At 53.2% G+C, this 56,958-nt stretch carries 54 protein-coding genes and 2 pseudogenes (1 of these 56 only partly in view); 23 read left to right on the top strand and 33 right to left on the bottom strand.

Features of this window, described 5'->3' with window-relative positions:
• The 3 genes and pseudogenes from DQX05_RS02950 to DQX05_RS02935 all read left to right on the top strand — a co-directional run.
• Positions 1-467, top strand: partial view of an immunity protein Imm33 domain-containing protein gene (locus DQX05_RS02950; RefSeq protein ID WP_119790690.1) — the 3' portion only. It extends 169 nt beyond the left edge of the window; the window shows 467 of its 636 coding nt (coding positions 170-636); its start codon lies off the left edge, out of view; the stop codon is at positions 465-467.
• A 760-nt stretch (positions 468-1,227) separates the two neighbouring features.
• A pseudogene (locus DQX05_RS33385) lies at positions 1,228-2,049 on the top strand (polymorphic toxin-type HINT domain-containing protein).
• Positions 2,050-2,057: 8 nt separating this feature from the next.
• Positions 2,058-2,507: a hypothetical protein gene (locus DQX05_RS02935; RefSeq protein WP_119790688.1), complete on the top strand. Its 450-nt coding sequence runs from the start codon at positions 2,058-2,060 to the stop codon at positions 2,505-2,507.
• A gap of 497 nt (positions 2,508-3,004) precedes the next feature.
• Here DQX05_RS02935 and DQX05_RS02930 read toward each other — a convergent pair whose 3' ends face one another.
• A complete protein-coding gene (locus DQX05_RS02930) occupies positions 3,005-3,538 on the bottom strand; it encodes a hypothetical protein (protein WP_119790686.1) in 534 nt (177 codons plus the stop codon).
• Positions 3,539-3,822: 284 nt separating this feature from the next.
• Here DQX05_RS02930 and DQX05_RS02925 point away from each other — a divergent pair, with 284 nt between their 5' ends.
• Positions 3,823-5,091 (top strand): stalk domain-containing protein, encoded by a 1,269-nt coding sequence (locus DQX05_RS02925; RefSeq protein WP_119790684.1) that lies wholly within the window; start codon positions 3,823-3,825, stop codon positions 5,089-5,091.
• 399 nt (positions 5,092-5,490) lie between these two features.
• Here DQX05_RS02925 and DQX05_RS02915 read toward each other — a convergent pair whose 3' ends face one another.
• The 5 genes from DQX05_RS02915 to DQX05_RS02895 form a co-directional block, all read right to left on the bottom strand.
• The gene (locus DQX05_RS02915) at positions 5,491-6,489 is read right to left on the bottom strand and encodes an ABC transporter ATP-binding protein (RefSeq protein WP_119790682.1); all 999 of its coding nucleotides are present in this window, start codon (positions 6,487-6,489) and stop codon (positions 5,491-5,493) included.
• On the bottom strand, positions 6,486-7,508 hold the full coding sequence (locus DQX05_RS02910; RefSeq protein ID WP_119790680.1) for an ABC transporter ATP-binding protein: 1,023 nt from the start codon (positions 7,506-7,508) through the stop codon (positions 6,486-6,488). The genes DQX05_RS02915 and DQX05_RS02910 overlap by 4 nt, the downstream gene beginning before the upstream one ends.
• Positions 7,475-8,470 (bottom strand): ABC transporter permease, encoded by a 996-nt coding sequence (locus tag DQX05_RS02905; RefSeq protein WP_119790678.1) that lies wholly within the window; start codon positions 8,468-8,470, stop codon positions 7,475-7,477. The genes DQX05_RS02910 and DQX05_RS02905 overlap by 34 nt, the downstream gene beginning before the upstream one ends.
• On the bottom strand, positions 8,467-9,438 hold the full coding sequence (locus DQX05_RS02900; protein ID WP_119790676.1) for an ABC transporter permease: 972 nt from the start codon (positions 9,436-9,438) through the stop codon (positions 8,467-8,469). The genes DQX05_RS02905 and DQX05_RS02900 overlap by 4 nt, the downstream gene beginning before the upstream one ends.
• 106 nt (positions 9,439-9,544) lie before the next feature.
• Positions 9,545-11,005: an ABC transporter substrate-binding protein gene (locus DQX05_RS02895; protein ID WP_259391748.1), complete on the bottom strand. Its 1,461-nt coding sequence runs from the start codon at positions 11,003-11,005 to the stop codon at positions 9,545-9,547.
• Positions 11,006-11,060: 55 nt separating this feature from the next.
• Here DQX05_RS02895 and DQX05_RS31625 point away from each other — a divergent pair, with 55 nt between their 5' ends.
• Complete coding sequence (locus tag DQX05_RS31625; RefSeq protein ID WP_259391747.1) at positions 11,061-11,270, top strand: hypothetical protein; 210 nt, start codon at positions 11,061-11,063, stop codon at positions 11,268-11,270.
• 188 nt (positions 11,271-11,458) lie between these two features.
• Positions 11,459-11,629, top strand: a complete 171-nt coding sequence (locus tag DQX05_RS02890) for a hypothetical protein (RefSeq protein ID WP_182914592.1) — start codon at positions 11,459-11,461, stop codon at positions 11,627-11,629.
• Positions 11,630-11,662: 33 nt separating this feature from the next.
• Here DQX05_RS02890 and DQX05_RS02885 read toward each other — a convergent pair whose 3' ends face one another.
• The 3 genes from DQX05_RS02885 to DQX05_RS02875 are packed head-to-tail and all read right to left on the bottom strand — an operon-like array spanning position 11,663 to position 13,963.
• Complete coding sequence (locus DQX05_RS02885; protein WP_119790672.1) at positions 11,663-12,442, bottom strand: amino acid ABC transporter ATP-binding protein; 780 nt, start codon at positions 12,440-12,442, stop codon at positions 11,663-11,665.
• A 10-nt stretch (positions 12,443-12,452) separates the two neighbouring features.
• Complete coding sequence (locus tag DQX05_RS02880) at positions 12,453-13,118, bottom strand: amino acid ABC transporter permease (protein WP_119790670.1); 666 nt, start codon at positions 13,116-13,118, stop codon at positions 12,453-12,455.
• A 14-nt stretch (positions 13,119-13,132) separates the two neighbouring features.
• Positions 13,133-13,963: an amino acid ABC transporter substrate-binding protein gene (locus DQX05_RS02875; protein ID WP_119790668.1), complete on the bottom strand. Its 831-nt coding sequence runs from the start codon at positions 13,961-13,963 to the stop codon at positions 13,133-13,135.
• A 292-nt stretch (positions 13,964-14,255) separates the two neighbouring features.
• Here DQX05_RS02875 and DQX05_RS02870 point away from each other — a divergent pair, with 292 nt between their 5' ends.
• Positions 14,256-15,116 carry a helix-turn-helix domain-containing protein gene (locus tag DQX05_RS02870; protein WP_119790666.1) on the top strand — a complete coding sequence of 287 codons (861 nt, stop codon included), beginning with the start codon at positions 14,256-14,258 and terminating at the stop codon, positions 15,114-15,116.
• Positions 15,076-15,783, top strand: a complete 708-nt coding sequence (locus DQX05_RS02865; RefSeq protein ID WP_119790664.1) for a transglutaminase-like domain-containing protein — start codon at positions 15,076-15,078, stop codon at positions 15,781-15,783. Before DQX05_RS02870 ends, DQX05_RS02865 begins: the two co-directional genes overlap by 41 nt.
• Before the next feature lie 121 nt (positions 15,784-15,904).
• On the opposite strand, the gene DQX05_RS02860 is transcribed toward DQX05_RS02865, so the two are convergent.
• Both DQX05_RS02860 and DQX05_RS02855 read right to left on the bottom strand, forming a co-directional pair.
• Positions 15,905-17,626: an ABC transporter ATP-binding protein gene (locus DQX05_RS02860; RefSeq protein ID WP_259391746.1), complete on the bottom strand. Its 1,722-nt coding sequence runs from the start codon at positions 17,624-17,626 to the stop codon at positions 15,905-15,907.
• Between the two features lie 50 nt (positions 17,627-17,676).
• Positions 17,677-18,663 (bottom strand): ABC transporter substrate-binding protein, encoded by a 987-nt coding sequence (locus tag DQX05_RS02855; protein WP_119790660.1) that lies wholly within the window; start codon positions 18,661-18,663, stop codon positions 17,677-17,679.
• Between the two features lie 274 nt (positions 18,664-18,937).
• Between DQX05_RS02855 and DQX05_RS02850 the strand changes: the two genes are divergently transcribed.
• On the top strand, positions 18,938-19,744 hold the full coding sequence (locus tag DQX05_RS02850; RefSeq protein WP_119790658.1) for a hypothetical protein: 807 nt from the start codon (positions 18,938-18,940) through the stop codon (positions 19,742-19,744).
• A gap of 102 nt (positions 19,745-19,846) precedes the next feature.
• On the opposite strand, the gene DQX05_RS02845 is transcribed toward DQX05_RS02850, so the two are convergent.
• On the bottom strand, positions 19,847-20,032 hold the full coding sequence (locus tag DQX05_RS02845; RefSeq protein WP_182914591.1) for a hypothetical protein: 186 nt from the start codon (positions 20,030-20,032) through the stop codon (positions 19,847-19,849).
• Positions 20,033-20,478: 446 nt separating this feature from the next.
• Between DQX05_RS02845 and DQX05_RS02840 the strand changes: the two genes are divergently transcribed.
• The 6 genes from DQX05_RS02840 to DQX05_RS02815 all read left to right on the top strand — a co-directional run bounded on the left by DQX05_RS02840 (position 20,479) and on the right by DQX05_RS02815 (position 27,967).
• Entirely contained in the window at positions 20,479-21,645 is a 1,167-nt protein-coding gene (locus DQX05_RS02840; RefSeq protein ID WP_119790656.1) for an MFS transporter, read from the top strand.
• Between the two features lie 685 nt (positions 21,646-22,330).
• A complete protein-coding gene (locus DQX05_RS02835; protein ID WP_119790654.1) occupies positions 22,331-23,341 on the top strand; it encodes an ABC transporter ATP-binding protein in 1,011 nt (336 codons plus the stop codon).
• Complete coding sequence (locus tag DQX05_RS02830; RefSeq protein WP_119790652.1) at positions 23,316-24,305, top strand: ABC transporter ATP-binding protein; 990 nt, start codon at positions 23,316-23,318, stop codon at positions 24,303-24,305. Before DQX05_RS02835 ends, DQX05_RS02830 begins: the two co-directional genes overlap by 26 nt.
• Before the next feature lie 29 nt (positions 24,306-24,334).
• Positions 24,335-25,930 carry an ABC transporter substrate-binding protein gene (locus tag DQX05_RS02825; RefSeq protein ID WP_119790650.1) on the top strand — a complete coding sequence of 532 codons (1,596 nt, stop codon included), beginning with the start codon at positions 24,335-24,337 and terminating at the stop codon, positions 25,928-25,930.
• 117 nt (positions 25,931-26,047) lie between these two features.
• Positions 26,048-27,052, top strand: a complete 1,005-nt coding sequence (locus DQX05_RS02820) for an ABC transporter permease (RefSeq protein WP_119790648.1) — start codon at positions 26,048-26,050, stop codon at positions 27,050-27,052.
• 12 nt (positions 27,053-27,064) lie between these two features.
• Positions 27,065-27,967 carry an ABC transporter permease gene (locus DQX05_RS02815; RefSeq protein WP_119790647.1) on the top strand — a complete coding sequence of 301 codons (903 nt, stop codon included), beginning with the start codon at positions 27,065-27,067 and terminating at the stop codon, positions 27,965-27,967.
• A gap of 81 nt (positions 27,968-28,048) precedes the next feature.
• Here the strand turns inward: DQX05_RS02815 and DQX05_RS02810 are convergent, their stop codons facing one another.
• The 7 genes from DQX05_RS02810 to DQX05_RS02780 all read right to left on the bottom strand — a co-directional run bounded on the left by DQX05_RS02810 (position 28,049) and on the right by DQX05_RS02780 (position 35,516).
• Positions 28,049-28,420, bottom strand: coding sequence for an iron chaperone (locus DQX05_RS02810; protein WP_119790646.1), 372 nt, complete (start codon positions 28,418-28,420; stop codon positions 28,049-28,051).
• Between the two features lie 679 nt (positions 28,421-29,099).
• Positions 29,100-30,566 carry a PH domain-containing protein gene (locus DQX05_RS02805; RefSeq protein ID WP_119790644.1) on the bottom strand — a complete coding sequence of 489 codons (1,467 nt, stop codon included), beginning with the start codon at positions 30,564-30,566 and terminating at the stop codon, positions 29,100-29,102.
• Positions 30,559-31,035, bottom strand: a complete 477-nt coding sequence (locus DQX05_RS02800; RefSeq protein ID WP_119790642.1) for a PH domain-containing protein — start codon at positions 31,033-31,035, stop codon at positions 30,559-30,561. The genes DQX05_RS02805 and DQX05_RS02800 overlap by 8 nt, the downstream gene beginning before the upstream one ends.
• Before the next feature lie 31 nt (positions 31,036-31,066).
• A complete protein-coding gene (locus tag DQX05_RS02795) occupies positions 31,067-32,131 on the bottom strand; it encodes an outer membrane lipoprotein-sorting protein (protein ID WP_259391756.1) in 1,065 nt (354 codons plus the stop codon).
• Between the two features lie 18 nt (positions 32,132-32,149).
• Positions 32,150-33,607 carry a sensor histidine kinase gene (locus tag DQX05_RS02790; RefSeq protein ID WP_119790638.1) on the bottom strand — a complete coding sequence of 486 codons (1,458 nt, stop codon included), beginning with the start codon at positions 33,605-33,607 and terminating at the stop codon, positions 32,150-32,152.
• On the bottom strand, positions 33,604-34,308 hold the full coding sequence (locus DQX05_RS02785) for a response regulator transcription factor (protein WP_119790637.1): 705 nt from the start codon (positions 34,306-34,308) through the stop codon (positions 33,604-33,606). Before DQX05_RS02785 ends, DQX05_RS02790 begins: the two co-directional genes overlap by 4 nt.
• Before the next feature lie 254 nt (positions 34,309-34,562).
• On the bottom strand, positions 34,563-35,516 hold the full coding sequence (locus DQX05_RS02780; protein ID WP_119790635.1) for a hypothetical protein: 954 nt from the start codon (positions 35,514-35,516) through the stop codon (positions 34,563-34,565).
• A 274-nt stretch (positions 35,517-35,790) separates the two neighbouring features.
• On the opposite strand from DQX05_RS02780, the gene DQX05_RS02775 reads away from it, so the two are divergent.
• The 5 genes from DQX05_RS02775 to DQX05_RS02755 all read left to right on the top strand — a co-directional run bounded on the left by DQX05_RS02775 (position 35,791) and on the right by DQX05_RS02755 (position 40,148).
• Positions 35,791-36,492, top strand: coding sequence for a GntR family transcriptional regulator (locus tag DQX05_RS02775; protein WP_119790634.1), 702 nt, complete (start codon positions 35,791-35,793; stop codon positions 36,490-36,492).
• A gap of 129 nt (positions 36,493-36,621) precedes the next feature.
• The gene (locus DQX05_RS02770) at positions 36,622-37,617 is read left to right on the top strand and encodes an ADP-ribosylglycohydrolase family protein (protein ID WP_259391745.1); all 996 of its coding nucleotides are present in this window, start codon (positions 36,622-36,624) and stop codon (positions 37,615-37,617) included.
• Between the two features lie 57 nt (positions 37,618-37,674).
• Positions 37,675-39,033 (top strand): purine-cytosine permease family protein, encoded by a 1,359-nt coding sequence (locus tag DQX05_RS02765; RefSeq protein WP_119790632.1) that lies wholly within the window; start codon positions 37,675-37,677, stop codon positions 39,031-39,033.
• A gap of 12 nt (positions 39,034-39,045) precedes the next feature.
• Complete coding sequence (locus DQX05_RS02760; protein ID WP_119790630.1) at positions 39,046-39,960, top strand: PfkB family carbohydrate kinase; 915 nt, start codon at positions 39,046-39,048, stop codon at positions 39,958-39,960.
• Positions 39,948-40,148, top strand: a complete 201-nt coding sequence (locus DQX05_RS02755) for a hypothetical protein (RefSeq protein ID WP_119790628.1) — start codon at positions 39,948-39,950, stop codon at positions 40,146-40,148. Before DQX05_RS02760 ends, DQX05_RS02755 begins: the two co-directional genes overlap by 13 nt.
• Positions 40,149-40,407: 259 nt before the next feature.
• Here the strand turns inward: DQX05_RS02755 and DQX05_RS02750 are convergent.
• Both DQX05_RS02750 and nagE read right to left on the bottom strand, forming a co-directional pair.
• A pseudogene (locus DQX05_RS02750) lies at positions 40,408-40,635 on the bottom strand (MATE family efflux transporter); the annotation flags it as partial.
• A 202-nt stretch (positions 40,636-40,837) separates the two neighbouring features.
• A complete protein-coding gene (gene nagE / locus DQX05_RS02745; RefSeq protein WP_119790626.1) occupies positions 40,838-42,283 on the bottom strand; it encodes an N-acetylglucosamine-specific PTS transporter subunit IIBC in 1,446 nt (481 codons plus the stop codon).
• 46 nt (positions 42,284-42,329) lie between these two features.
• Here nagE and DQX05_RS31620 point away from each other — a divergent pair, with 46 nt between their 5' ends.
• Positions 42,330-42,458 (top strand): hypothetical protein, encoded by a 129-nt coding sequence (locus tag DQX05_RS31620; protein ID WP_259391744.1) that lies wholly within the window; start codon positions 42,330-42,332, stop codon positions 42,456-42,458.
• 81 nt (positions 42,459-42,539) lie between these two features.
• Here the strand turns inward: DQX05_RS31620 and DQX05_RS02740 are convergent, their stop codons facing one another.
• The 7 genes from DQX05_RS02740 to DQX05_RS02710 form a co-directional block, all read right to left on the bottom strand.
• On the bottom strand, positions 42,540-43,061 hold the full coding sequence (locus DQX05_RS02740) for a PTS transporter subunit EIIC (protein WP_220483147.1): 522 nt from the start codon (positions 43,059-43,061) through the stop codon (positions 42,540-42,542).
• 100 nt (positions 43,062-43,161) lie between these two features.
• Complete coding sequence (gene glcT / locus DQX05_RS02735; RefSeq protein ID WP_182914589.1) at positions 43,162-44,019, bottom strand: glucose PTS transporter transcription antiterminator GlcT; 858 nt, start codon at positions 44,017-44,019, stop codon at positions 43,162-43,164.
• Between the two features lie 234 nt (positions 44,020-44,253).
• Positions 44,254-45,993: a phosphoenolpyruvate--protein phosphotransferase gene (gene ptsP / locus DQX05_RS02730; RefSeq protein ID WP_119790622.1), complete on the bottom strand. Its 1,740-nt coding sequence runs from the start codon at positions 45,991-45,993 to the stop codon at positions 44,254-44,256.
• A 108-nt stretch (positions 45,994-46,101) separates the two neighbouring features.
• Positions 46,102-46,362 carry an HPr family phosphocarrier protein gene (locus DQX05_RS02725; protein WP_119790621.1) on the bottom strand — a complete coding sequence of 87 codons (261 nt, stop codon included), beginning with the start codon at positions 46,360-46,362 and terminating at the stop codon, positions 46,102-46,104.
• A gap of 28 nt (positions 46,363-46,390) precedes the next feature.
• Positions 46,391-46,876 (bottom strand): PTS sugar transporter subunit IIA, encoded by a 486-nt coding sequence (locus tag DQX05_RS02720; RefSeq protein WP_119790619.1) that lies wholly within the window; start codon positions 46,874-46,876, stop codon positions 46,391-46,393.
• Positions 46,877-47,663: 787 nt separating this feature from the next.
• Positions 47,664-48,455 carry a DeoR/GlpR family DNA-binding transcription regulator gene (locus DQX05_RS02715; RefSeq protein ID WP_119790617.1) on the bottom strand — a complete coding sequence of 264 codons (792 nt, stop codon included), beginning with the start codon at positions 48,453-48,455 and terminating at the stop codon, positions 47,664-47,666.
• Between the two features lie 216 nt (positions 48,456-48,671).
• Positions 48,672-49,730, bottom strand: coding sequence for an SIS domain-containing protein (locus tag DQX05_RS02710; protein WP_119790775.1), 1,059 nt, complete (start codon positions 49,728-49,730; stop codon positions 48,672-48,674).
• Positions 49,731-49,820: 90 nt separating this feature from the next.
• Here DQX05_RS02710 and DQX05_RS02705 point away from each other — a divergent pair, with 90 nt between their 5' ends.
• Together DQX05_RS02705 and pfkB are read left to right on the top strand one after the other, a co-directional pair.
• Positions 49,821-50,690, top strand: a complete 870-nt coding sequence (locus DQX05_RS02705) for a class II fructose-bisphosphate aldolase (RefSeq protein WP_119790615.1) — start codon at positions 49,821-49,823, stop codon at positions 50,688-50,690.
• Between the two features lie 88 nt (positions 50,691-50,778).
• Positions 50,779-51,714, top strand: a complete 936-nt coding sequence (gene pfkB / locus DQX05_RS02700) for a 1-phosphofructokinase (protein WP_119790613.1) — start codon at positions 50,779-50,781, stop codon at positions 51,712-51,714.
• Between the two features lie 63 nt (positions 51,715-51,777).
• On the opposite strand, the gene DQX05_RS02695 is transcribed toward pfkB, so the two are convergent.
• Genes DQX05_RS02695 through bioD form a run of 5 tightly spaced genes read right to left on the bottom strand, consistent with a single transcriptional unit; the run spans position 51,778 to position 56,539 of the window.
• Entirely contained in the window at positions 51,778-52,692 is a 915-nt protein-coding gene (locus DQX05_RS02695; protein WP_119790611.1) for a methyltransferase domain-containing protein, read from the bottom strand.
• The gene (locus DQX05_RS02690) at positions 52,652-53,491 is read right to left on the bottom strand and encodes an alpha/beta fold hydrolase (RefSeq protein ID WP_119790610.1); all 840 of its coding nucleotides are present in this window, start codon (positions 53,489-53,491) and stop codon (positions 52,652-52,654) included. The genes DQX05_RS02695 and DQX05_RS02690 overlap by 41 nt, the downstream gene beginning before the upstream one ends.
• A complete protein-coding gene (locus tag DQX05_RS02685; RefSeq protein WP_119790609.1) occupies positions 53,488-54,732 on the bottom strand; it encodes an aminotransferase class I/II-fold pyridoxal phosphate-dependent enzyme in 1,245 nt (414 codons plus the stop codon). The genes DQX05_RS02690 and DQX05_RS02685 overlap by 4 nt, the downstream gene beginning before the upstream one ends.
• Positions 54,732-55,742: a biotin synthase BioB gene (gene bioB / locus DQX05_RS02680; protein WP_397334793.1), complete on the bottom strand. Its 1,011-nt coding sequence runs from the start codon at positions 55,740-55,742 to the stop codon at positions 54,732-54,734. Before bioB ends, DQX05_RS02685 begins: the two co-directional genes overlap by 1 nt.
• Complete coding sequence (bioD, locus tag DQX05_RS02675) at positions 55,739-56,539, bottom strand: dethiobiotin synthase (protein ID WP_259391743.1); 801 nt, start codon at positions 56,537-56,539, stop codon at positions 55,739-55,741. Before bioD ends, bioB begins: the two co-directional genes overlap by 4 nt.
• Between the last annotated feature and the right edge of the window lie 419 nt (positions 56,540-56,958).

Raw genomic sequence — 56,958 nt, 5'->3', positions numbered from 1 at the left:
GGATAACTCCAGAACAAACAATCGCATACCATTCATGGTTAGTTCAGCTTTGTCATTCTTCCGATTCTCTTTTATCCGTGTGGGAAGCAAAAAGTGATGGTGATGGATTCAAAGAAGGTATTAGTTACGCAAGTAAAGTAATCAAAGAGCAAGTAAAGATGTGCAATAAATTTGACGTTAGTCCAGGTTTTCCACAATTCAGCCAGAATATTGTCATTTCCAAAGGTGTTTATGAAGGTTTAGGTATTGATGCTGTAAGATACGCCTCGCCGGAGCATATGACGGGTTGGTGGCTTACAACAGATTTATATGATGATAATGTAGACTCGTTAATGAATGTGCATTACTTTCATGTTGCGTTCAATAGGCCGGATTTATTAAAGTATCTCGCACTGCCAAATGGATTTAGATTTTATATTACTGATTCTGAAGAGGATATATGGTTTGACGAAGATGCTTTGGATTAAAACTACAAAAACCTTGATTGGTCACAAGCCTCTCAAGGTTCTTTTTATTGTGGCAAGGAATACACACTCTCATTTCGCGCTAAGGAAGCGCCGCAGGAATGATCCCACGGCTCTTCTCGTGCAACAGTAAGCAGACTCGTGCCAAGCCCTTATTACCCCAACTTTTTCAGCAAACGATCCAGAATAACGGCCACCTCAGCCCGTGTAACCGGCTCGTTCAACGCAAACCCGGTATTACGTCCACCCATGAGTCCTGCGTCAAATCACTCCGGTCGAGGCCTCTGTCCAATACCCTATCGGCACCGTAGCTCAAGACGTTGTACTGCACGTGATTTCAATTCCTCATAGGTACGTTCAAAACCGCCAATCAGATCATCGAATCCATAGTCGTCATCGATTATTTCTCCATCTGCTTAAGTTGCGATCCTCCTTCGCCGCCACAAATGATTAGCACACTATACAAACCCATCATTTCGGAATTTATTACAAATCTTTAAAGTATTTAAAAAAACAAGGACATAATCCACCATTTTTTGCTATACTCAGAAACGTCATTTTTTAACAATACTTATTCCATCCGTCATCATCCAGCCCATATATAGACAATTTTGCTGTGTGACGAGATAAGGGGGAAAGACATGATTAGTGTCCGTTGGCTTGAACTCAACCGGAACATGGACATGAAGTGTATGGACAGCAGCATTCCGTGACCGATCATGAACACGGTATCCGATTATTTTTTTACGACAAGGAGAAGCACATGAAAAAAATTATTTCTTTGATGTTATTTTTTATCCTTTCAGTCACAAGCATTCCTCTTGCTTCTGCTCAATCCATCGCTAATTGCAATTTGCAATGCTTCTCTGCCGGCACACCTGTACTAACGAACACAGGCTTCAAGCCTATTGAAGAAATCCTGATCGGTGATTTTGTTCTAACGAAGGATGAACTTACAGGAAAAACAGGATATAATACGGTTGTTGAACTGTTCCAAAGACAGGCAACCGAGACGTACCAAATTACGGTCAAAGGAATAACGATAACCACGACGGAAGAGCACCCGTTCTAGATTCCTGGCCGAGGCTGGACAGAAGCAAGACACCTAAAGGCAGGTGACCTACTTCAAAATCCAGAAGGCAAGCTGTATCCGATCGACCGGATCGAGATTAACAACAACAGCACGACCGTGTATAACTTCCGAGTTGAAGGAGTACATAATTATTTTGTAACAGAACTGGAGATATGGACGCATAATTGCGGAGCCGGCGGAATAAGAAATGTACCGATGAGTGCTCCTACCGGAGGAGGTCAGTATAGGGTTAATAGGGAGTTACCAAGGCATGGAAATGGAATTCCGAAACCCGATACTCATAATCCCCATACTCAAATCGGCGAAAAACAAGGAAGAAACGGAAGTTATCGTCAAACAAGAGAATTCGGAAAAAACGGGGATTATATCAAGGATACAGATTGGACAAATCACGGTAGAAAAAACCATACAAATCCACATGACCATTATTATATACCCAATTCAACAGGTGGAACAAAACAACGAGGTGGCCCTACCCCGCTACAGTGGTGAGGTGAAAAATGAAAAAACCAGAATTTGTATTAAGGATCGTAAAAACGAAAGAAACTCAACAATTTTCATGTCTCGGAGAACAACTTGCGGAAATTCTATCCGTTATATATGAACAAACTGAAGCATGCAATTGGTATGCTTTTGATGTAGATTTTAACACTCCTCATTCAGAACATTTTTTTACGTCACCGTTTTGTAGGATTGATAGTATTGAACGCTTAATTAATAATTCAAAAATGGTAGACCAATTTCTTTCCGGTGTATTTATAGCAATAAAAGGAGAGGTTGCCGAATGGAATTTAGAGCACCTGCCAACGACTGAAGAAGAGGAAGGACTTCAACACGAACAAGCTGTAGTGGAGATTCGTGCTTTTGATACATCTTATTTTGAGGTTTATGGGCTAGAATCGAAAGTAAAGGAAAAATTAAAGTTGGCTTTCTTGCCATTCTGTCAGTAATATGGCCTTGACCTAGACTGGATCCGTTCCTTTCAAGGTTTTGTTTTCAAGAGATATGAATACACGCGCTAACAGAGCCGCAGGAATAATCCCGCGGCTCTTGTCGTTCAACCGAGAGCAGGCTCGACCCAAACTATCAGAGGGGTAAAATATGGGCGGGATAGATATATAGGAACTCCAAAAACATGGTGCTATTATTGAATCAAGAAGTCGTACATACGAATTTCAATTCCTAATAGGTACATTCAAAACCCCAAAAAACGCCGTCCCTACGCCAATTCTATCAGACAGATATTGCACTACAAGCAATTAGCACCAATTGATAAACAACACACTTTATAAGGATATCTCCGAAAATCTACATTTCACTTCTCATTTCTTCATTTTTCAAGTTGTCGTCGATCATCCGGGGTTTTTACTCTATTAGGGATCGACGACAATCTATATTCATATTGGAGAGCCCAGCCAGAGCTTCCCAACTTGCACCCATCCCGAAGCTATTTACCGCTCTTCGCGGCCAACGCCTCTTCAACCAGACGAAGCTCTTCGGTGTAGCGGGCCATCGCGGCTTTACATTCCACCAGCAGTTTTTTTGCCTCTTCGTACCCCTCTTTGTCGCCTGCCTGCAATCGTTCTGTCATCTTGGCACTAATGTTTTTTCTTCTCTTTTTAAAATTAGGCAATGTTTCGTTTTCCAAATTCCTGCGTAATGCTTGCAATTCCGATGGGCTCATCTCCATAAATTTGTTCGGAGGAGCCGGACTTTCCTTACCCACCGTAATGACTTTATTTAAGCCATCAACCGTAAAACCAACGTCCAGCTCTTTCAGCATAGGGCGTAGCGGAACATAGAGATTTCCCTCAATCAAGGCACCATCCATCGGCTTCCCATTAATCACCACCTTGTATTCCTCGCTAACCTTCTTCCCGGTGAGTGAATAATGCCCCCGGCCGCCAAATGAACAACCCGCAGTCGCAGCCACCGCGACAACGGCTATTCCAAGAAACGGCATATAAATCCATTTTTTCATATCATTTCAACCTCGCAACATAGCAATAATTTCTATATGATACCACTTTTGCGTTGAGACTGTGAAGGCTTCCCCTTCCATTCGCGAGTTCTTGCCAGAATAGCCATGCTCACAGGCGATGAAAGAAACCTAAACCTGCCTATTACCTTTCAAACTGCCATTCATCCCTCTTTTTTCTATCATTTATCTAGCAACTCTCCCTATTTTTGCGTAAAATAGAAACTGGAAAAAAAAGAGTTGCAGATTCGCGTTCGCATCATGTGCGACAGAAAGAGGGTAGTTCTATGAAAAAGAGGCATTATATCTATTCTATGTTGGCGGCGTTATGTATAGCAGCGATGCTGTTCCCGCAGCAAGCCGCGCAGGCCGCCGGAGAGCCGAAGCAGGCAGAAGGCACGAAGATTGTGCTGGACGGTTATCCGCTCGAATTCTCGGCGAAGCCGACAATTATACAAGGAACGACCATGGTTCCGTTCCGCGGCATCGCGGAAGCGCTGGGCATCGAGGTGAAATGGGACTCGAAGACCAAGACCGTCGCCGCGAAGCAGACGACGGCGGATGGGGAGAAGTCCGTGCTGCTGCAGTTGAACCAGAAGACAGCGAAGGTGGACGGGCAAGCTGTCGCGCTGTCCATGGCGCCGTTAGCCAAAGCGGGAACGACATACATTCCGCTCAGCTTCTTCGGCAAGCAGTTCGGGGCTCAGGTGTCCTGGAATGGCGCAACGAAGACGGTCTCCATTCAATCGCCGGCGAAGAAGATGTACAGCATGACTTACTATGCCATCGCTTCCTTCAAGGAGCGCCATCTCCTGACGCAGTTCGATGCGGCAGCATTCGGCTGGGCGCGGCTGCAGGAGGATAGCACGATCACAACCAGCGGCAAAGACTTCTACTGGCCGGAGCCGGCGGGAGAGATTACGCCGGAATCGATCGTGGACGGAGCGAAGCAGGACGGGACGAGCCCTTACCTGATGGTCTTCGCCTCGGATCGCAAGAACGAGCTTACCAATATGCTGGAGGATGAAGCGCTCGCGGACAAGGCAAGGGAAGATATAATCGAGTTGGCCCAAGAAAAGGGCTTTTCCGGCATAGCGCTCGATTTTGAAGGATTGGGACTGTCCGGCGACATCGCCAAGGCGAAGCAGGACTACAACCGCTTCGTTGCGCAGCTTGCCAAGCAAGCCACAGCCGCCGATCTGAAGCTGACGCTCGTGCTGCATCCGCTGAACGGCGCTTATCAAGGATACGATTATAAGACGCTCGCCTCCGAAGCGGACGATATCATTATTATGGCGTATGCGTATGAGGATGAAAAAGCTCCGGAACCATTAGATAAGGTAGACGAGGCGATTCAACTCGCGCTGAAGGAAGTGCCGCGGGATCAACTGATCCTCGGCTTGTCGATGGGCAGCGAGAACAGCAAGTCCGTCTCTTCGGTGATCGGGCTTGCCAAGCGGCATAATCTGAAAGGCACGGCCATCTGGAGACTGGGGCTCATCGGAGAAGACACGATGGCGCAAGTCGAGAAGAGCATCGTGCCGTTGAAGCAGTAACAGGAAGCAGGCCGACCGCGAAGGTCGGCTTTTTTTCGCCTATTTTTCAACTCGTAATGATTCGGCCGCTCTTAGCCGCCCCAGCGCCAACTAGGCAACCGCTGCGACCAAGATCCCGAACAGGGTGAAGACGGCGCACCGTCATTAACCACAGCCGCTACTGGCTCGAGGTCCTGTTCTATCACAAGCAGAGCGTCTGGACGTATATTGCCTGAGAATCCGGCGCCGTCACGCTGCTGATCTGGTGCCTCGCGCCCTGTTCGCATGGAGAGCGCTGCCTGGGGCGCGAACGAAATAATGCCCCTTTCCCGACGCAAGGAAATCGAGATTCCGCTTGCGGCAAAAAAGAAGCATTCGAGATCAAACGACGCGGTGACGACCTAAACGATAACCGCTCCCCTATACCATCACAGCCGACTGCGCATAATCGAGCGGGAAATGACAGGCCACCAGCCGGCCGGGCGTAACCTCCTGAAGTTCAGGTAATTCATCCCGGCACTTGGCCTGCGCGTAAGGGCAGCGCGGGTGGAAGCGGCAGCCGGATGGCGGATTGGCCGGCGACGGCACATCCCCCTGCAGTACAATTCGCTCTGCCTTCCGGTGCGGCGTCGGCCTTAGGATGGCGGAGAGAAGCGCTGCCGTATAGGGATGCATCGGATTGGCGAACAGTTCCTCCGTGCGGGCCACCTCAACCAGCTTGCCCAGATACATGACCCCGATGCGATCAGAGATGTGCCGTACCACATTCAGACCATGCGCGATAAAGAGGAACGTCAGGCCCAGCTCCTGCTGCAGCTTCATTAACAAGTTCAGCACTTGCGACTGAACCGACACATCCAGCGCCGAGACGGCTTCATCCGCCACGATGAATCGTGGATGGAGCGCGATCGCTCTGGCGATGCCGATCCGCTGGCGCTGTCCGCCGGAGAATTCATGCGGATACCGGTTCCGTCTAGAAGCATCGAGGCCGACCAATTCCATCAATTCAACGACACGCTTGTCGATCTCCTTGGCCGATGCCCTCTGATGAACTCGCAGCGGCTCTCCGATAATATCCCGGATATGAAAGCGTGGGTTCAAGGAGCCGAACGGATCCTGAAAGATGATCTGCATCTCCTGCCGCATCCGCCTGAGCTGCTGCGATTTCATCTGCTGCACCGGCTTGCCGTCGAAATACACCTCGCCGCCGCTCGGCTCCTGCAATTGGAGAATCGCGCGGCCCAGCGTCGATTTGCCGCAGCCCGATTCGCCGACCAATCCGAACGTTTCCCCCTTATAAATGCGGAACGTAACATCGTCTACCGCCTTCACGTGGCCGACGACCCGATTGAAAAGCCCGGTCTTGATCGGGAAATACTTTTTCAGGTGGCGAATATCTATAAGCGGTTCTCTTGTCATGAGCGGTTCACCTCAGACTTTCCGTCATCTGCGCCTGCAGTCCATCCGGGTTCATATATCCAGCAAGCCACTTGATGCTCTGGCCGGAATTCGCTTAGGGAAGGCTCGCTATGCCGGCACTTCGCCTCCGCCTTCGCGCACCGCGGGTGGAAGCGGCATCCCCCAGGCAGATGATGAATGCTCGGAATCGTCCCCGGAATCGTATATAATGCCCCGCCTCTTGCCCCCTCCAAGCCCGGAATCGACCGCAATAGCCCGACCGTATACGGATGGGAAGGATGATCGAAGATTTCCTCTACAGTGCCTTCCTCGACGATCTTGCCGGCATACATGACAGCGACCCGGTCCGCCATCTCCGCAGCGACGCCCATATCATGCGTAATCAACATGATCGCCATCCCCAGCTCATCCTGCAACCGCCGCAGCAGATCAAGGATCTGGGCCTGGACGGTAACATCCAGCGCGGTCGTCGGCTCATCGGCAATGAGCAGCTCGGGCTTGCACACGAGAGCCATGGCGATCACGACCCGCTGCCGCATGCCGCCTGACATCTCATGCGGATATTGCTTGGCCCGAATCTCGGGATCGGGGATGCCGACCATGCGGAGCATAGCGACCGCTTGCTTCCAGGCCTCGGCGCGGCTTATCTCCTGATGAAGCTGCAAGCTCTCGGCGATCTGATCCCCGATCGTGAATACGGGATTCAATGCCGACATTGGATCTTGAAAGATCATCGCGATCCGATTGCCGCGAATTCGGATCATCTCTTTCTGGGCCTTCGATGTCAGTTCTTCGCCAGTGAAGCTGATGCTGCCTTCAAAAAGAGCGCCCCCTGCATAATCAATCAACCGCATAATGGAAAGTGATGCCACGCTCTTGCCGCTGCCGGATTCGCCTACAATACAGAGGGTCTTGTCTTTCTCCACGCGAAGTGAAATCCGGTCGGTCGCTTTGGCAATGCCTTGCTCCGTTACAAAGCCTGCCGTCAGATTTTGGACTTCAAGAAGTTTTCCTGCCATTTCTGCAGCCTCCTCCGTGGAATTTTCACTTTCTTGCGCGGGTCGAACGCATCCCGGATACCGTCTCCGATAAAGTTCACCGCTAACACAACAATAAAGATGCACAGCCCCGGATAAAGCGCCTGCAGCGGATCGACCAGCATGAACTGCTGGGCGTTGCTGAGCATCAATCCCCAGCTTGTATCCGGAGATTGAACGCCTAATCCAAGATAGGATAATGCGGATTCGACAAGAATGGCGGTCCCCACCATCAATGTAGCGTTGACAATGATCGGAGCCGTTGAATTCCGCAGCAGATGCCGGCCGATGATGCCCCAGCTGGATACGCCAATCGCCTTCGCGGCTTCGACGTACTGCATCTCTCTCAATTGGAGGAAGTTCCCTCTGACCAGCCGGGCCAAGTTCATCCAACTGGTAGCCCCTAAAATGATAATCATATAACTAAACTTGGAGCCGAATATAGACAAAACCAAGATGTTCAAAAACAAGGTCGGCACGGAGTTCATCACATCGACCAGGCGCATGAAGAACGTGTCGAGCCAGCCGCCAAAATAGCCGGAATTCGATCCGATCGCGCTTCCGATAACGACAGAAATCAGAGCGACGGAGAAGCCGACCAGCATCGATACTTGATTGCTGTATACGAGCCGCGACAGAATATCGCGCCCCAGTTCGTCGGTTCCGAACAGATGGCCTGGGCTTCCCGCCGGCAAGTTCACATTCAAAAAATCGATCGCGGCCGGATCGTATGGAGCGATAATGTCGGCAAAGAGCGCGATAACGATAAAAAAACAGAGAACAATGAAGCCGCCCACCGCAAACGGGTTGCTCATGAACTTCTTCCAGGCCATCCTCCACAAGCCGACAGGCTTATCGTTCGCATCCGGTGCCGGCAGATGAGGCTTGAGTTCGGCACCGGGCCCCTGTTCCGGCTGAAGCCCCTGCAGATTGGTCGTACTCATGCTGACGCGCCCCCTTTACGTCCCAGCTGCACGCGTGGATCAACGACAGCATACAGGATGTCCGCTATCAAGTTCCCTAACACAACAATGACCGCGGTAATCAAGGTAATGGCCATCAATACCGAGTATTCCCGGGCCAAGGCCATCTCGACGAACAGCCGTCCCATGCCCGGCCAATTGAATACGCTTTCGGTAATCGCGGCTCCTCCGACAAGGATCGGCAGATCCAGACCAAGGATCGTAATAATCGGTATCATGGCATTGCGCAGAGCATGGCGGAAAATCACTCTTCTCTCCTTCATTCCCTTGGCTCTCGCCGTCCGGATGAAGTCCTGCTCCAGAACTTCCAGCATGCTGGAGCGCGAATACTTTACATAAGAAGCAAGGAAGCCGAGCGTGAGCACCGATACCGGCAACACAAGATGAAGGAAGAGATCTCCGAGATCCCCTTCCTTCCCCATCGTATACATATCGGATAAGGGCAGCAGATCCAATTTCAACGCGAATAATTCCTGCAAAATAATCCCGAACCAAAAGGTAGGCATCGCGAATCCGATATACGAAATCAGGGATGCGGTCTGATCCGAGAGCCCATATTCGGAGGTGCTGTTATAAATGCCCCACGGTATCGCGATCAGCATCGCAAACAGCCAGGCCGCGCTCATCAGAATGATCGTATTTTTCACCGTAGGCCACAGGATATCGCCTACCGGCAAATTGTTCTTGAACGTATGGCCCAAGTCGCCCTGCAGCAAGCCGCCAACCCACTTCATGTATTGGATGTGGATCGGCTTATCGAGCCCAAGGTTCTTCGCTTGAATCCTTCCGGCCTCCTGAGACAAGCCCGGCGACAGGAAAATTTGCGTCGGGCCGCCCGGCGCCGAATGGATGAGTCCAAAGGTAACGATAGAGATAAGAAACAGCACCAATAGGGATTGCAATATCCGGCGGATTAGAAATTCCGACATGAATCATCCTCCTAGACCATAAAGTGCGTGCCGAAAAATGAGCAACCTATAAAGAAGAGGGGGCAAGCCCCCCCTTCTCAGACAAAATTCTGATGCGCTAGTTACGTTACTCTATCCACCAGTTGATCATTCGGTACATATATCCGTAAGCAAGCCCCGGTTCCGGCTTGTCTTCATCGGCGAATTTTACCTTCGGGCCTAAACCTTGAGGCGTCCCGTATTGGTATAAGAATACATAAGGGAGATCCGTGGTGATTTCTTTGCCAACCTCTTCGTATACTTTCTTCCGTTCGTTCTGATCGACGACGGAGTACCCTTTTACCCACAGTTCATCCAGCTTCTCGTTCTTGTACCAGCCCCCGTTTTGGTTCGGCGGGAAGAATTCCGAAGATAAGATGCTTTCCTGGTTCGGATCCGGATCGGTCAAGGACCATGCTGCCAAGATGGCCTGGAATTTGCCCGGTTCAATGTTCTGTTCTTGCCATGCGGAGAAGTCGATTCCTCTTGGCTGGACTTCAATCCCGACGTCCTTCAAGTTCTGTTGGATGACATTGGCAACTTGTTCGCGGCGGCTGTTGCCTGTATTGTATTGAAGCTCGAAGGAGAAGCGCTGCCCGTTCTTGGTCAAAATGCCATCGCCGCCCGCTGTCCATCCGTCTTCCGCCAACAGCTTCTTCGCTTGCTCCAGATCGTAGTTATAGACGACCGCAGCTTCTCCCGGGTCTGCCCAGGAGCCTGGCAAAAATGGCGAATTCATCAATTGGCCGGTGCCCTTCAGGATGTTGTCAACCATGCCTTGACGGTTGAGCGCATGCGCGATCGCCTGTCTCGTCTTCTGACCGGTGAAGAAGCTCTCGTTGTTAGGGAAGTTCATCCCGTTAAAGTTAAAGCCAAGGTATTCATACAACGGCCCTGGCGCTAGCACGACGCGAAGATTATCGCGGGCTTGCACAGCCGCAAGCTGTGTTACAGGAATCGCGTTTACCGTATCAACATCGCCCTTGATAAGGGCTTGAACTTCTGTATTTTGGTCCGCGTAAATCTTGTAGATGACTTTAGGGATGTGTGGTTTCTTTGCTCCCCAATAATTCGGGTCGGCTTCGAAGCTCAAATACTGCTTCTGCTTCCATTCTGTCCATTTCCATGGACCGTTCGTCACGGTCTGGGCTGGATCCGAGCCATAAGGGTGCTGCTTCAGTTCCTCGACCGGAACGTCCTTCAGAATGTGTTGAGGTACAAGCATGAGTCTAAGGGAGTAGAGAAATGGGGCATATACTTGCTTTAGCTTGATTTCGACGGTGTGGGTATCGATTGTAGTGATGGAGTCGACATGCTCGAATTGACTGATTCCTGGGGAGCCGGTTTTCGGGTTGCGCATCGTATCAATCGTATAGATAAGATCATCCGCCGTAATCGGCTGGCCGTCGCTCCACTTCGCTTCCGGCTTTAATTTGATGGTGTAGGTCTTCGAATCTTCGCTAATCTGAGGAGGCTCTGCGGCGAGGGACCATGGCTCTACAATGACATTCGCTTGACGATCAAGATCGTACAGGCTGGCAAATATCACGTTGGCTGCATCTCCTGAAGCGGTATCACTGTAAAATAGCGGATTCACCGTAACGATGTCGGAGAAATTACTTATCGTGATCGTTCCTCCATCCTTCGGTGTTTGCGCCGTATTTTCTGCTGGTTCCGTCTTGGCTGTGTCGGACGGTGTTGGTTCTCCATTGGGCGGATTCGTCGATGAAGGTGAACCACTGCACGCTGAGACCAGCGTTCCCAAAAGCACCACAAGCAGCATGAATGAAAACCACTTCTTTTTTACCACATAATTCCCCTCTCTCAATTTTTGAATTTTGTATGAAGGATATATTTTCCTAACATTGTACACCAAGCCCTTTCCATTGGGTAGTAAAATAATTAAAATTATTTATAGCCTTGCAGATTTGTTGGAGTTAAAGCTCGTATTTGACAACCGTCTTCGCTTTTTGGCGCTTGCCCTTCCGGGATACGGCGGCATATGATCAGGAAGACGGGCCACCCGTCAACAATGAGCAGCATAATTGATCAAATGGAGCGGTGCTTCAAGCATTTTTACGATGGCTATGCCAAGCAGTATCCGCTGTCCCAGGCGGAACGGGACGTCGTCAATGTGCTGTACAACATCATCCGGCCGTTCCGCTGGGATTAAGTATTGGATATTTGGAATCGTAGCGGATCGCCTTCATATCGCTTGGGAAGCTGCGGCCGGGATATCCTTCATCCAATGGAGACGATGGAGAAATTGCCGCGTCCGCTCCTGGAGTGGACGGTCGAACAGTTGATCCGGCGGGCCTTCCTCGATGATAATCCCTTGATCCAGGAAAATAACCCGGTCGGCCATGGAGCGCGCGAACTGCATCTCGTGGGTGACGATGACCATCGTCATCCCCTCCTGCTTCAGCTCGGCCATCACGTCCAGCACTTCGCCCACGATCTCGGGATCAAGCGCCGATGTGGGCTCATCGAACAGCATCACATCCGGTTCTAATGCCAGTGCCCTCGCGATGCCGACACGCTGCTGCTGCCCGCCCGACAACTGGTACGGATACGCCTCCGCCTTGTCGGCCAATCCGACCTTCTCCAGCAGCTTGAGCGCGATGGCCTGCGCTTCCGCTTGCGCCCGCCGCCGTACCGTAACCGGACCTTCCATCACATTGTGCAGCGCGGTCATATGCGGGAACAAATGATGCGCCTGGAACACCATCCCGGTATGCAGGCGCAGCTTCTTCAGCGCCGCCCGCTCAACCCCTGCCCCCTCACGGAAATGGAGCTCGGCGTCGCCAATGCGGACCGACCCGCTCGTCGGCTGCTCCAGCAAATTCAAGCAGCGCAGCAGCGTCGACTTGCCGGAGCCCGAAGGGCCGATGATGACGACCGTCTCCCCTTTTTTCACATGCAGACTAATCCCTTTCAAGATCGGCACATCTCCGATATGTTTGCGTACATCTCTTATGTCTATCATGTACCTGCTCCTATCGAACGGCGTAGCGTTCAAAATATTTTTCCGTCTTTGCCTGCAGGACGGACAAAATCGTGCTGAACAATAAATAAAGAAGCGCCACTTCGCAATAGATGAGCATATGTTCGTAGGTGGCCGCCGCGATCTGTTGGGCACGCTGGAACATCTCCGTCACCGTAATGGTCGCGGCCAGCGATGTATCCTTCACGAGGCTGATGAACGAATTCGACAGCGGCGGCACCGACACCCTGGCCGCTTGCGGCAGAATAATCCGGCGCAAAATCTGGCTGCGCGTCATGCTGAGCGATTCCGCCGCTTCCCATTGTCCCTGCGGAATCGATTGGATGGCTGCTCGCAGCACTTCTGAGTTGTAGGCGCCGACGCTCAGTGAGAACCCGATCACCGCGGCCGGGAAGGCGCCGATCGTAATCCCCATGCTGGGCAGACCGTAGAAAATAATAAATAATTGCACGAGCAGCGGCGTCCCCCGAATGATCCAGACATAGAAGCGGGCGGCCCACACGAGCGGCCGGATATTCGACAAGCGGGCCAAAGCCGTCAATAAGGCAAGCGCCAGACCAAGCGCGAACGAGATCAGCGTCAGCGGAATCGCGAACAACAGCCCCGATTTAAGCAATGGCCATAACGAATCGATAAATAGCTGTATATTTTTATCCATACGCAACCACCCGGTTATTTCGAAATGTCGGCATTAAAATATTTTTGGGAAATGTTCAAATACGTGCCGTCGGCCTGCATGTCCGCCAAGGCCTTATTCACCGCGTCGACCAGTTCCGGATTGCCTTTGCGCAGCAGGATGCCGCTGCGGGACGCATTCGCATGCTCCGCGACGACCTTCACCTTGGCGTCGGGACGGTGCTTTTTGAAATCGAGGAAGGACAGGCCGTCGTTCACCGTCACATCAATGCGCTTCGATACAAGCAATTCGATCGCCTGGTTGAAGCTATCTGTCTGCACGATGTCGGCGCCGTTCTCTCTCGCCAGCCCCGTCAAGTTGGAGGTGAGCGTTTGTCCGGCTTTTTTGCCTTGAATATCCGCAAAAGCCTTCACATCCTGATTATCTTCATGCACGATCAGTACGGCTTTCGATACGCTGTACGGCTCGGAAAAGTCATATTTCTGCTTGCGATCATCGTTGATGGCCACCTGGTTCACGACGATGTCGAACCGCTTCGCGTCCAGCCCGGCGAACATCCCGTCCCACTTCGCTTCGCTGAATTCTGGCGTCACCCCTAAGCGCTTCGCGACCTCTTCCGCAATCTCGACGTCGAACCCGGTCAGCTTGCCACTGCCGTCATGGAACGTGAACGGCGGATACGCCCCCTCGGTGCCGATGCGCAGCTTCCCGCTCGCCTTGATCTCTTCCAGCAGGCCGCCCGCTTCCGCCGATGCGGCCGCTCCTTGTCCGGACCCTGTCTTCGCGCCCTCGCTCTGGCTGCCGCAAGCCGCCATCATCATGGCTGCAAGGGCAAGCAACAGGAATGTTACTGTTCTTCTCTTCATCGCGCACAACCCCCTAAAAGTGAAATATCATTCGCTGCGATCTTATGAGACCGATGATTGTTCCGATGATATCACGGTTCTTGGAGGGATACAATATTTTTTTCGTATAATTCCCATCTACTAACTATGTTTTATAATCAAATTGCCCCGTTCCGGGCTGGAGAGTCCTTAGCTCAGGCTCCAATTGCGGCGCAGTCGCCGGTTCCGCTTGCCATTTCGGGATGTCATGGCATACGATGAGGAGGACAACGGGCAGCGGGTCAATGTATAGAGCGGGAGGCATACCATTTCCATGATACGGACTTCATACGACTTTATCCTATTCTCGTGTGAGGATCATATTTCTTTTCTGACCAAAAAGGTCGATGCCAAGGATCATATCCATCACTATATTCAAGTAACCATTGGGCTTGAACATGATTTTGATATCACGTTCGACAATCAACCCTTGCACGTCTCCGGGGTGATTGTTCCATCGAATACAAGACATAAGCTGCATGGCGGCGAAGAGTGGCAATGGTATCTGCTGGTCAATCCGGAATCGCTTTTCGGCGAAATGCTGAGGCGGGCCTTTTTGCACAGGAACGACGCTTATGTTCTCGACCCGCACACGGTGAATCAATTGCGATCTATCGCTATGGGGTCCTTGCTTGCATCTGCTTGTCCCGAAGCATATATGAAGGCGTTCGCCAGAACCAAGGTTGCACTGGGACTGCATGAATCCGGCATGGAGCATACGCTGGACAATCGCATCATGGACGTTCTAAGCTGCATCGAGCAGTCGCCCTTGCATCGCTTGACCGTCAAGCGGCTCAGTGAACGCGTTTATTTATCGGAAAGCCGGTTGTCTCACCTTTTCAAGGAAGAGGTCGGCATCTCCTTATCCAGCTACATTCTTCTTCAAAAAATGGAGACCGCGTTTCACTATATTTTTAGCGGCCATACGATGACGGATGCGGCCCTGGAGGCGGGGTTCAGCAGTTCTTCTCATTTTACCCGCACGGTGCGGGACAAGCTCGGCATGGCCCCGCGCGCCATCGTGCAGAATAGCAGATATATGAAAGTCAATTCGCTCCATCTCCCTTATAGTCAAGCTAGAAAGGGTGATGAGCATGGAGCGCATTCCATATTTGCAGGTAACGAACCTAGTTGATTACAACCATCCTTCCATACGCAAGCTGGTGGAAGAACGCCAATGGGCCCAACTCTCCGACTACGACACAATTCGAGAAATCTATGAGTTCGTTCGCAACGAGATCCCATTCGGCTACAACCGGAGCGACGATATTCCCGCTTCTGAAGTGCTGCGGGACGGCCGCGGGCAATGCAATACGAAAAGCATTCTTCTTATGGCCCTCCTGCGTAAAGCCGGCATTCCCTGCCGCATTCATGGGTTCTATATCGATAAGCGCATGCAAAAAGGCGCGCTGACCGGAGTGGTTTACTTTTTCGCGCCGCAAAAGATCGTTCATGCCTGGACCGAAGTGTATTACGATAACAAGTGGCTGGCTCTTGAGGGGGTCATTATCGACGATCCGTATCTGAGTCAGGTCAAGGATAAGCTGTGCAGTTCGAATGGAGGGTATATCGGATACGGGGTAGCCGTCAAGAACCGAGAACAGATCAACCTCTGCTGGCGCGGGGACAGCACGTATATTCAGAGCTTTTCCATTACCGAAGATTTGGGATATTACGATCATCCGGATGAGTTCTTTTCCAAGTACAACAATACGAAGGGTCCTCTCAAAAGGATACTGCTGAATCTATTACGCAAGCGGGTGAACAGTCAGGTGGATTCCCTCCGCAACGGAACACGATAGCAGACCATGGCGGGCCAGCGGGTTGTCCCATCGCTGCGGTTAGAGCTGACGACGAACAAAGGCCTGCCCGGTGAATCGAATTCGATTCTTCCCCGCAGCAGGTCCTTCCCGGCGCTTCAAGTCAGGCTGGGCGATGGCCGCCGCCGATCTTCCAGCCCCCGATTTTTTGCTGCTCCTGCCACAACCGATGATACAGCCCGCCCTGCGCCAGCAGCTCGTCATGCGTACCCGTCTCTGCAATCCGCCTCTGCTCCACGACGATGATCGAATCGGCCCCGCGTATCGTCTTCAGGCGATGGGCGATGACGAGCACCGTCTTGCGATGTGTCAGCTTGGTGATGGCACGCTGCAGATGCACCTCGTTCTCCGGATCGAGCGAGGCCGTCGCTTCGTCGAGAATAATGATGGGCGCATCCTTCAGCATCGCCCCGCCCTCGCCGGCGATCGTGCCGTAGCCGAGCGGCAGCTTCATAATAAACTCGTGGCAGTGCGCCGCTTGCGCTGCTTCCACCACTTCTGCGTCCGTCGCAGCCGGCCTGCCCATCCGAATATTGTCGGCGATCGTCTCGTTGAACAGATAGGGCTGCTGCTGCACCATGCTGATGGACGCCAGCAATTCCTCGCTGCGCATATCCCTGACATCGACGCCGCCGATCTTGACGGCCCCCTCGGTGACATCCCAATAGCGCGAGATTAAGCCGGCAATCGTTGATTTGCCTGCGCCGGAAGGCCCGACGAGCGCCGTCACCTTCCCGTGCTCGGCCACGAAGTCAATGCCTCTCAGCACCTGGCGTTCCTCATAACCGAAGCGCACTTGCCGGAACGCGATATCGAACCGTTCGGGCAGGGGCAGCGCCGCCGCCAGTCCCTCGGCCTGCTCCTTTCCCTCCAGAAGCTGTTGAATGCGTCTTACGCCCTCCACATTGTTCTGCATCATATGCCCGAGCGTGGAAATCTGGCGAAGCGGAGCAGTCAGCCCGACACCAAGCAGCAGGAACAGCACCAATACGGGAAGCGGGATCATCTGCTGTCCGTACATCCAGACGCCCAGCAGCATGATGAACAGCAAGCCCGATTCCAGCAGAAGGAGGAATAACGTATATAATGGCGTCTTGCGGCGTGCGATCTGCGACCACAGGGCCGCATAGCTCTCCACCGAATGGCGGTAACGGGCGAATGAATGCACCGTCTGATTGAACGATTTAATGACCGGCATCGCATGAATGAACTCCACGATCGCCCCGTTCATCGCCTCGGACAGATCATGCATGCGCTTCATATCGGTCGAACGCTTCCCTCGCATCAGCATCATTCCCTGTACCGCATAAGCGGCCGGAATCGGAAGCAGCGCGGCAAGCGCCAGGCGCCAATCGACGATGAACAAGTATGCCGCCGTCAACAGCGGCGCCACGATTGAAGCGGTCAAGTCCGGCAGATGATGCGCGATGAAGGCCTCGATCCGCTCGACATCGTCGGCTGCTACTTTTTTGACGCGCCCGGAATGCTGCTCGCTGAAGAAGCCCAACGGCAGCTTGCCGAGCTTCTCGATCAAGCGCACGCGCAGGTCATACAGCACATGGAACGCCGCGGCATGCGCCAGCATCGTCGAAGCCGCCATCAGCGCGAACCGAAGCAGAATCGAGACGAGGGCCAGCAGAATGAACTGCCGCCCAGGAGCCCAATCGATCGACGGCTCCAACAATTGTTCCGCAATTCGGAACACAAGCACGTACGGAATGAGCCCGAATACGGCGCTCGCTGCGGAACAGATGCAGGATGTGAGCAGTTTCACGCGCTGTTTGCGGACAAGCCGCAGCAGAAAAGGCAATGGTGCCGCCGCCATGAGAAACATCCCCTTTCTCTTTTGCCACCCGAACAAAGGCTGGCTGGAAGTTACTTGCCCAGTGCCTTCATAATCTCTTCAATGCCGTCGATCTTCGCAAGCGCCATCGGCCCGGGCAAGGACGGATCGGCCAATTCATAGACCCGGTTGTTCTTCACCGCATCCATGCTGTTCCATACCTTGCTGTCCTTCAACGCCTCCTTCACGCCTCCCTGGATCGGATTTTGCCAGTTGTTAATGACGAACAAATGATCCGGGTTGAACACAGCCAAGCTTTCCAGCGAGATCTGCCCGTTAGCCGTCGCCCCCTCTACACGCTTCAAGCCCAGTCCCTTATAAAAAGGATCGAATCGCCCGTCATTCCACATGACGAACATTTCCTTGCCGCTGTACATCGTGAACAGAACCGACTCCTCACTTCGGAATGCCAGCTTCTCCTTGTATTCCACGCTTTTGCGATCGAATTCCGCCAGCACCTGCTCGGCCTTCTCCTCTTCGCCAATGACTTCCGCGATCTGCTTCAGCGTCGTCCTCCAATCATCCGCTTGCGGGAAAATGACCGTAGGCGCAATCTGCGATAATCGCTCATACTGATCCTTCATATCATCCGCCGCGATAATCAGATCCGGCTGCACCGCCAGCAGCCTCTCCAGATCTGCCTCCATCCCGAGATCGATGATATCTTTGCCCGCGATCCGCTGGCTCAGATTCGGGAAGTTCCGTTCGATCGTATCCACCCCGTGCGCGGCAACCGGATACGCATCGAGCACGGCCATATAATCGACGAACGCGATATATGGCGTCGCAATCTTCATCGGCTTCGCATCAATCACCGTCTCGCCGGATAAATGCGCCACGGTTCTTGGAAAGGAAACGGTAGAACCGCTATCCGCCGCTTCCGGCTGCTGTGGCTCCTGCGCAACCTGTTGTACTGCCTGCTCCTGGGCCGTCCCCTGTTGCGAGACGCTATTCCCGCAGCCGGCAACAACCCACATCATGGCGCAAAGTAAAACCGCAAAACGTGCTATAATCCTCATCTTTCCTCTTCCCCTTTTCTTCATCTCTATCGTTCGATAATGAGAACGATTATCAATAGAAACATCGTACTACTTCCCCCCGCCCGGCTTCCACCAGTACACGGAATGGCAATGCGGTTGTACGGATCAAATGCGATGAAAAATAACGTAAAGACGTAAAGGAAAAAGGAATTTATTGAAGAAAGGGGAATATTGACATAGATAAAAGATATGTCGAGGCAAGGCCGGATGGGGGAGAGGGACATTATCTATTTAACTGATAGGAGGTGATAGGATGCAACGCCTGCCTGTTGTTGCTTTGCTCCTTATCTCTGTCATTTTGGTGGCTAGCTGCAATCGGGCTCCGAGGATGGAAGAAGAACATGTCGCGAAGGATGAATTCATATTATCCTATCAAAATCAATTTCAGTATGTGATCGAAGAGGAGCAGCTTACCTCCCCCTTTGATCCTTACCATAGTTTTGAAGAGGCAAGCCCCTTCTTGAGGAAGGAATGGGCTTCTTTAGATATTCAATCGGCCAGGGCGACAGGGAAACAGTTTTATTTTTCATATGATGAAAAACATAATCAACTAGCCCCCATCGATAAAGAGCGATTTCATTCGTTGTCAAAAGAGAAAATGAACGAGCTGTATCGGCTTTCATTATATCTGATCATCGAAGATAACAGCGGGCAAACCTATCCTACAGAAGCGCGACTGATTGGTTCCTTTGAGTGGTCGCGCCCGTTGCCTGACACGTTGACCCACCTGCCCTATGCTTTTTTAGGAGCCTATGGCAGACTTGCCTATTTAGAAGATTACGCATCGTTTCAAGGCAATATCGAACCAACGCCTTTCTTTGAAGGAAAAGGGTTCGGTTGGCAAGGAAAATCCAGCGGACCCGTTCCCCTCTATGGAACATTCAGCATGATTCCATACCAGACTCGGGGGGCAACGATATCCAAAGAACAGTTTGTATATGTTGTACCCTTTCACATGGATAACCATTCTGCCTATCAAGTAGCCCATGAAGATGAATATATAAAGGTTTATCAGCATAGGGATACTCCGCTTGGCAATCTGTATGTGCGGTTTCCATGAAATAATGCGTTTAATAAAAAGGGGAGATTCAGAGCATCGAATGAACTCCCCTTGTCTCTGCAAAGAAGGTTGGCATGATTGTAGGTTCAACGACAGCTGAGGCTATCCTTGTAACGAAGCAGCATGCTCCAGAACAAACTCCATCCTCTCTTCAACCGGCAATTTGGGTATCACCAATTCATATTCAAGCCGTTGATACGTTTCATACATGATTTGATAGGTTGCCTGCGCCTCTTCAAATTCCTGCCCTCTCTCCCTATCGGTGTGATAGATTTCTGATAATGACAAAATCATCCCTGCATGATGTACGCTCTGTCATGTTTCCACTCCCCCATCACCCGCTTACAACTCTTTTGCAAGAGAAGTTCATCATCCTTAACATAGCCACAGCGTTCATAGATTTTAATGGCGGGATCGTTATCGCTGCCGGTTAATATCTTTATATTCTTTACCCCACAGGCCGCCGCTCCCCGCCGTTAAAGGCTTGATTCAATCCGGACAGCGCCTCCGCGTCGTCAATCGTGTTAATATGCAAATCTGTGATGGAAATATTTAGTTATTGAAACTTAATACTTTATTGTTTATAATAATTTGTTACAATATTATACATGTCGTAGTTTAATGTATGGTCTAGAGAGGTGAGTCAATTGACTAAAAAACTTAGGCAATTGAAAAATGTGTCAGTGTTCCAACCGCTTCTAAGTTAAAAAATAATTTAGAAGCGAGGAATTAATATGAAAAATCAAAAAATATTCCATAAATCTTTTCTGTTTTTATTTATCAGTAACTTTTTAGTGTTCATAGGGTTTGAAATGTTACTCCCTATATTGCCAGCCTATTTGATCAGTATGAATGCATCTACTATCCAAGTAGGTTTAGTGACCTCGTTATTTACTTTAGGTGCTGTCCTAATTAGACCTTTTGTAGGATACTATTTAATTGATAACCAACGGAAAAGCTTGGCAGTCGGAGCAACTATGGCTTTAATGCTTATTACACTTGTTTACCCTTTTCTAAATATCGTATGGCTATTTTTATTGTTAAGAATTTTTCATGGTGCAGCATGGGGTGTATCAACAACTGCAAATAGTACAATAGCCGTTGATCTAATTCCGAAAACAAGGTTAGGAGAAGGTGTGGGTTATTTCTCTATATCCACAACGGTCGGAGCTATCATTGCCCCGAGTGTAGGTCTCTTTATTTATGATACTTTTTCCTTCGAGATATTAATTTGGTCATCGGTAATACTCAGCCTACTGGCGGTCATTTCACTTCAACTTACACATTTTCCTGTTCCTGTGAAGGTTGAAAAACAACCATTTCAATTTTCTACTATGTTTTTTGAAAAAGAGGTGTGGTTCCCAGCATTACTAGCAGTAATAACAACATTTAGTTTTGGCGCCATTATTACCTTCTTAGTTCTTTTCGGAAAACAAAAAGGATTAGATCATATTTTTCTGTTCTTTCTAATCAATGCAATCGTATCAACTATATTACGTCCGTTTACTGGAAAATGGTATGACAAAAGAGGACCTTGGTCCATAATCATGATATCCGCTTTTGTAGGATTTTTATCATTGATTATTTTGTCTTATGCAACAAATGCTCTTCATCTTATTATTGCTGCGGTTTTATTCGGTGCAGGTTATGGTACGATTATGCCATCTTTACAAACATGGGCCGTTCAAAAGGTAAGAAAAGAGCAAACTGGAGCAGCCAATGCCACTTTTTTCTCCAGTTTTGACGTTGGTGTTGGAATTAGTGCATTTGTATTGGGGATTTTTGCCAAATGGATAAGCTTAGATATGATCTTTCGGGTTGTTAGTATTAGTTTTATTATTGTTGCTATTTTAGTGTATAAAGATTATTTAAAAGAAATCAATCGCTCTAAAAAGGTTTAGATTTTCGTGGGGCATTATCAGGGGGCGTTCCCATGGGGGACATGCTCATGATAATGCCTTTTTTTTATGGCTTTGTGGTAGGCCTGTGATACGCACACACGGCATTGTAGCTGAGCACGCTGCATAATCCGTTCTACGTTTGTGATTGATCGTCTGCTCCAAGGAGCAGGGCTTGCGGTGAAGGTGATGGGGCAAGCACAGGAGGAATTCAGCCAGTTCTAATAAAAACACGAGCGTAATACGATAACCAATAAAATGAACAGAACCTAAGATTGTACCTGTAGAAGTGAAGGCATGACTAGCCTTCCTGCCACAAGTCACGGTTCAGTTCATTGGCATTTCAGACAAGGCTTTGTCTAACTTGAAAATACCCAAAAATAAAGATTGTCAATCTTTCAGGAAAATGCAATAATTACTATTAATCATATGATTACAAGTTTAAACCAAATTACTTCGACCTACTTCAACGAACCCCAAAGAATGTTACATCATGCTTGGAATCTCGCCTTGAGTGGAACATCCTTGTCTGCTAAGGCGCTCCCGCGTATTCTTCATGATTCACTTCCTTCAACTTTCAAGATTGGCAGCGCTGAATTTAGTTAAAGATCCATGATCTGGTAATTATTAAAGTTAGCTTAGCTTTTTATACATATTATGTAAAAACGAAATAGAAGGAGGAGAATGCTTGGTATCTCCAATTATTGAAGCGAAGAAGTTAAGTATAAGCTTCCAGACGGATGACGGTGTCGTTCCCGTTGTCCATTCGGTTAGTTTTCATATTCATCCCGGTGAGGTATTGGGGATTGTCGGAGAGTCCGGATGCGGGAAGAGTCTAACGTCCTTATCGATTATGGGACTTATCCCTGCAATGACTGGAAAAGTGAGCGGAGATGTTCATTTTAAAGGAGAAAAACTCCCCCTATTATCGGAAGCGAAGATGCGGAAAATCCGCGGTAATCAAATCGCGATGATCTTCCAGGAACCAATGACCAGCCTGAACCCTTTATTTACAATCGGAGAGCAATTAACCGAATCGCTGAGAATTCATAACAAAGCAGATAAAAAACGAGCTAAGGCGCGAGCGATAGAAATGATGAAGCAGGTAGGACTCGGCAGAGCCGAAGCCTTAATCAATGAATATCCGCATCAGCTCTCCGGCGGTATGAGGCAGAGAGTCATGATCGCTATGGCCATGATGTGTGAGCCTGAACTGCTTATCGCAGATGAACCGACTACCGCGTTGGATGTGACGATTCAAGCCCAAATCCTCGAGCTGATGAAGAAACTAAATCAAGAAACAAAGACGGCGATTATGATGATTACGCATGATTTAGGCGTTGTGGCGGAAATGTGCCAGCGAATGATCGTAATGTATGCCGGCAAGATTGTGGAAGAAGGCGATGTCCGAACGATTTTTCAACACCCCAAGCATCCGTACACCATCGGACTAATCCAATCTGTTCCAGACATGCGAGTGAAAAAGGAAAGACTTTATTCGATCCCGGGTCAGGTTCCAAAGCCGGGATCTCACAGACAAGGCTGTTCCTTTGCGCCGCGCTGCACACATGCATCGGAACGATGCGGGAGTGAAGAACCCTCATTACAGAGCTTCGACAATGGACAAAAGGTGAGTTGTTGGTTATACGAAGACGGGAAAGGAGCAGACAGCCATGACTCAGCCATTAGTTCAGGTTGAACACTTGAAAATGCATTTTCCGATAAAAGGAGGCCCTCTGGGGAAAACAGTAGGCGCGGTGAAAGCCGTGGATGGTATATCCTTTCACATCAACAAGGGGGAAACTCTCGGGCTTGTCGGAGAGAGCGGCTGCGGGAAGTCCACAACGGGGAGAATGCTGCTCAGACTTCTTGAACCGAGCGAAGGAAGCATTTATTTCGAAGGACAGGATATTACGAAGCTGTCCGGCAATGAACTTAGGAAGATGCGCAGGAACATGCAAATGGTCTTTCAGGATCCCTTTGCCTCCTTAAACCCTCGTCATACGATTGGCAAAATCCTTGAGGAACCGCTTATTGTGCATGGCGTAAGGGACAGGTCGGAACGTAAACGAAAAGTAAGAGAGTTATTGGAAGTGGTTGGCCTAAACAGCTACCACGCGTCCCGTTACCCCCACCAGTTCAGCGGCGGACAACGGCAGCGAATCGGCATAGCAAGGGCGCTTGCTATCCACCCGAAGCTTATTATCGCCGATGAGCCTGTATCCGCTCTGGACGTATCGATCCAGTCGCAAGTACTGAATCTTCTTCAGGATCTGCAGCAAGAATATGAGCTCACCTATCTGTTCATCGCGCATGACTTAGGCGTTGTTCGCCATATCAGCGATCGGGTAGGCGTGATGTACTTGGGTCAGCTGGTAGAAATATCGGATACGGAAAATTTATACGATAAGCCGCTTCATCCCTATACACAAGCGTTATTATCAGCCGTTCCCATTGCGGATGTTACTTGCCGGAGGGACAGAATTATTCTGGAGGGTGATGTGCCAAGTCCGGTTAACCCGCCAACGGGATGTCCATTTCATACCCGATGTCCGAAGGCATTTGAACCGTGTTCAGCTGCCCGCCCGCAGCTAAGTGCAAGTGAACCAGGTCATTACGTGGCTTGTCACTTATACGAACAAGTCCGCGTAGACATAAATTAAAAACGATTACACTAATGGGGGGGGATATTATGAAGAAATTTGGTTGGCTAATAGTAACTTGTATGCTGATCCTGTCTGTTGTGCTCGCTGGATGCAACAACGGGACACAAAGTAATGGCAATGAGTCGGAAAGCGGCGGAACACTTATCTATGGAAGAGGAGCAGATTCCACGGCGCTTGATCCGGCCATCACCACAGAAGGTGAAACATTTATTGTTACCCAGCAAATTTATGAAACACTTGTAAAGTATAAAACAGAAAATACGGAGATCGAACCCGGCCTTGCTGAAAAGTGGGAAGTTACTGAGGATGGCTTGACGTATACGTTTCACCTGCGGAAAGGCGTAAAATTTCACGATGGAACAGACTTCAACGCGGAAGCTGTCGTAACCAACTTCCAACGTTGGGCCCAAAGTAAGGACGAGGCAAAATTCGCCTACTATTCTTCCATGTTTGGCGGATTTGAAGGAGATCCCGGTCATGTCATTAAAGAGGTACAAGCGGAAGACGAGCATACCGTTGTGTTCACATTGAATCGTCCGCAAGCCCCATTTTTGAAAAACTTAGCCATGAGCATGTTTGCGATTGCCAGCCCTAATGCCCTACAGGAATATGGGGATGATTTCACGAAAAACCCGGTTGGAACAGGTCCGTTCAAATTCAAATCATGGAAAGCAAATGACACGATCGAGTTGGTTAAGAATGAAGATTACTGGCAAGCCGGCCTTCCTAAGTTGGACGGCGTAAAGTTCAAAGTCATTGCTGATAACTCAGCCCGGCTTAATGCCTTGATGAAAGGCGAGCTTGATTTGATGGATGGCCTAAACCCTAGTGATCTGGGTCAAGTAAAAGGAAACAGTAAATTACAAATATTTGAAAGACCGTCGATGAACGTAGGCTACTTTGGTTTTAATACAGAAATGGCCCCTTTTGATAAAAAAGAAGTCCGTCAGGCAATCAGCCATCTCATTAACAAAGAAGCTTTGATTACTAACTTTTACGAAGGAACAGCAGAACCTGCCAAAAACCCGATGCCGCCATCTGTCAGCGGTTATAATGACGGCATCGTCGACTATGAATATAGCGTGGAGAAAGCAAAAGCATTATTAAAAGCGGCCGGATTGGAAAACGGCTTTGAAATGGACCTGTGGGCAATGCCAGTTGCGAGACCTTATATGCCAGATGGCCAAAAAGTAGCCGTAGCGATTCAAGCATCTCTGAAGGAAGTCAACATTAAAGCAAATATCGTAACGTTTGACTGGGGGACTTACTTAGAGAAGGTTCAAGCTGGAGAAGCTCCTACATTTATGCTTGGCTGGACCGGGGATAATGGAGATGCTGATAACTTCATATACACATTATTGGATAAAGACAATATCGGATCGAACAACTACTCGCGTTACAGCAATGACGAATTGCATGATATCCTGATCGAAGCGCAATCCAACCCGGATGAAGACAAACGTAATGAGCTGTACAAAAAAGCGCAGGAAATTATCCATGAGGAAGCGCCTTGGGTTCCTCTGGCTCACTCTAAACCTCAGCTTGCAGGGATTAAAGAAATTCAAGGATTTTTCCCGCATCCAACGGGATCTCAAGCCTTTACTAACGTATCGATCAAATAATCGGCAATGAGGGATGCCCGGATTGGGCGCATTCTGATCATAGCATGGACAATGAGGAGTATGGCGGGATCATGCTCCTCCCTTTTTACAAGCAGCTTGAAAAAGAGGTGAACAGATTTGTTATCATTCACAATGAAACGGCTGGGAGCCTTAATTCCGGTGCTTCTCGGAATGGCGTTTATCGTGTTCATGATGATTCGAGCCATTCCAGGCAACCCGGCACAGCTGATTCTCGGCCAGCAGGCGACAAAGGATGCTGTAGCGGCACTTACCAAGGAATTAGGATTAGATCAGCCATGGTACATCCAATTTTTCGATTATTTAGGCGGATTATTTACAGGAAATTTGGGTGTTTCTTTAAAAACGAGAACTCCGGTCGCAGAGGAAATTTGGCCCTATCTAGCAGCAACGATTGAACTTGCCATCATTGCTATGATTATTGCGATTATTATCGGCGTAAATGCCGGGATTATTTCAGCTTGGTTCCAAAATTCATGGTTCGATTATATTGCCATGATTATCGCGCTTATCGGCGTATCGATGCCTATTTTCTGGCTTGGCTTGATGGAACAATACATCGTCGCGCTGAAGTGGGATCTATTGCCGACGACCGGGCGTGACAATATACGGGATCCCGTCGAGGCGATCACGAATTTATATTTAATTGATTCGTTGTTACATCGAAGATTTGATCAATTTATCGAGGTGATCCGTCACTTAATCTTGCCTGGTATTGCATTAGCCACGATTCCAATGGCGATTATCGCCCGCATGACAAGATCCTCCATGCTTGAGGTGATGCGCTCCGATTTTATCCGCACCGTCCGTGCAAAAGGGATGAGAATGTTCTGGGTTGTGTATAAGCATTCCTTGAAAAACGCGTTAATCCCCGTTGTGACGGTCATCGGTCTGCAGACTGGCATGCTGTTCGGAGGGGCAATCTTAACGGAGACCATATTCGGATGGCCGGGAATTGGCACCTATATTTACAATGCGATTAATTACCGCGATTACCCGGTAATTCAGTCTGGAATTCTAGTCATTGCGTTCATCTTTATTATGATTAATCTGCTCGTCGATTTGTTGTATGCAGCCATCGATCCGAGAATTAAGTATAAATAGGAGGGAAATGTCATGGCACAACTCGTCAGCAATCCCCCGCCGATCGCGGCTCCGCCTGTGAACGAAGAACCCTCCATCTCGCCATGGAAGGATGGGTGGAGAAGTTTTCGGAGAAATAAAGTCGCCCTTGCCGGATTGGGCATCGTCATCTTTTTTCTTTTCTTGGCTATTTTTGCGGATTTACTGGCCCCCTATTCCTATGATTCTCAAAAATTGCCGGACAAGCATTTGGCTCCATCGTCAGAGCACTGGTTCGGCACGGACGAATACGGACGGGATATACTGAGCAGGATTATTTATGGCGCCCGGCTGTCTTTATGGGTGGGCTTCATCTCTGTGGCGGGGTCCATCATTGTGGGCTCGGTTCTCGGCTTGATAGCAGGATATTACGGAAGATGGCTGGATATGATTATCTCTAGACTCTTCGAGATATTGCTGGCTTTCCCAAGTATTTTACTAGCGATTGCTATTGTGGCGACATTAGGACCATCCTTACGCAATGCATTGATTGCTATTGCCATTATCAATGTGCCGACCTTTGGCCGGTTAGTCCGTTCCCGAGTGCTGGCTATCAAGGAAGAGGAATATATTGCGGCTGCGAAAGCCATTGGAATGAAAGACGGCAGAGTCATCTTTCATCACATTCTTCCGAACAGTCTGGCCCCTATCATTGTGCAGGGCACGCTGGCCATTGCGACGGCTATCATTGAATGTGCGGCATTGGGATTTCTAGGATTGGGCGCGCAGGCTCCAGCATCCGAGTGGGGGACCATGCTGGCTGAATCCCGCAACTACATTCTTCAAGCCCCATGGACCGTATTATTCCCGGGGTTGTCCATCATGTTGACTGTCCTTGGGTTTAATTTAATGGGAGACGGACTGCGGGATGCGCTTGATCCGAAAATGAAAAGCTAATTGCTACAGAACCAAGACAGCCTAACAGCGAGTCAGCCAAAACAAGGCTGGCTTTTGAACTTTTTTGTTCATGTTTTCATATTATTTCCGCCAAAAAGTTGAACAGTCTGCCTTATCCAACATATTAAACTCAATCATTTTCTGAAGTAATGAGTAATCAACCGGACCATCCCACGGGATACGTACCAACTGCTTGGTGTGATCATAGCCCGCCTGCACAATTTCATCAGAAAAATGATTAATCCCTGCCCTTTCAGGGGCAACAGCCAAATGATGTTTGGCTACGCTAAAGCCAATAATAAATGTGCCGTGATCGGTAAACATAGGCTGATTCCACGCAATTTTTGGCATTAAATTTGGAAATTGCTTAGTTACCCAAGCCAAAACCTCTTCCGTCCGGGCCCGATGCTGCGGGTTATCAATATGCGCTAAGTATTCTGCAAAAACTTCCATGTTGCTCCCTCCTAAAAATGATGTCGTTCAGAGAAGTTCCTCAACCTCAATCGTCGTTAAAACTCATCGCAGGATCGCTAAGACACGTTCTTACACAATATCTATTTCCAACCATGTATTTTTTAGTCGAGTTAGCGTCAGGACTGCTTATGAGGTTGAGCGCCAAGTTCCATGGCCCCGCCCGGGAAGCACCAGCATCCATTATCCGATCTTTGGAGCATCAGCACTTGCTGCGACGCGTTATACAATATAATGCTTGCCGCATAACAACAATGGGTCATGGGCGATAACGAGGCCAAATCCGTTCTGCTGCTCCAGATCATATCCTCATTCCCTATCGTCATCCTGCTCAAAATGGCGCACGCGCATGTTGAAATCGAACGAATTGCCCCAGCGGAACAGCGTTCGCGATCTGCCTCCGCATAAATATTCCCACTCGTCCTCCGTGCCCCTTCACTTCCTCGTGCGCCCCGTTATTCATCAATCGCTATCCGGCTGCGGTTCCACGAGCAGGAATCCTATTTTCTGGTCACAAGAAGCGCCCATTCGTTAGGACATAAGGCCTGATTCCCCCTAGCATAACATGACCGCGACCCGAACAGACAAGCGCTTCCCCACAGCAAAAAGACCGGGCCCACCCTTGAACCGCCCGGTCTCTTAAGAGCGGCGCACCGCCCTCCTAACTTATTCTCTTGCTGCGCTGATACCACGTCCATATCTCTTGCACATCCTGTTCATCCAGGCAGGCAACCGAGAAATCATTGCCGTTCAGCAGATGAGCCTTAAGCGACATCAGACGCTTGGTCTCCTGAAAATACGTCCGCCCCATCTGCAAGGCGACAATTTGCGGGCGCAGCACATAGCAGGTCTTGCGCGCAATGATCCGGTTCCGCACAATGAACTGCCGATCCCGCAGCCCGACTCCGGCGTCGCGGAAGCCCAGCCAGCCGGTGAGCAGCAGCGGAGGCAGCAGCGCCAGCACCCAATAGGCGTAGGCTCCCAGGAACCAGTATGCGCCAATGAAGGCAAGCGCGAGGAACAGCAGGCGGAAGCGGATATAATACCACCAGGCCCGCCGTGGCGCGCCATGCTGCACCGAGCCGAGCACGAAGCCCGGCAGGCAGCGCGACAGCAGCTCCGGGATGTCGCCGACCGGGACGTACGGATGCAGCATCAGCGATTCCTTCATGTCCGACGAGACGACGCGAACCTCGATCTCGGCATAGCCCAGCGCCTGCCGGAGCAGGCCCTCCTTCACGACGATCGCCTGGACGCGTTCCGGCTTGATGGCACTCATTTTTTTCTCGAACAGCCCGTATGTGACGACGATGCTTCCGTCCCGCTCCTCTGCCGTGAACCCGTAATATTTGATAATATAGAGCAGGGAGGACAGAAGCCAGGCGCCAAGCAGCGCCCCGGCGCCCATCAGCATAAGCGATACCGGTCCGGATACGCTCGATTCGATGGCATGCAGCAGTTGATCCGAGATTCGCTTCGGTACAAGCAGCTTCACAATATCATCGGCGAACGAGAGCAGCCCGGCGAAGAACGCCAGCACCAGCCCGGGATTCATCGTGCTGAGCGCCCCGACGAACAGTTGAGCTGCCGATATGCGGACGAGGGGAAGGGGCCTTGCGGGAGCCGCCTCCGTCCGATACCCGGCGCCGCTGCCGTCCGCCGCAGCTTCCTCCGGCAACTCGCGCCCTTGGCTGCGCTTCATAAGCAGACTGCGCAGCTCCTCCGCCCTCTCCTCCGACAGCGCAGGGAGGACGCCGTCCGACTCGCCGCTTCCGCCCGGCGCCTCGATCTTCAACTGCGCCATGCCGAAGAGGCGCTGCAGCAAGGGCTGCTCCACCTGCACCGAATGAATCCGGCTGTAATAGATCGTCTTCTCATCGCGGAAGAACAGCCCTTGACGGATGAGAAGCTTGTCCGCTTCCACCTGATATCTGAATCGGCGCCACTTGATGATGTCCGCCGCGAGGAACAGCAGCAAGGCGGCCCCTCCAATGACAAGATAACGCTCCGGATGCTGAGTTCCTTTGAAGAACAGGATCAGCAGCAGCGGCCATAAATTCCTCAGCGTCTGAACCAACGAGAACACAATGAACAGCGGATGAAGGCGATACTCCTGCTCCTTATTCATCGTCTTCCACCCTGGCGAGAACAGCGATACGCTGCTTCAGCACTTCGGCATCGGCCGCTTTCAACCCCTGGATCTCATGGGTCGTGGCCGCGGTCACGATCGAGATCTGGGCCAGCCCGAATTTCCGCAGCACCGGGCCGCTTGCCTTCTCGACATGCTGCACGCGGGTCATCGGCACGAGCACATATTTGCGGAAAAAGATCCCCGAATGAATCTCCACTTCCTCTTCACGCACATCATAGCTAAAATAACGGTAAGTCAACACGGGCGAGAGGAAAATATACCATACGCCCGTCGCCAAAAACAGAACGAATGCAACCCAGCCCGGATACTTCACCCACCCCTGACTATGAGCCACGATGGCATACGCGACGACCATCGCGAAGAGAACAAGATGGGCCACGCATGCGCGAATGCGGGCCACCTTCATGAAGTCCGGATGGAGCCGTCTGGTCGATGCTTCGTTCATAATCCTCCTCCTTGTCCCAACCTGTCATCTATCATCGGAGCTGCCCGGCAATCGACAGCATCTGTTCCTTCGTCATGGAGTCCATCTCCGGCATTAAGGTGTACTGCAGGCCATCCTCATTCCACCAGATCGTATGGAGGGAGTCGTCGTATAGCCCCGTCTGCCCGCGAACCTCGACCTTCTCCATCCCGTACTCCGCTTCCATGCCCGATCCTTCCGGGGGTGCCGTGGAGACACCGAGCGTCAGATACGGCTTATCGTCCTTCCAATAATTCAAGGAGAACTCAGACCGATTGAAGTCTTCTTGTAAGTCATACATATTGATTTCCATCAGCTTCACGCCGTCCGCCCGACACTGCAGGATATTGCTGCCAAGCGCCGCCTCCGCCTCCGCGAGCGTTACATTCCTCGTCTCCATCGACGGATCCAGATCGAGTACGGGGATGCCTTCCGGGATATCCAGCTTGAACGTATCCTCGTCGAAGTTCGGAGACATATCCAGCTTCGTATAAATTGACTCTGAACGAACCGGTCCGCTTTCGAACACAGTTTTCAGCATCATCCACGTCTTCGGATCAATCCATAGCTCCATCCGCTGGAAAAGATCATCCTTCTTTCGCGCGATAGCCTTGAAATGAATCGTGTTCCACTTGCCGACCTTCTCCTCGCCCACCGTCTCGAAATCATGCGTGGCTTGCAGCTTCTCCAGCATCTGCTTCATCTGCTCGCGCTGCGTCAGCGGCGGGCTGTCCCCCCGCACCGACATGCGGAAGGCCTCGCCCCCCGTCTGATCCCATACGATGAACTGACGCCCGTCGTTCACCGTAACCGTGCTATCCTTCACCGATGTCACCTCGAGGCGCATCCGATCGCTCTCGCCATCAAGCCATTCCTTCATCAGGTAGCTGTCTTTTACCTTCCCGTTCTCATAGGTGATGCTCAGGCTCTCCCCATAATAAGAGAACGATTCCTTCCCGCTCTCCAGCACCTTGTCCACAATCTGCTCCCCCGACAGGTTGAACCCCAGATTGTTCTGACACCCGCTTATCAGGAAGCTGGTAACGAGCAATATGCATAATCCGATGCGAATTATCATCAACACGGAACCTCCTCATTATCGGAACCGGCAGGCTACAAGCGTGCCGAACGAGGCCTCTGACCATATCCGAATGTCCCCGTCATGCTTCTCTACGATCATCTTCGCAATGCTCAGGCCCAACCCCGAGCTGCCGGCATGCGCCTTCGTCCGCGACGAATCCGGCTGATAGAAAGGAGTGAACAGCCGTTCCAACTGATCGGCCGGAATGGCCGCCCCTTGATTCTGCACGAGCAGAATCAGGCGCTCCCCTCGCCATGCCTGCACCTCGTCCATGATCGTCGGGAAGATCCAGTCCGGCAGCGGCTGAGACGCCGAATAGGCTCCAAGCCAGATCGAGCGTCCGCTACCCGTATAGCGGATGGCATTGCTCATCAGATTATCGACCAGCCGGATCATTTGCTGGGCGTTCATATAGCAAGAGCCCGAGACCGCGGAGTCGACCGCAAGCCGGATGCGGCGCTGAGCGCACAGTCCGTCATATCCGGAGAAGAGCATCTCGAACAGCTCATCCCCGTCGACCTCGAACCGCTCTTCCAGCTTCTCTGACGATTTCAGCGCCGTATACATCGTCAGATTGTCCAGCATGCGACGCATATGCGCAATCTTGTCGAAGAGAACGGCATAATAGTCGCTTTTCTCCTCCTCCGACAGATCCCCTTCCTGCTGCAAGGCCTCGGCATAGGCACGAAGCGAGGTCAGCGGCGTCTTCAAATCATGCGACAGCGCGGCCACCATATACTCTCGCTCCCGCTGTTCTGCCGCAAGATGCTCGCGGGCGCACTCAATCTGGGCGCGCATCTCATGGAATCGGCCGATAAGCTCTCCCACCTCATCCTTCGCTCGATGAACCGGATTCGGCGCGGCCTCGCCGTTCGCGAAGGCGGCCATCTGTCTCATGAGCCCCTGCATCGGACGAATCAGCTTGCGGTGGATAGCGAAGATCGCCGCCGCGTACAGCAGGAGGAAGAACAGCACCCAGCCGCCGGCCACGATTAGCGTCCGGTTCTGGAATGCCTCCAGCCATTGATCGCGGACCATCGTAATCTCATAGAAGCCGGCCAGCTTCTCCTGATCGAATACCGGTTTTTTGAGCGTGTAGGCCCGGTGGGATTTGCGCATCTCGTACAAATGCTCATACAGCACCGCAGGCCGAACCCGGTACAGCTTCGGGGTCAGACTGTCGGCCATCGACGAAAATACGGTGACGCCGTCTACCCGGTAGAGCGTAATCTTGAGCGAGTCGCTCGCCTCCCGCTGCAGCGCGGCGAACCGTTCGTCCGGCTGCACCCGGTACAGCGACACATCCTGCAGCAGCGGCTCGATCTCGGCCAGGCGGCCGGTCATTTCGATATATTCCTTCAGCTCTTGGCGTTCATCATACGTATGGATGGACTGATAGAACACATATCCAGCCAAGACCGGAAGCAGCATGACGACGAGGAAGCACAGCATAAGCCAATGCTTGATCTTCATGGCATGAATTCACCGATGAAGCGGTATCCGGTTCCCCAGACCGTCTGGATATACCGCGGTTCGCGAATATCCTCGCCCAGCTTGGTACGGAGGCTCTTGACGTGAACCGATACCGTGTTGTTGCCCTCGATATTGACCTGATGCCATACCTGCTCGTACAATTCCTTCTTGGAAAAGGCGCGCTGCGGATGCTGAGCCAGCAGCTGCAGCAACGCCCATTCCTTCGCCGTCAGCGGAATCGGCTCCTCTTCCAGCGTGACGAGCTGGCGATCCTCGTCGATGATGAGACCGCCCTCATACTTTTTGAGACGGGGCAGCTCCTCTTCATTCGAGTAGCGGCGGAACCGCCGCAGATGCGAGCTGATGCGGGCCGATAGCTCGGACAAGCTGAACGGCTTCGTAATATAATCATCCGCTCCCAGCTCCAATCCCCGCACCTTGCTCTCGTCCTCCTGACGGGCGCTAATGATGAGCAGCGGCACATTGCTGCTGAGGCGGATATTGCGGCACAGCGTATAGCCGTCCATCTCTGGCAGCATCAGATCGACCAGGATCAGATCGAACGAGCCGGTATGGTAATCCTCCCAGCCTTCCGCTCCGGTGGAGGACCACGTTACTTTATAGCCTTGTCTGCGCAAATGATCCTGAACAATGCGCGCAATCTCTCTATCATCTTCAACAAGCAGCACGTGCCCTGACATATCCATCTCTCCTTGCCTTCTTGCTTTATCTTAAGTATAGCGCTCTGGCATGAACGTCCCTCTCATTTTAAAACATTCTTTATAATCATACCGCAAACGCTCTCCGTATTGGATGCGCAAGCTTGGATTTCATTCCTGATCCGCCAACTTCCGCAGCAGGACGTATCCGCCGGAACGCCAATGGCCGCCCGGACTCTTCGCCGGGCGGCCATTGCGCGCTGAAGATATATTATTCAACTTAACATGAAAACCGCTTAAATATCTTTCAAGTAGGTCTCGGTTCGGTATTGTTCGTCTAATGTCAAGAAAGAAAGACCTTCAAAAATCAATGCTTTGGTCTGTTTGCCCGTGACATCATCCCATACCGAACGGGCCCACAAATTATCTTTGAACGCAACCTCGTTGCTTTCATCTCCTCTGTAAAATAAATCATGCAGCGGAACCTTTAACGTCCGGACTGCTCCCGGAGCATCGTTGGATAAAATGTAAGAGAATTCGACATCTCCCGTAAAGTAGCTTTGGCTCTTTATTTTATAAGTAGCGGGGGATGAATACACATGGGAAATCAACGTCCCCTTCGACATTGGCGGCAATTTTGCCGATGCGGAGGAGTTGGTGGAGAAAGTTACCGTCTTGGCATCGGACGTCCCGCTTTGATTTGAATTCGTATATTCATACGACAGTTCACCGCCAACCTCTGCTTCATTCCCGAAAAAGCTTGTTTTTACTTTGAAAGTAGCTTTAGCGCCGGCTTTATGGCTATGAGTAATCGATTTCGTCAGCGTGGAAGCGTTGGACACGGTATGCGTAAAATTATGCGATACCGTCAGTTCTTTGTCAGAGCTAGGATTAAAGGCATCATGCTGTAATGTTTGGACCAATTTCTCCGGCCCTCTTTGCACCAGATCCAATTCAACCTTAAAGTCCGGAACAATGCCTTGTTCTTCCACATTGATTAGTTTCACGTCAAGCACATCTACTCTGACGCTCGGATGCAGCCCGTTATGAATCCAGCGGACATAATTAGGAATTACTTTTCTTGCCGATTGTTCGATATTCACAACCTGCACCGCCTGGTAGTTGGACGATCGGATTTGGTTATTTACGTTCACCGCATCCGCATTCGCGCTGGCAATGTTTGCTGCCGGCAGTAGAAAGGAAACACTTAACATCATCATTGCGGTTAGAAGTTTTATTTTGGCTTTCATCAAATCATCTCCCAATGTTGAATTTACTATTGTAATAACTGCTTACCTATGCCCCCAGGCAATGATGAATTTCCTGCTCCTCTCCATTATTCATATTTTTACCTGTGAACATAATTTCACGATAACATGAATTTACTTCCAATATGAAATAAGGATTGTTATATTATGTTTCGATACTATGGCCGCCAGCATGGAGACAAATGTAACTGCCGAACCCGCTCCGCGATGATACACTGCTTGTACGTACAACCGGACAAGAGGAAAGGAGGTTCACATGCTTAATCGCAAGGACTATACTCCCCTGTATGTACAGCTACAGCGGATCATTAGACAAGATATTATTCGCGGGAAGTATAAGGAGGGGGACATGATTCCTTCCGAGGCGCAAATGATGAAGCTGTACGGCGTCACAAGGACGACTATCCGCAAGGCGATATCAGATCTGGTCAATGAAGGCCTGTTAATGCAGATACAAGGAAAAGGCAACTTCGTATGCCTCAGGGAAGTGAAGCATAATATTTGGAACTTCAGCGGCTTTACCGATTATGTGACGAAGAAGAATGAAACTCCCGTCTCCAGAGTAATGGAGCAGCGCATCATAACGCAGGATGGACGCGAATGGATGAAGCTGGTTCGCGTAAGAGGGATCAAGAATAAGCTGGCCACCTTGTGGCTAACGATAGATACATCCTTGGTTCCGCTATCCGTTTTCCCGGGCATTGATCAGTATGATTTCTCGCAGCAATCGCTCTATAGCATCATGAAGCAGCAATACAAGACGGTTCCCAAGCATGCGCTCCTCCAGATCGAACCGATAATGGGAGACAAGAGCACGAAAGAACTGCTGGCATACGAAGAGGACATCCCGTTGCTGCAGGCAAATGGAACCGTTATCAGCGAAGACGAGGCCGAGATCGAACAGGTTCAGGTCATCTATGGGCCTCATATGAACTTTAAGATTGTCACCAGCATTTGAATGCGGACGGACAGACTTTTTCGCTGCTCTCTTTCCCGTGCGAAGGACAAGCATAGTTTCCTGTTCGCCCCGGCTTGTACGTACAACCGGATAAGATACAGATGTGAATACGGTGAGGTGGAGATCATAATGATCAAGCAAAAAATAACCGGCGCTCTCTACGGAATGGCCATCGGCGATGCGATGGGCATGCCCCCGGAGCTATGGGCAAGAAGCAAGGTCAAGGAGTACTTCGGCCAAATTACCGAGTTTCTCGACGGGCCGCAGGAGAACGAAGTAGCCTGCAATTTTACGAAAGGGCAGTATACGGATGATACGGCGCAGGCGTTGTTGATTTTGGATGCGCTCATTGAAAATCATTTTGTTCCGGATACCTCCATAATTGCCCGGCATCTGTTGGCTTGGGCCGATCGAATCGGCGCCTTCGACAACAATATTCTCGGGCCGAGCTCCAAGGCGGCCTTAGGGGCGATCAAGGAGGGGCAGGATCCCGAGCCCTTCACATCCAGGGCAGAGACGAACGGCGCGGCCATGCGCATCGCTCCGATTGGATGCCTGTTCAGCCGGGATCGGAAGGCGGAATTGGCCCAATATGTCTATGACATCAGCAAAGTGACGCATACGACCGATGTCGCCGTTAGCGGCGCAGCGATGGTTGCCGCGGCCGTCAGCTCCGCGCTGGAGGATCAGGATTGGGATACGATGATGCAGGATGCGCTGGAAGCTTACGATATCGCGCGGCACCTCGGAGCCGCCACCTATAGCGCATCGTTGGCCGAGCGTCTGAAGCTGGCGCTTCAATATGCGAAGCAATACGAGCACGACGAAGAGCAGTTCTCCCAAAAAATATACGACGTGATCGGCAGCGGTGTCTTGACGAGCGAGTCGGTGCCTGCGGCGCTGGCGATTGCCTACTACGCCAAGGACCCTCATCGCTGCAGCCTGTTATGCGCGAATCTGGGCGGGGATACCGATACAATCGGGGCGATGGCGACCGCCATTTGCGGAGCCAAGGTTGGAATCGATGCGATCGATCCGCTGTGGCTTCAACGAATCGACGAGAGCAATGCCGTCGATTTCCATCATTACGCGAATCAGCTTCTTTCCCATAGAGACATGAACTGAAGAAAGTACGCACATCTAATGCTAATCGAATAACCGCATACAATGGGAGGAATTGTAATGAACACCCCGGAATCTTCGGTCTTTGTACCCGCTGAGGACAGAAAAGGAACCCCCAAGGAATTGTTTTTCATTTGGTTTGCCGGCAATATCGGAATTTTGGGCGTCGTCTATGGCGCGATGATTGTCGGATTTCAATTAAGCTTCCTGCAATCCTTGCTGGCGGCGGCCGTAGGGGCGCTCTCTTTCGCCTTGGTAGGCTATTTAAGCTTGGCCGGAAGAGATGCGGGCACGACGACTTTCGTGCTGTCCAGAGCCGCCTTCGGCTTCAAAGGAAACTATATTCCTACATTTATGGGCTGGATCAACCTGGTCGGCTGGCTCGCGGTCGGCGTCGTAACCGGAACATTGACGCTATTGGCGCTGTTTAGTGTGTTCGGCATCGGCTCCAATCCATTTTTAACCCTAATCTCTCTGCTTATCTTCGCCGCTCTCATCATCGGGTCCAGTATGTTCGGCCAAGAAGCGCTCGTCAAAATCCAGACCTTTTTTACCTATGTCTTTGGCGGATTGACGCTTCTCGTCCTGCTGATCCTGATTCCAAAAACGAATTGGCCGGAATTGATGAATATGAGCAACGGCAACTGGGTAACGAACTTCCTGCCTGCCGTATCGATCATTATGGCCGGCACCGGAATCAGCTGGTCGATCGCTTCCGCCGACTATAGCTGCTATCAGAAGCCGGATCAATCATCGCGCTCCATCGTCACCCGCGTCACATTCGGGGCGTTCATTCCGTTGTTCGTCATCATGAGCGTCGGCGTGCTGATGAGCACTTCGGTGCCGGACTTGGCTGTCTCGGCCAACCCGATCGAGGTCATTAGTCAGGCACTGCCGCGCTGGATGACGGTACTTTACTTTGTAACTGCTCTGGGCGGCTTGATTCCGCAATGCATTATCGGTCTGAAGTCGGCGCGGGTCAACCTGGAAACGTTGAATATTCATGTGAAAGATTCCACATCGCTCATCATTCACTCGCTGTTTCTGATTTTGATTCCGATCTACACGCTGTTCGTATCCGAGGACTTCATGGGCAACTTCCAGACGTTCCTGGGCTTGCTCGGCATCGGCATGGCGGCTTGGGCGGCTATCTTCCTCATCGACTATGTCAAAATCAGAAAGACGGCAGGGTACGAACCGCGTCTGCTCACGGATCCGGGCTACAACAAGGTCAATTATCGAGGTGTATCCAGTTGGCTGGCCGGCGTTCTCGTCGGGTTCCTGTTTACGAATTCGCCGTTTTTCGACGGTCCTTTTGCCAAAGGCATGTTCCAGGACAACAGTCTGGGCGTACTCTTGGCCTTCGCCGTAAGCGCGATTGTCTATTACGGTCTGCTGACCGTTACCGCCCGGAAATAGGAGGGAATTGAAATGGCCGATCTCATAAATCGACTGAAGAATACGCGCAGCGATGCGAAAGTGCTCGTGCTCGGCGCCGCCGTTATCGATGTGATTATCCAACTGGATTCGCTGCCCCGAACCGGAGACGATGTCTCGGCCGAGCATCGGGAGACCCTTGTCGGCGGGTGCGCCTACAATGTAGCCCATATTTTGAAGCAATTGCAGGTCGATCACGATCTCTTCGTCCCTGTAGGCGCTGGCGCCTATGCGGATATCATCAGGAAGCAGCTGCACGCCGACGGCTACCCGCTGCTGATCGAAGAGGATAGCGGCGATAACGGCTGGAATCTGTCGATTGTCGAGCAGGACGGAGAACGAACATTCATTACGATTTCCGGAATCGAAACGAAATGGAAGCCGGCTTGGTTCGAACAGCGCCGCGTGGAGCAATATGATTATATCTATTTGAGCGGCTACGAACTGGAGGGGCCTTCCGGCCAAGTCATCCTGGACGCGTTAGCCGCCAGGAAGTCATCCTGCCGGATCATTTTCGACCCGAGCCCAAGAGTTACGTTTGTGGATCAGGAGACGCTGCGGCGCGTACTGGGCATGAATACGATCATGCATTTGAATCGTGCGGAGCTGAGCGGATTAACGGGCAAGCAGGAGCTGAATGACGCCGTTCAGGAGGCGCACCGGCAGACCGGTCAGCCCGTCGTGGTGACGCTAGGCCAGGACGGCACGCTGCTGTTCACTTCGGAGGAAAGCGAAATATTGCCGAGCCAAAAAGTAACCGTCGTCGACACGATTGGAGCCGGCGATTCGCATACGGGCGCCTTCATCGCTGGCCTTGCCAGCGGCTTGCCGCTGCGGGAGGCTTGTCTGCTCGGCAACGACATCGCGGGGCAGGTCGTGCAGCAGCAGGGAGGCAGATGGAGCTTCTAGCTTGCTGGAGAGGCAGCCTTGCTGGAGCAGTAGCCGGCCCGGCGCAAGCCAGCGGCGACACAGCCGCGACACCAGCGGCGGAACCAGCGGTGACACCAGCGGCGACACCAGCAGGGACACCAGCAGGGACACCAGCTGTGACACCAGCGGCGGAACCAGCGGCGACACCAGCCGCGGCAGCGGGTTGAGGCTGCGAATCCTGCATTTTTACAGGAATTTACGCTCTGTCCGCCGCTTTCCAATACAATTCCTGCAAAAGTGCATCATTTTCGCCGATATTTGCTCTCCATCCCCTGGGATGGCTTAAATTGATGCCGTGGTGCAGGATTTTCGATAACGGAGGAAATGTCGCAAGCAGAATGCTGTAGTTTTGCAGCTTTTTCGGCAAGTTTGCTGCAGGGCGGGGCTGTCACACAGTAGGGTAAACCTGCTTTGGGGCAGCCCCTTATCATTGGCGCCATAGTTCTGCGCCACGAGATAGTTGACCGTATGCCCGATTCCGGAGAACAGGGCGAACGCATTGTAAATGATAATATTGACCACCCCGACGATCGCAATGACAATCGCGCCGAGATGGCCAACCATGATCAAATTAATCGTGCCGATGACCGTCTGCGTCGCGAAAGACAGCAGCGACGGGATCGCCAGCAGCAATATATTTTTCCAGTTTTTCACGTATTGAACCACCTTTTGCTCATGAACCGGGGGTCATTTCATGAGGCCGAGTTCATCATCGGCAGGCTTCGGCCGGCCAAGATGGCTTGACTTCCAACCCAGCCCTTTCCATCAAGCGGATCTATGTTACCAGATCTGTCCCTCCGTTGGCTATAAAAAAGTCAGGCCCCCCGCATACGGGAGACCTGACATAATTTTCAGCTTACAGCTTCTTCATTTCTTCCTTCAGCAGTTCGGACTGTGTGCCGAAGACGACCTGAACATTGCCTTTGCCCAGGCGCATGACGCCGGCAGCGCCTTGCCCCTTGAGCCCCTTCTCGTCGACGAGCGACTCATCCTTCAACGTCAGCCGCAAGCGAGTGATGCAGGCATCGAGGGAAGTGATATTATCCTTGCCGCCGATCAGCTCCAGCACTTTGACGGCTTTATCATGCAGGCTCGAATTCGCAGCTCCCTTCTCGTCCTCTTCGTCAACCTCGACATCATCCTCCCGTCCCGGCGTCTTCAGGTTCAGCTTCACGATCATGAAGCGGAACAGGAAGTAGTAGACGGCGAAGTAGACGAGACCGATCGGAATAAGCAGCAGCGGCTTCGTCGCCAGACCAAAGTTCAGTGCGTAGTCGATGAAGCCGGCCGAGAAGCCGAACCCGTGCTTAATGCCGAGGAGCGCCGTAATGACGCCGGACAAGCCGGCCAGCAGCGCATGCACGACATACAGCACCGGCGCCACGAACATGAAGGCGAATTCGATCGGCTCGGTAATCCCGGTCAGGAACGAGGCGAAAGCCACGCTCAAGAAGGCAGAGGACACGAGCTTACGACGTTCCGGCTTCGCCGTATGAATAATCGCCAGCGCGGCGCCCGGCAAGGCGAACATCATAATCGGAAAGAATCCGGTCATGAACAAGCCTGCCGACGGATCGTGATGGAAAAACCGGTCGATATCGCCCCGGAAGATCTCCCCGCCATATTCAAATGATCCGATCTGGAACCAGGCCACGTTATTGATAATATGGTGCAAGCCCGTCGGAATAAGCAGTCGGTTGACGACCATGAAGATGCCGGAACCGATTGCTTCCAGACTGACGATCCAGTTCCCGAACGCGTCAATCGCTTCCTGAATTGGTCCCCAGATGATGGCAACCGGAATTCCGAGCACGAGAATCGACAGCGAAGTAACAATCGGAACGAACCGTTTGCCCCCGAAGAAGCCAAGCCAATCCGGGAGCTTGATATTATGATACCGTTTGTACATAAACGCCGCGAGACAACCTGTCAGGATCCCGCCAAGTACACCCATATCGAGTACCAAATCATCTGGAATAAATGCGAATACGTTCGGCGTCGTCGCCAGCACCTGCTGCAGGATGACATGCGCGATGACCGCGGCCAACGCCGCTACCGCATCACCGGCCAGACCTATCGCTACACCCACGGCAAAAATAAGCGGCAGTTGCTTGAAGATCGTATCGCCGCCCGCCAGCAAATACGGCGCGACGTACTGGTTCATAAAGCCACCTACTGAAGCGCCGAAACGAAACTCATTGACATAATCAATGTCTCCAAAACGCAACAAAATGGCAGCCGCAGGCAGTGTTGCGACCGGTAGCATGAGGGCACGGCCAATTTTCTGCAAAAAGCCTAGCATGGAAGTTATCCCCCTTAAGAAAGTTAGTTAAAGTATGGATTAAAGGATGAAGAAATATTCTCCACCTGTCATCACCGCGATTTACCGCAACGATGGCCCGGCAACGAAAAAAGGCATGAGCCTGCAGGAAGACAACACCCGTATCAGCGGATGGTACCGGCAAGCTCATGCCTAGTCGAGCTAGTAACACGCTTGAGATAATATGTTGTTCTATTTTATTCACCATGAAAGCTGGATAGACGATACATGGGCTGCCTCAACTTAGGATTCTCCCATATATTCCTCGATTTCGTTTTTGATAATCGTGACCTGCGGCCGGCGTTTTCAAGTTGAAAGTGACAATCAAGAACTGGAACGTGAAATAGTACAAGCAGAACCAGACAACGTCGATAACCGGAACCATCAGCCAGTTGGTCTTGGGTGCGAGCATGAAGGCCAAGCCATCAAAAAACGCGTGGATCACATACAGGAACGGCGCGATAAACAAGAACGAAAATTCCAGCGGCTCCGTCATTCCTGTCAGGAATGACGTCAGCGCGGCGGACAGATCAGACCGAAGACCACCTTCTTCTTCTCCGGCTTGGCTTTGTGATAAATCGCCAATGCCTCCCAGCAAGCCAAACACCATCGTAATAAAGCGGCCGGACATGAACCGCAATGAAGCAAAGGACTTACGGTCTAAGGTACTACAACATGGATTAAAGGCGGAAGAAATATTCTCCAGCCTGTCATCGCCCCGCTTCGCCGCCGGGATGGCCCGGACAGCGAAAAAAGGCATGAGCCTGCAGCAGAACAACATCCGCGCGAAGCGGATGGTTCCGGCAAGCTCATGCCTAGTCGAACTAGTAACACGCTTGATTCGTATGATACTGTCTATGTTATTCGGCATCCCGATGGAAGAGACGGTACAAGTGCATGGCAATATAGGCTGTCTCGTCTTCCGACACCGGCGCTTTCAACTGCGCGCTCATCAGCTTGGCGCATTCACCGGCGACCTCGTATTCATACGGTGCCATCTCCTGCATCCGGTCACGGAACGGATTGCGGGAATGCTGGCCCTCGCGGATACGCTCTATCGCGAAGCGCAGATGGGTAACGAGCCTTAAATAATCGATGCTGTCCTTCGGAATCGGACTGCCCCGCCGCGCTTCGATGAGTCCAACCAGTTCCCGCAGCAGGTGATTGTGTTGGACCACATTGTTGACAGGGACATGGGCGACGGCCGATTGGATATGGATCGTCAGGAACCCGATCTCATCCTCCGGCACCTCGACGCCGAATTGGTGTCCAATGATCTCCGCCGCGCGGGAAGCAAGCTCGTATTCCTTCGGGTTCAGCGTCCGGATTTCCCATAGAAAAGGGTTCTCGATCTCAATCTGATGCCGTAACCGGTATAGCGCATACTCGATGTGGCTCGGCAGCGCAAGATGAATATGCTCATTCAGATTGGGAGTCAATTCGGAAGCCACAAGGGAAATGATCTGTTCCGAAACATCAATCACTTCTGGATCAATCTGCTCGAACAGCATCTGATATTGCGAGAGATTCTGCTTATTATCCAAATAAAACGTCTTCTCGATTCGCGTATCGCCGGAAAGTATCGCTTGTCCGGGCTTCGCCCCGAACCCGATTCCTTTTCCCATGAGAATGGTTTCCTTGTCCGTCAGCACTTCCTTCGCCAACACAACATTGTTGCTTAAGGCGCGCATAATCTCAAAGCGGCGTTCGCTAGACAACGGTAAGCTCCTTTCTCATCAGATGGGTGATTGCGAGCAGAAAATGGAAACGGTTACGAAAAAATCATCATCCATGTAAGTTTATTGTAAAACAGCATGAAGCCATCTTCAATAAAAAATAAAAAAAAGTCAAGATTTTGATGAACATTGTCGAAAAGTGTCAAGCTTGAGGGAGAAGGCCCTGTGCTTCCTCCCTCAAGCCTGCAACAAGCTGTCTTATTATTTCGAACCTGCTTATATCGTCAGCTCCTGAATAGCCGGAATGCGTTCGACTACAAGATACTGGATCTCTTCAGATGTCGTCAGCCGCAGCGCTTCCTCGGCCAATGGCTTCATCGCTTCCCGATCGAGCCGGCTCAGCAGCACGCGTGCCGGAAGGACCGAGCTGGCGCTCATGCTGAACTCATCCAGACCGAGGCCAAGCAGCAGCGGAATCGCCTTGAGATTGCCGGCCATCTCTCCGCACATGCCGGCCCACTTGCCATGGCTGTGCGCCGCATCGATGACCATCTTAATCAGCCGCAGCACGGACGGATGGAACGGCTGCGACAGATGCGACACTTGCTGGTTCATGCGGTCGGCAGCCATCGTATATTGAACGAGGTCATTGGTGCCGATCGAGAAGAAGTCGACTTCTTCGGCCAACTGGTCGGCGGCAATCGCCGCGGCCGGCACCTCGATCATAATGCCGACTTCCATCTCGCGGTTATAAGCCACGCCTTCCGCGTCCAGCTCCTGCCGCGCTTCGGCGAGCAGTTTGTTCGCTTCCCGCAGCTCGGTAATCGTCGCGATCATCGGGTACATCAGCTTGATGTTGCCGTGAGCGCTGGCGCGGAGAATGGCTCTCAGCTGCGTCTTGAACAGATCTTTGCGGTCAAGACAGAGTCGAATCGCACGGTAACCGAGGAACGGATTCATCTCCTTCGGCAGCTCCAGATAAGACAATTCCTTGTCTCCTCCGATATCGAGCGTCCGGATGACGATCGGCTTCTCCGCTCCCATCGTCTGGCAGACCGCGGTATAAGCATGATACTGCTCCTCTTCCGAAGGGAAGTTGTCGCGGCCCATGTAGAGGAACTCCGTGCGGAACAGGCCAACGCCTTCCGCCCCGTGATTCCGGGCGCCAAGGGCATCCTGCGGATTGCCGATATTGGCGACCAGCTCGACCTGGTGGCCGTCTGCCGTCACCGAAGGCCGATCCTTATACTGCTTCATCTCTTCCCGGCGCAGCTCGAACTTCTCCTTCTTCTCCCGGTAGGCGGCCAGCGTCTCGGCATCGGGATCGATTAGCACAATGCCGCTGGATCCGTCCACAATGACCATCTGGCCCGTCTTCACGCTCTGCATCGCATCCGTTAGCCCGACCACCGCCGGAATCTCCATCGAGCGGGCCATAATCGCGGAGTGCGAAGTGCGTCCGCCTATCTGCGTAACGAATCCGGCCACCTTGGATCGATCCAGCTGCGCCGTGTCGGAAGGCGTCAGATCATTGGCGAACAGGACGACCGCTTCGGCGAAATCATTCAGCGAAGCCGCCTTGACGCCGGAGAGATGTCGCTGCACGCGCTTGCTGACATCGCGGAAGTCGGCTGCCCGCTCGCGCAAATATTCATCATCCATGCCGGCAAAGATCGCGACCAACTGCTCGGTCACCTCATGCAGCGCATATTCGGCGTTCACGTTCATGGCACGAATCTGCGCGATCGCTTGCCCGATGAATTCCTCATCCTCCAAGAGGAGCTGATGCGTAGCGAAGATCTCCGCCTCATGTTCTCCAAGCTTGGCCGCCGTGCTTGCCTTAATCTTTTCCAGTTCATCCTTCGACTGTGCAACCGCATTCTGAAGCCGCTCTACTTCTGCATCCGCTTCGCCGGGAGCGATGTCTGTCCGTTCTACCGAAGCTTCCTGCTCCTGCAGGACGAACGCTTGCCCGATAGCATAGCCGGAGGCGGCGGCAATCCCTTGTAGCAACATGACGGTTCCTCCACTCCTTCTGTTTTCAATCCCGTCTCTATCGTGTCTATTGTGACGCATCGGCATAACTTTGCCGTTCGTCATATCTATAACCGTATCTCTCACCAATTAATCGAGAACGGATTCCAACACGGCGCCTACGGCATCAATCGCCTGCTCCGCTTTATCGCCTTCAGCGGATACCGTAATGACGTCTCCTGCCTTCATGCCAAGCGTCAGCACGCCTGTGATGCTTTTCGCGCTTACTTTACGCCCGTTGAACTCCAGAGACACTTGCGAATCCGAGAACTCAGCCGCTTTTTTCATAATGGCTCCCGCCGGACGAGCATGCACGCCTTGCGGATTTTTGATCGTGAATTGCTTCTCCATGATGGATGGCCTCCTCTTTCACAAAAACCTATTTTTTCATTACAATTTCCATAATTTCCGTCTCATTCTTCTTAACAGGACCAAGCTTCGTCTTCAATTCGGCGACCGCATCGCCATTCGCGACGACCACCGGCGTGATAACAGGAAGGCCCGCTTCACGAATCCGATCCATATCGAACTCGATCAAGACATCGCCCTGCTTCACTTTGTCTCCCGACTTCACGTGCGGAGTGAACGGCTCGCCCTTCAGAGACACCGTATTCACGCCGATATGGAACAGCAGCTCCAATCCCGATTCATGCCCAAGCACGAGCGAGTGATGAGAATCAATCAGATGGATGACATGCCCGTCGAACGGTGCAACCAGAACGCCTTGCTCCGGCTCAATCGCCAGACCGTCTCCGATAATTTTTTGGGCAAATGCCGGATCGTCCACTTGTTCCAGGGGAACTGCATTTCCAGTTATAGGTGCAACGACCGATATCGTTTTCTTTTTCTTGCCAAATCCAAACATGTGAATTCCTCCTCGTAGTAAGCACTGATGATGCCCTGCCGCGCATCCGCAGCCGAAGCACGAAATAGGACCAATAACGGGAATCCCTGCAAAGTGGTTATCTCTTGTACAAAGCAAAAAAGGCATGTGCTAAAGCACGCAGTTCACGCTGTGAACGGCCGCTTAGCTCATGCCTAGTCGTACTAGTAACACGCTACTTGCAGTGTAAATGTCAACACTATTCTAACATGAGCGCATACGGGTTGCAAGCTTACGTAACGGCTGTTACCAAAATGACATAATCGCCAAGAGCTGTAAATGGGCGGTTATCCATTAAGATGTGCGTTCCGGGATAAAATCATACCGCTGACCTGCAGCCCCCCTATAGCATCGCACCGCCGATGGGACGGTTCGGCCTCGACCTGCCGCACCGCCTGATGGGTACGGCTGCGCCTCGACCTGCCCGGTGGCAGAGGAAGTAAGGGCTCTCGCATCCGCTTTATGTATCAATAGAATGCGTTCGTGTGCTCCCGCAGCCCAACTTTTCGAAAATAATGTTCGGTTGAGTCCCGCCAAAGCTGCAATAATACAGGAATTTGATTGGGACGAAGCTGCGACACGGGCAATCCTGCAAATATGCAGCAATTACCTTCGTTGGGGCTTAGAAAAGGAGCCAATTGGGAGAAAAAGATGCTGATTTGCAGCATTTCCGCCAATAAACGCCTTTTAGAGTGGAAAATACTGTACTGGTGCAGCTTTGCTCCGCCTACACTTCGTGCTTTCCACCAAAATAAAAAAAGCCCGCCTCTCAATCCGGAAGCTGGGCATAATAACAAGCTATTCCTGCCTGTTCGAGGGCCGAAGCCGTCTCTTCCGGCAGTTCGTGATCCGTAATGCAGGCTGCTAACTCCCCGATGGCGGCGACGGAGAACAGCGAGGCCTTGCCGACCTTCGTATGATCGAACACCGCGATCGTCTGCTGCGCCTGCCGCATCAGCATCTGAGCGGTCTGCGCTTCCAGCTCGGAGTACGTCGTAATACCCTTCGCCGGGGAAAAACCGTCAATCCCCATAAAAAGCTTCTCGATGTTGAGATGCTCGATCGTGCGCTCCGCCAGCGGGCCGCACAGCTCGAAGCTGTTGCTGCGCATGACGCCGCCGATGACGACGACCTGAATGCCGTCGCAGTCCGACAGCTCCATCGCGATGTTCACCGCATTGGTAACGACGGTAATACCTTGCCGCTCCTTCAGCAGCTTGGCGATCAGGAAGGTTGTCGTGCCTCCGGTAAGACAGATGCTGTCACCTTCTTCAATGAAATCGAGCGCCCGCTTGGCGATGGCTTCCTTCTCCAGCCACAACAGCTGGCGCTTCTCCACGAACGGGACTTCTCGGATCGCTCCCGCCCCTTCGAAGATCGCTCCCCCGATAGTGCGAATCAGCTCGCCCTTCCGCTCCAATACGTCTAAATCCCGGCGTGCTGTCGCCTCCGAGCAATCGAAGTTCTCGATAATTTCCGATATCGTAATGCGGCCGTTCTGCTTCAACCGCTGTAAAATCTGCCTGCGGCGCTGCTCTCCTTTGGATAACGTCTCACTCATTATTCACTACACTCCTATCATGACTCCCCCGCGGCAGGCAGAGGGCGGGCATCCCCGCCCCAATCATCGCCGTCCTAAGCATCGCCACCATAAGGAACGAGATCCCTCTCCCGGCGATGTCCGCCCCTGCTCGCTTGCACGAGGGGCAAGCGCAACGCGAAATGGCCGGCTCAAGGGCCACGATAGCTCCTGCCTGGAACCGGGGCCATGCCGCTTCTATTCAATGGCTACGAATTGAGTCAAGTTGCGCGGATCGTCCGGGTTCAAGCCGCGGGTCACCGCCGTATAATAACCATTATATTGTACATATGGCAAATACAAAACCGCCCGGGCCTCATCGCTCGCATCTCCATGGCCCACCTCGAAGACGAGATCGGCAAATGCGGTGTCCGCTCCCGCTTGGGCGGTAATAATGACAACCGTTGCCCCGTACTGCTTCATCTCTTCCGCCACCTTCAGCTCGTAGGAGCGGGCTTGTTCGGACAACAGCAGCACGATTTGAGTGTTCGCATCGACGATCGATTTCGGGCCGTGGCGGAATTCCAGCGTGCCGTAAGCCTCGGTCCATGTATACGTCATTTCCTTCAGCTTCAGGCAGGCCTCCAGCGCCAAGCCGTACAGCGCACCCATGCCCAGATAAATCGTTCGGTCGAATTGATGCGCTTCAACCCATGCTTTCACCTTGTCATCCGCCATTGTAACCAACGCCGCATCAGATTGCAATACGGCTTCGAGTTCGCGGTAAGCCGCTTCGCTGCCGGAAGCAAGGGCGATTGCCGCCTGCATGAGGAACGTCATGCTGCTGAGCGATTTGGTCATCACCGTGCTCTTCTCCGCTCCCGATGGAGACACGAGGCATTCCGTCATCTTCGCCATCTTGCTCTCCGGGTGGCATGTAATGCCGCAAGTCGTCCAGTTCGGCAGATCGGCGACCGATTCGAGCGCCAGAATGACTTCATGTGATTCGCCGGAACGGGATACCCCGACCAGCAGCGTCTTCTTGGATGGTGTCACGGTCTGGTTGCGGAACAAGAACAGCTCCGAGGAAGGAATGGCGGACGCGCTCTTGCCCGTCCATGCGCGGTACGTCGCCGCCATCGTCATCGCCTGGTACCAAGATGAGCCGGATCCGATAAATATGATCTCCTCGAACTGCGCGTTTCCTACATATTTATCTGCCCATCCGCGCTGGGATTGAAGTTGATTCCACGCGTCTTGAAGCGCGGCAGCTTGCTCGCTGATTTCCCGGTACGTATGCGTATCTTGAATTGACATCTCCCAAATTCCTCCCTTATAATCATCTATAATGAAATTATAAATCATAATTTTGATTGAATCAATCATTAACTGCTGGAGGTTACAACTATGGGACATCTCATCAGCTCGACTTCAATGCTGCAAGCCGCCCGTGAGCAAGGCTTCGGAATTACCGCATTCAACGTGCACACCCTGGAAATGCTGCAAGCGGTAGTGGAAGCGGCCGAAGACACCCAATCTCCGCTCATTTTGCAGACAACGGTCGGCACCGTGAAGCATCTCGGTCCGGAATATATCGTGGCCGCGGCGGCGACCGCGGCGAAGCTCTCCTCGGTTCCGATCGCGCTCCATCTGGATCATTGCACTGATTATAATCTTATCGTCCGCTGCATCCGCGCAGGCTACACCTCAGTCATGATCGACGCTTCCATGCATCCTTATAACGACAATGTGCGGATGACGCAGGAGGTCGTGCGCGTCGCCCTGGCGGCCGGGGTCAATGTCGAAGCCGAACTGGGCAAGGTCGGCGGCGTGGAAGATGATATCGTCGTCGAGGAGGAAGACGCCCGCCTGGCCGTGCCGGAGGAATGCGCCGCCTTCGTCGCCGCGACCGGCGTGCCGACGCTGGCGCCTGCCATCGGAACGGCGCACGGCATCTATAAGGGAGAGCCGAAGATCGCCTTCGACCGGCTGGAGCAGATCGCGAAGCTGGTCGCCGTTCCGCTCGTCCTGCACGGCGGTTCCGGCATTCCGGAGAATCAGGTGAAGCGCTGCGTGAAGCTCGGCATGGCGAAGATGAATGTCGCGACCGAGCTGCGCATCGCTTTCTCCGACGCCATCAAGGCCGTCTTCGCGGCCAATCCGGATGAGAACGATCCGCGCAAATATATGATTCCGGCCAAGCAAGCCGTCAAGGAGCTGGCGATTCAGAAAATGGAGATGGCCGGCTGCCTCGGCCAAGCGGACGCCGTCCGCTAATCCGCAGCGGCGGAACGGCGCGTCCCGTTATCCGCTGTTGAACCGGCCACTTCGGCCGGCTGCAGCGGAAGGTGAAAGGAGAAGCGACATGATTACGACCGTAACCCTCAACGCGGCGATCGACAAAACCTATATCGTACCCGGCTTCGCGCTCGATAAGCTGTACCGGGTGGAGCAGATGACCGCCACCGCCGGCGGCAAAGGGATCAATGTGGCCCGCGTCATTCATGCGCTGGGCGAAGAAGTGACGGCCTCCGGGTTCGCGGCCGGTTTCCACGGGCAGATGATTCTGCACAAGCTGAGCGAGGAAGGGATTCCCGCCGATTTCGTGAACGTGGAAGGTGAATCGCGGGTATGCCTCAACATTTTGGATCCGGGGCGCGGGACGCAGACCGAGCTGCTGGAGCAAGGGCCGACCGTAACCCTGACAGATCTCGACGCGATGCGGGACAAAGTCGCGACGCTCGCCGCCCGGTCCACTCACATCGTGTTCTCGGGGAGCCTGCCGCAGGGCTGCCCCCCCGCACTCTATGCCGAATTGATAGAGAGCGTGCGCCGTGCAGGCGCGATCCCGATTCTGGACACAAGCGGCGCCGCGCTGGAGGAAGGCGTGAAGAGCGCGCCCGCGCTAATCAAACCGAACGAGCATGAGGTAGGCAAGCTGACCGGCGAAAGCGCCGATGCCTCCGAAGACGAAGTGCTGCCGGCCATCCAGCGGCTGATGGCGTCCGGCATCGAGCGGGTCGTCGTCTCGCTCGGCGCCCGCGGAGCGTTGGCCGGTGTTCGGGACGCCCTCTACCGCGTCACCCTGCCTGCGGTCATGGCGATCAATCCCGTCGGCAGCGGCGATTCCATGGTCGCCGGGCTTGTCGTGGCCGATAAGCGCGGCCTGTCTGCGGAAGACGGCCTCATTCTCGGCGCCGCTTGCGGCACGGCCAATGCGCTGATGCCTTCCGCCGGGCAAGTGCGGCTAGCCGATATCGAGTCGCTTCGCACACAGATTCAAGTCGAACGGATCGGATAAACGGGAACAGGCCGCCTGTAGTGCACAATGCACCGCAGGCGGCCTATTTGCTTCGGCTGCGCTTCATTCCCGCTCTCTCCGCAGCAGTGCGTAGACGAACGTATAGGTGGCCGGAATCCGGCCGTCCGGACCACCGAAGCGCTCTTGATACGTCTGTACCATCCGGCGGTACAGGGAGGGGCTCATGCCGGAGGCACCCGATGCGCCCGCCGCCAGCGCATTGCCAGCCCCGATGCGGCGGACCTGGGACAGCATCTCCAGCACGCTGCCGTACTCGTAGCGGCAGCTCGCTTCTTCCCAGAGCAGGAAGGGCCCGGCCGCGTCCCGCGCCCAGCCGTGCCAATCGGCTGCGGACGGATACGCCTGCCCGCGCGGACGGGGCGCTCGGGCCTGCTCGGCATCCGCCTGCCGGAACGCGGCATGCAACTCATGCAGCGTTCCCGGCAGGAACGTGGCGAAGGCCAGCAGCCCGCCGGGCCGGAGCAGCTGCACGAGCCGCCACAGCGTCGCGGCCGGCGCGTTGAACCATTGGAAGGCGGCGCTCGACACGATCAGGTCGAAGCCGCCTTCCGGCTGGGCGGCCGCCCACGCTTCGGCGTCGGCGGCTACCGCTCGCACCTGCCCGCCGGGGCAGCCGTGGCGGAGCAGCTTCCGCTCCGCCTGATGCAGCATGGCGGGCGCCAGATCGAGCAGCGTCAGCTCTGCTGCGGGATAATGCGGACAGAGCCGAACCGCCAATCCACCCGTGCCGCAGCCGATGTCGGCAATTCGCGCCGCAGGGCCCTGGTGATGCCGCCGCACCCGCTCCGCCAATCCCGCGGCCATCACCTGCTGCACTTCGGCGTAGCCGTCATACTCTGCCGCATGTCTGCCGAACCGTTGGGCGACCAGCCTCTTATCGATCCCAGCCCCAGCGCCCGCACCGGCAAGCACCGGGTCACTCTCCGGCCCGGCCCCTAGCATCTGTGCTCGCTTCATACCACGCGCTCACCTCCTCTCGCCATGCCTCCGGATGCGACAGGAACGGCGCATGGCCCGCATCCGGGATTACGGCGGTTCGGAGCCCCGAACCGAACGATGCTTGCGCCCGTTCCATCGCGGCTCGCGGGCACACGCGATCGTTCGCGCCGTGCAGCCACAGCAGGCGCGGCCGCTCCGCCGCCGGAAGCGCGGCGATGCGCGCCCACTCCGGGGCCAGATCCGCCTCCTGCAAATAGGCGAGCCCCGCATCCAGCCCGGCCGGCGTGAAGCCGGGAGCCGCGCCCAACTGCCGCCACAGCTTCTCCGCCAGCGGCGGCTCGCCGGGGCTGGCAGGGCCCGCATCCAGCTGGCCGAGGAAAGCCAGCAGCGTCTCCTCCGGCGCCTGCACCAGGCGGCGCCGCATGCGGGCCAGCACGCGCGGCGGCCAGCCTGCCTGCCCGGACGCGTCAGCGAAGCGCAGCGTCGTGCCGATGAGCAGGGCGCTCTCAATGCGCGGCAGTCCCGCCCATTCGGCGCTCTCGGCGGCACGTCCGGCCAGCAGCTCGATCGCCAGCATGCCGCCAAGCGACCACCCGGCGATATGCCACGGGCCGTCCTGCTCCTGCCGGAGCGGAGCACGCACCGCCTCCCGCAGGTCATCCGCTGTCTCGCACGCAGCGAAGGACACGTACCGGTGCGCGAACATCGGCAAAGCCTCCGCAAGCGGCCGCCACACCTCGGCGCTCAGACCCCAGCCGTGTATCCACAGCAGCTTCGCCCGCTGCGGCGGCCGGGGCCGCGCGAGCGCCCCGCTCATGTCCGCGGCCCCGCGGCCAGGCGCACGACCGCATCCGCCGCCTGCAGCAGGTCGGCGTCGCGGTGCGCCGGAGTCGGCGCGAAGCGGATGCGCGCCGTTCCCTCGGGCACCGTCGGCGGGCGAATCGCCACGCCGGCGACGCCCGCCTCCGCGAGCGCGGCGCTAAGCGCAACCGCGCGCTGGTCCGTGCCGCACAGCACCGGCACGATATGGCTGTCGCCGGAGCCCGTGTCCAGGCCTCCGGCTTGCAGCCGCGCGCGAAACAGCGCTGCCTTGCGCATCAGCTCGGCGCGCGCGGAGTCGGCAGCGCATACGTCGCGCAGCCGCTGCCGGATAAAGGCTGCCATAAGCGGGGGCAGCCCCGTATTATAAATGAGCGTCCGCGCCCGGTTGATGAGGTAGCGGACGACGATGTCCTCGGCGGCAATATAAGCACCGACCACGCCAAAGGCTTTCCCGAAGGTACCCATGATGATATCCACCTTCGCATGCAGCCCGAGCGCATGGCACAGCCCGCGTCCCCCGGGTCCGTACACGCCGCCACTGTGTGCCTCGTCGACCATTAGCATCGCGCCGTAACGCTCCTTCAGCGTCACCAGATCGGCCAACGGCGCTACCGTTCCGTCCATGCTGAACACGGCGTCGGTCACGATCAGCATGCGCCCCTGCCGCGATAGGACGTCCGGTCCTCCGGTACGCCACTGCTTCAACGCCTTTTCGAGCCGGTCCATATCCCGGTGCGGATAGCGGATATGCTGAGCCCGACTCAGGATGATGCCGTCCGTGATGCTCGCATGATTCAACCGATCGCTGAAGACGACACCGTTCCGTCCGACCAGCGCCGGAATGACGCCGGCATTCGCCATGTAGCCGCTGCTGAACACGAGCGCCGCCTCTGTATCCTTGAAGGCGGCCAATTCCCGATCCAGCGCGTCATGCTGCGGATCATGACCCGTAATGAGCCGCGAAGCCCCGGAGCCGATGCGCACGGCCGGCTCGCCGAGGCGGCGGCACTCGGCCGCAAGCTGCGCCCAGCCAGCATCATCAAGCCATGGCTCGAAGCCGAGGTAATGATTCGAAGCGAGATGAAGCAGCCGCTTGCCGGCCCGCTCGATCCATCCGTGCTCCAGCCACACCGCCGGATCCAGCTTGCGCACCCGGCCCGCCGCCTCCAAGGCGTCCAGCTCAGCGCGCATCCAATCCCAGCGCTCTGCATTCTCCGCAGCCGCCTTCGGCTTCATCACAGGGCGCACCGCTCGACTTCGAAGCCGAGATCCGCGATCATCTGATGATCGGAGGTCGCCTCTTGCCCATCCGTCGTCAAATAATCCCCGACGAACACCGAATTGGCCGCGTAGAACGCCAGCGGCTGCAGCGCACCGAGGTTGACCTCCCGCCCGCCGGAAGCGCGGATCTCCTTCGACGGGCAGACGAGGCGGAACATCGCCAGCGCCTTCAGGCACCGGCGCGGGTCCAGATCATGCAGATGACCGAGCGGCGTTCCCGGAATCGGGTTCAGGAAATTAACCGGGATCGAATCCGCATCCAGCTCCCGCAGCGAAAATGCGACGTCCACCAGTTGCTTATCCGTCTCTCCCATCCCCATAATCACCCCGGAGCAAGGCGACATCCCCGCCCTCTTCGCGGTGTCAACCGTATGTACCCGATCAGCGTACGTATGGGTTGAGGTGATATGCGAATAATGATCCTCGCTCGTGTTCAAGTTGTGGTTATAGCGATCAACGCCGGCCTGCTTCAGCCGGTTCGCCTGATCCTGCGACAAAATGCCAAGACAAGCGCAGATTTTCATCGGCATCGTTGCCTTGATCTCCTCCACGGCGGAGACCACCTGATCGAGCTCCCGCGGCGTCGGCCCGCGCCCGCTGGCCACAATGCAGTACGTTCCAGCCTGCATCTCCATCGCCTTGCGCGCACCGTCCACCAAGACATGCTTTTCCAACATCGTATACTTCTCTATCGGTGCATCGGACACCCGGGACTGCGAGCAGTACCCGCAATCTTCCGGACAGTGTCCGCTTTTTGCATTAATAATCAGATTCAGCTTCACCTTATTCCCATAAAAATGCCGCCGCACCCGGTAAGCCGCGTCCATGATCGCCAGCAGTTCGTTATCGTCCGCCCGCAACACCGCCAGCGCTTCTTCCCGGCTTATTCCTTCACCGGCTAACGCCTTATCCGCCAGCTTCCGCCAATCCATCTGCTGCTCTTGCATTGTTTCGCTCATCATCATCGCTCCTTTTTTTCTCCCCATTCCCGGTCTTCCAACCACTGTGTCAGCCGAGACAGGCGCATGGTGCATTGCAGCCATTGCTCCCGCCACGCCGCCCATGCGGACGGATCAGCCGCCCACTTGCCTTGCGGCTGCGGCAACCATGGCATCAACGCCAATACAGGCACATTCGTCATCGCTTCGATCATGCGGACATTCTCCTCAATCTCTCTCTCCGATGCCGCCTCCGGCGGACCAATGAACACAACGGCGATATCGTCGATGCCCCGTTGGCGGGCATAAGAGATGGCCGTTACCGTGTGACTGACCGTGCCCAATCCGGGGGCAGACACGAGCAGGACGGGAAGTCCCAGCCCCTGCGCCAGATCCGCCATCGTCACCTCCCGCGTCAACGGGACGGCAATGCCGCCCGCTCCTTCTGCCAGCAGGAACGCATCCGACTCCAGCCGCCGGCGCCCTTCTTCCATCAGGGCTTCCGCAGCAAATCGAATCCCTTCCCGTTCACATGCCATCCAGGGCGCCAGCGGCTCGCGCAGCGTCCACGTCGCAATGTCCTCCTCCGCGAGTTCGGATATTCCGCTGCCCATTCGCAGCCGGTAGCTATCCGCATCCGGAGACCCTAACGCCACGCCGCTCTGCACCGGCTTCCAGAGGCTAAGCCTACGCCTCCGAACCGAATGGAGATAAGCGGCAATCCCTGAAGCAACGACCGTCTTCCCTACCTCAGTCCCAGTCGAGGACACAAACAGGCCTGCCGCATTCACACGTTTAGGCAGTGGCAGTGTATCTGGCATCATTGCGTCCCCCCTCTTCTGTAAACCAAATTTTTTTGATTAAAAGTTAACGTTACAACGATTCATTTTACAAGATTGACATGATGACGACAATACTTTGTTAACCTTTGATTCGATTATTGGGTTTACATATATGGCAGGCTGATATGAAGTCGCTCCTCTTCCGAACGTCTGCTCTTCCTCCATACCTTTCAAGCCTTTGTTCCACTATCCCCTCGAATCAGAAGTCTGGGAGTTCGCCATTTTCCCCATTAATTCTGTGGAGATAGCAACCGTTGTTACAATCCCGGTGACGCGTTACACTTCCCACGCTTCCCCGGCCTGATTCATTGGGATAACGATCAAAAGAAACAACAAACACTACCGCCACGGACAAACCAGTTCACGTTCCCTCCCCCCCTTCCTGACTCATTGGGATAACG

Source organism: Paenibacillus thiaminolyticus, assembly GCF_003591545.1.
GTDB classification, from domain to species: domain Bacteria; phylum Bacillota; class Bacilli; order Paenibacillales; family Paenibacillaceae; genus Paenibacillus_B; species Paenibacillus_B thiaminolyticus_A.
Note: the sequence above shows the minus strand (reverse complement) of the source record. Positions and strands in the feature narration are given on the sequence as shown.

What these genes read in the sequence shown, in the direction of transcription:
- DQX05_RS02870 (WP_119790666.1), top strand. Translation starts at nt 14,256, where the DNA reads ATGATACGGACTTCATACGACTTTATCCTATTCTCGTGTGAGGATCAT.
- DQX05_RS02755 (WP_119790628.1), top strand. Translation starts at nt 39,948, where the DNA reads ATGGAGCTTCTAGCTTGCTGGAGAGGCAGCCTTGCTGGAGCAGTAGCC.
- ptsP (WP_119790622.1), bottom strand. Translation starts at nt 45,993, where the DNA reads ATGTTGCTACAAGGGATTGCCGCCGCCTCCGGCTATGCTATCGGGCAA.
- DQX05_RS02840 (WP_119790656.1), top strand. Translation starts at nt 20,479, where the DNA reads ATGAAAAATCAAAAAATATTCCATAAATCTTTTCTGTTTTTATTTATC.
- DQX05_RS02885 (WP_119790672.1), bottom strand. Translation starts at nt 12,442, where the DNA reads ATGATAGACATAAGAGATGTACGCAAACATATCGGAGATGTGCCGATC.
- DQX05_RS02910 (WP_119790680.1), bottom strand. Translation starts at nt 7,508, where the DNA reads ATGGCAGGAAAACTTCTTGAAGTCCAAAATCTGACGGCAGGCTTTGTA.
- DQX05_RS02725 (WP_119790621.1), bottom strand. Translation starts at nt 46,362, where the DNA reads ATGGAGAAGCAATTCACGATCAAAAATCCGCAAGGCGTGCATGCTCGT.
- DQX05_RS02710 (WP_119790775.1), bottom strand. Translation starts at nt 49,730, where the DNA reads ATGTCAATTCAAGATACGCATACGTACCGGGAAATCAGCGAGCAAGCT.
- DQX05_RS02860 (WP_259391746.1), bottom strand. Translation starts at nt 17,626, where the DNA reads ATGGCGGCGGCACCATTGCCTTTTCTGCTGCGGCTTGTCCGCAAACAG.
- DQX05_RS02905 (WP_119790678.1), bottom strand. Translation starts at nt 8,470, where the DNA reads ATGAGTACGACCAATCTGCAGGGGCTTCAGCCGGAACAGGGGCCCGGT.
- DQX05_RS02795 (WP_259391756.1), bottom strand. Translation starts at nt 32,131, where the DNA reads ATGATAATTCGCATCGGATTATGCATATTGCTCGTTACCAGCTTCCTG.
- DQX05_RS02825 (WP_119790650.1), top strand. Translation starts at nt 24,335, where the DNA reads ATGAAGAAATTTGGTTGGCTAATAGTAACTTGTATGCTGATCCTGTCT.
- DQX05_RS02890 (WP_182914592.1), top strand. Translation starts at nt 11,459, where the DNA reads ATGATCAGGAAGACGGGCCACCCGTCAACAATGAGCAGCATAATTGAT.
- bioB (WP_397334793.1), bottom strand. Translation starts at nt 55,742, where the DNA reads ATGATGATGAGCGAAACAATGCAAGAGCAGCAGATGGATTGGCGGAAG.
- DQX05_RS02740 (WP_220483147.1), bottom strand. Translation starts at nt 43,061, where the DNA reads ATGCCTTTTTTCGCTGTCCGGGCCATCCCGGCGGCGAAGCGGGGCGAT.
- DQX05_RS02925 (WP_119790684.1), top strand. Translation starts at nt 3,823, where the DNA reads ATGAAAAAGAGGCATTATATCTATTCTATGTTGGCGGCGTTATGTATA.
- DQX05_RS02715 (WP_119790617.1), bottom strand. Translation starts at nt 48,455, where the DNA reads ATGAGTGAGACGTTATCCAAAGGAGAGCAGCGCCGCAGGCAGATTTTA.
- DQX05_RS02760 (WP_119790630.1), top strand. Translation starts at nt 39,046, where the DNA reads ATGGCCGATCTCATAAATCGACTGAAGAATACGCGCAGCGATGCGAAA.
- DQX05_RS31625 (WP_259391747.1), top strand. Translation starts at nt 11,061, where the DNA reads ATGTCGGAGAAATTACTTATCGTGATCGTTCCTCCATCCTTCGGTGTT.
- DQX05_RS02815 (WP_119790647.1), top strand. Translation starts at nt 27,065, where the DNA reads ATGGCACAACTCGTCAGCAATCCCCCGCCGATCGCGGCTCCGCCTGTG.
- DQX05_RS02685 (WP_119790609.1), bottom strand. Translation starts at nt 54,732, where the DNA reads ATGAAGCCGAAGGCGGCTGCGGAGAATGCAGAGCGCTGGGATTGGATG.
- DQX05_RS02775 (WP_119790634.1), top strand. Translation starts at nt 35,791, where the DNA reads ATGCTTAATCGCAAGGACTATACTCCCCTGTATGTACAGCTACAGCGG.
- bioD (WP_259391743.1), bottom strand. Translation starts at nt 56,539, where the DNA reads ATGATGCCAGATACACTGCCACTGCCTAAACGTGTGAATGCGGCAGGC.
- DQX05_RS02865 (WP_119790664.1), top strand. Translation starts at nt 15,076, where the DNA reads ATGGAGCGCATTCCATATTTGCAGGTAACGAACCTAGTTGATTACAAC.
- DQX05_RS02720 (WP_119790619.1), bottom strand. Translation starts at nt 46,876, where the DNA reads ATGTTTGGATTTGGCAAGAAAAAGAAAACGATATCGGTCGTTGCACCT.
- DQX05_RS31620 (WP_259391744.1), top strand. Translation starts at nt 42,330, where the DNA reads ATGAAGAAATATTCTCCACCTGTCATCACCGCGATTTACCGCAACGAT.
- DQX05_RS02765 (WP_119790632.1), top strand. Translation starts at nt 37,675, where the DNA reads ATGAACACCCCGGAATCTTCGGTCTTTGTACCCGCTGAGGACAGAAAA.
- DQX05_RS02805 (WP_119790644.1), bottom strand. Translation starts at nt 30,566, where the DNA reads ATGAATAAGGAGCAGGAGTATCGCCTTCATCCGCTGTTCATTGTGTTC.
- DQX05_RS02935 (WP_119790688.1), top strand. Translation starts at nt 2,058, where the DNA reads ATGAAAAAACCAGAATTTGTATTAAGGATCGTAAAAACGAAAGAAACT.
- DQX05_RS02690 (WP_119790610.1), bottom strand. Translation starts at nt 53,491, where the DNA reads ATGAGCGGGGCGCTCGCGCGGCCCCGGCCGCCGCAGCGGGCGAAGCTG.
- DQX05_RS02855 (WP_119790660.1), bottom strand. Translation starts at nt 18,663, where the DNA reads ATGAGGATTATAGCACGTTTTGCGGTTTTACTTTGCGCCATGATGTGG.
- DQX05_RS02705 (WP_119790615.1), top strand. Translation starts at nt 49,821, where the DNA reads ATGGGACATCTCATCAGCTCGACTTCAATGCTGCAAGCCGCCCGTGAG.
- DQX05_RS02695 (WP_119790611.1), bottom strand. Translation starts at nt 52,692, where the DNA reads ATGAAGCGAGCACAGATGCTAGGGGCCGGGCCGGAGAGTGACCCGGTG.
- DQX05_RS02800 (WP_119790642.1), bottom strand. Translation starts at nt 31,035, where the DNA reads ATGAACGAAGCATCGACCAGACGGCTCCATCCGGACTTCATGAAGGTG.
- DQX05_RS02790 (WP_119790638.1), bottom strand. Translation starts at nt 33,607, where the DNA reads ATGAAGATCAAGCATTGGCTTATGCTGTGCTTCCTCGTCGTCATGCTG.
- DQX05_RS02830 (WP_119790652.1), top strand. Translation starts at nt 23,316, where the DNA reads ATGACTCAGCCATTAGTTCAGGTTGAACACTTGAAAATGCATTTTCCG.
- DQX05_RS02900 (WP_119790676.1), bottom strand. Translation starts at nt 9,438, where the DNA reads ATGTCGGAATTTCTAATCCGCCGGATATTGCAATCCCTATTGGTGCTG.
- DQX05_RS02915 (WP_119790682.1), bottom strand. Translation starts at nt 6,489, where the DNA reads ATGACAAGAGAACCGCTTATAGATATTCGCCACCTGAAAAAGTATTTC.
- DQX05_RS02850 (WP_119790658.1), top strand. Translation starts at nt 18,938, where the DNA reads ATGCAACGCCTGCCTGTTGTTGCTTTGCTCCTTATCTCTGTCATTTTG.
- nagE (WP_119790626.1), bottom strand. Translation starts at nt 42,283, where the DNA reads ATGCTAGGCTTTTTGCAGAAAATTGGCCGTGCCCTCATGCTACCGGTC.
- DQX05_RS02930 (WP_119790686.1), bottom strand. Translation starts at nt 3,538, where the DNA reads ATGAAAAAATGGATTTATATGCCGTTTCTTGGAATAGCCGTTGTCGCG.
- pfkB (WP_119790613.1), top strand. Translation starts at nt 50,779, where the DNA reads ATGATTACGACCGTAACCCTCAACGCGGCGATCGACAAAACCTATATC.
- DQX05_RS02880 (WP_119790670.1), bottom strand. Translation starts at nt 13,118, where the DNA reads ATGGATAAAAATATACAGCTATTTATCGATTCGTTATGGCCATTGCTT.
- DQX05_RS02770 (WP_259391745.1), top strand. Translation starts at nt 36,622, where the DNA reads ATGATCAAGCAAAAAATAACCGGCGCTCTCTACGGAATGGCCATCGGC.
- DQX05_RS02785 (WP_119790637.1), bottom strand. Translation starts at nt 34,308, where the DNA reads ATGTCAGGGCACGTGCTGCTTGTTGAAGATGATAGAGAGATTGCGCGC.
- DQX05_RS02810 (WP_119790646.1), bottom strand. Translation starts at nt 28,420, where the DNA reads ATGGAAGTTTTTGCAGAATACTTAGCGCATATTGATAACCCGCAGCAT.
- DQX05_RS02875 (WP_119790668.1), bottom strand. Translation starts at nt 13,963, where the DNA reads ATGAAGAGAAGAACAGTAACATTCCTGTTGCTTGCCCTTGCAGCCATG.
- DQX05_RS02780 (WP_119790635.1), bottom strand. Translation starts at nt 35,516, where the DNA reads ATGAAAGCCAAAATAAAACTTCTAACCGCAATGATGATGTTAAGTGTT.